The 54,516-nt window shown below is 56.6% G+C and carries 62 protein-coding genes and 1 pseudogene (2 of these 63 only partly in view); 32 read left to right on the top strand and 31 right to left on the bottom strand.

Annotated features, from left to right (window positions below; genetic code table 11):
* Positions 1–211 carry the start of a metalloprotease TldD gene (tldD, locus tag SHIM_RS07860; RefSeq protein ID WP_054002094.1) on the bottom strand. Its footprint begins 1,211 nt before the window's first position, so 211 of the gene's 1,422 nt are visible here — the first part of the coding sequence; the start codon lies at positions 209–211; its stop codon lies beyond the left edge, outside the window.
* Positions 212–394: 183 nt separating this feature from the next.
* Here tldD and coxB point away from each other — a divergent pair, with 183 nt between their 5' ends.
* The 11 genes from coxB (at position 395) to SHIM_RS07910 (ending at position 10,267) form a co-directional block, all read left to right on the top strand.
* Positions 395–1,243: a cytochrome c oxidase subunit II gene (gene coxB / locus SHIM_RS07865; RefSeq protein WP_054002095.1), complete on the top strand. Its 849-nt coding sequence runs from the start codon at positions 395–397 to the stop codon at positions 1,241–1,243.
* Positions 1,244–1,323: 80 nt separating this feature from the next.
* Positions 1,324–2,262, top strand: coding sequence for a heme o synthase (gene cyoE / locus SHIM_RS07870; protein WP_054002096.1), 939 nt, complete (start codon positions 1,324–1,326; stop codon positions 2,260–2,262).
* Position 2,263: 1 nt separating this feature from the next.
* Positions 2,264–2,425: a hypothetical protein gene (locus SHIM_RS20380; RefSeq protein WP_193749886.1), complete on the top strand. Its 162-nt coding sequence runs from the start codon at positions 2,264–2,266 to the stop codon at positions 2,423–2,425.
* Entirely contained in the window at positions 2,425–3,000 is a 576-nt protein-coding gene (locus SHIM_RS07875) for a cytochrome c oxidase assembly protein (protein ID WP_054002097.1), read from the top strand. The genes SHIM_RS20380 and SHIM_RS07875 overlap by 1 nt, the downstream gene beginning before the upstream one ends.
* Before the next feature lie 37 nt (positions 3,001–3,037).
* Positions 3,038–3,838: a cytochrome c oxidase subunit 3 gene (locus SHIM_RS07880; RefSeq protein WP_054002098.1), complete on the top strand. Its 801-nt coding sequence runs from the start codon at positions 3,038–3,040 to the stop codon at positions 3,836–3,838.
* Positions 3,839–3,948: 110 nt separating this feature from the next.
* Positions 3,949–4,638: an SURF1 family protein gene (locus tag SHIM_RS07885; protein ID WP_054002099.1), complete on the top strand. Its 690-nt coding sequence runs from the start codon at positions 3,949–3,951 to the stop codon at positions 4,636–4,638.
* A 5-nt stretch (positions 4,639–4,643) separates the two neighbouring features.
* Positions 4,644–6,032, top strand: coding sequence for a threonine synthase (gene thrC, locus SHIM_RS07890; protein ID WP_054002176.1), 1,389 nt, complete (start codon positions 4,644–4,646; stop codon positions 6,030–6,032).
* Complete coding sequence (locus SHIM_RS07895; protein ID WP_054002100.1) at positions 6,029–7,291, top strand: M16 family metallopeptidase; 1,263 nt, start codon at positions 6,029–6,031, stop codon at positions 7,289–7,291. Before thrC ends, SHIM_RS07895 begins: the two co-directional genes overlap by 4 nt.
* Positions 7,291–7,881 carry a GNAT family N-acetyltransferase gene (locus SHIM_RS07900; protein ID WP_054002101.1) on the top strand — a complete coding sequence of 197 codons (591 nt, stop codon included), beginning with the start codon at positions 7,291–7,293 and terminating at the stop codon, positions 7,879–7,881. Before SHIM_RS07895 ends, SHIM_RS07900 begins: the two co-directional genes overlap by 1 nt.
* Before the next feature lie 136 nt (positions 7,882–8,017).
* Positions 8,018–8,830, top strand: coding sequence for an MBL fold metallo-hydrolase (locus SHIM_RS07905; RefSeq protein WP_082358327.1), 813 nt, complete (start codon positions 8,018–8,020; stop codon positions 8,828–8,830).
* A gap of 33 nt (positions 8,831–8,863) precedes the next feature.
* Positions 8,864–10,267: an FAD-binding oxidoreductase gene (locus tag SHIM_RS07910; RefSeq protein WP_054002102.1), complete on the top strand. Its 1,404-nt coding sequence runs from the start codon at positions 8,864–8,866 to the stop codon at positions 10,265–10,267.
* 64 nt (positions 10,268–10,331) lie between these two features.
* Here the strand turns inward: SHIM_RS07910 and SHIM_RS07915 are convergent, their stop codons facing one another.
* Entirely contained in the window at positions 10,332–10,871 is a 540-nt protein-coding gene (locus SHIM_RS07915; protein ID WP_054002103.1) for an adenine phosphoribosyltransferase, read from the bottom strand.
* A 305-nt stretch (positions 10,872–11,176) separates the two neighbouring features.
* Here SHIM_RS07915 and SHIM_RS07920 point away from each other — a divergent pair, with 305 nt between their 5' ends.
* The gene (locus tag SHIM_RS07920) at positions 11,177–11,404 is read left to right on the top strand and encodes a hypothetical protein (RefSeq protein WP_241488817.1); all 228 of its coding nucleotides are present in this window, start codon (positions 11,177–11,179) and stop codon (positions 11,402–11,404) included.
* Positions 11,405–11,411: 7 nt separating this feature from the next.
* On the opposite strand, the gene SHIM_RS07925 is transcribed toward SHIM_RS07920, so the two are convergent.
* From SHIM_RS07925 to SHIM_RS07940, 4 genes are all read right to left on the bottom strand, one after another.
* Complete coding sequence (locus SHIM_RS07925) at positions 11,412–12,041, bottom strand: LysE family translocator (RefSeq protein ID WP_054002104.1); 630 nt, start codon at positions 12,039–12,041, stop codon at positions 11,412–11,414.
* 66 nt (positions 12,042–12,107) lie between these two features.
* Positions 12,108–12,983: an S-methyl-5'-thioadenosine phosphorylase gene (locus SHIM_RS07930; RefSeq protein ID WP_054002105.1), complete on the bottom strand. Its 876-nt coding sequence runs from the start codon at positions 12,981–12,983 to the stop codon at positions 12,108–12,110.
* A 117-nt stretch (positions 12,984–13,100) separates the two neighbouring features.
* Complete coding sequence (locus SHIM_RS07935) at positions 13,101–13,697, bottom strand: hypothetical protein (protein WP_241488818.1); 597 nt, start codon at positions 13,695–13,697, stop codon at positions 13,101–13,103.
* A 125-nt stretch (positions 13,698–13,822) separates the two neighbouring features.
* Positions 13,823–14,242 carry a hypothetical protein gene (locus SHIM_RS07940; protein ID WP_054002107.1) on the bottom strand — a complete coding sequence of 140 codons (420 nt, stop codon included), beginning with the start codon at positions 14,240–14,242 and terminating at the stop codon, positions 13,823–13,825.
* A gap of 113 nt (positions 14,243–14,355) precedes the next feature.
* On the opposite strand from SHIM_RS07940, the gene SHIM_RS07945 reads away from it, so the two are divergent.
* Positions 14,356–15,219 (top strand): M15 family metallopeptidase, encoded by an 864-nt coding sequence (locus SHIM_RS07945; RefSeq protein ID WP_054002108.1) that lies wholly within the window; start codon positions 14,356–14,358, stop codon positions 15,217–15,219.
* Positions 15,220–15,716: 497 nt separating this feature from the next.
* On the opposite strand, the gene SHIM_RS07950 is transcribed toward SHIM_RS07945, so the two are convergent.
* The 5 genes from SHIM_RS07950 to SHIM_RS07970 form a co-directional block, all read right to left on the bottom strand.
* Positions 15,717–16,370 (bottom strand): hypothetical protein, encoded by a 654-nt coding sequence (locus SHIM_RS07950; protein WP_054002109.1) that lies wholly within the window; start codon positions 16,368–16,370, stop codon positions 15,717–15,719.
* Entirely contained in the window at positions 16,367–18,322 is a 1,956-nt protein-coding gene (gene parE / locus SHIM_RS07955; protein WP_054002110.1) for a DNA topoisomerase IV subunit B, read from the bottom strand. Before parE ends, SHIM_RS07950 begins: the two co-directional genes overlap by 4 nt.
* A gap of 120 nt (positions 18,323–18,442) precedes the next feature.
* On the bottom strand, positions 18,443–18,730 hold the full coding sequence (locus SHIM_RS07960) for a DUF2218 domain-containing protein (protein WP_054002111.1): 288 nt from the start codon (positions 18,728–18,730) through the stop codon (positions 18,443–18,445).
* Between the two features lie 214 nt (positions 18,731–18,944).
* Positions 18,945–19,721, bottom strand: coding sequence for a substrate-binding periplasmic protein (locus SHIM_RS07965; protein ID WP_054002112.1), 777 nt, complete (start codon positions 19,719–19,721; stop codon positions 18,945–18,947).
* A gap of 196 nt (positions 19,722–19,917) precedes the next feature.
* Entirely contained in the window at positions 19,918–21,204 is a 1,287-nt protein-coding gene (locus tag SHIM_RS07970; protein WP_054002113.1) for an alpha/beta hydrolase family protein, read from the bottom strand.
* Between the two features lie 201 nt (positions 21,205–21,405).
* Between SHIM_RS07970 and ppk2 the strand changes: the two genes are divergently transcribed.
* Complete coding sequence (gene ppk2, locus SHIM_RS07975; RefSeq protein ID WP_054002114.1) at positions 21,406–22,350, top strand: polyphosphate kinase 2; 945 nt, start codon at positions 21,406–21,408, stop codon at positions 22,348–22,350.
* 97 nt (positions 22,351–22,447) lie between these two features.
* On the opposite strand, the gene SHIM_RS07980 is transcribed toward ppk2, so the two are convergent.
* A complete protein-coding gene (locus tag SHIM_RS07980) occupies positions 22,448–23,092 on the bottom strand; it encodes a DUF2461 domain-containing protein (RefSeq protein WP_054002115.1) in 645 nt (214 codons plus the stop codon).
* A 133-nt stretch (positions 23,093–23,225) separates the two neighbouring features.
* Between SHIM_RS07980 and SHIM_RS07985 the strand changes: the two genes are divergently transcribed.
* Positions 23,226–24,581 carry an MATE family efflux transporter gene (locus tag SHIM_RS07985; protein WP_241488819.1) on the top strand — a complete coding sequence of 452 codons (1,356 nt, stop codon included), beginning with the start codon at positions 23,226–23,228 and terminating at the stop codon, positions 24,579–24,581.
* A 290-nt stretch (positions 24,582–24,871) separates the two neighbouring features.
* Positions 24,872–25,417, top strand: a complete 546-nt coding sequence (locus SHIM_RS07990; RefSeq protein ID WP_206541358.1) for a hypothetical protein — start codon at positions 24,872–24,874, stop codon at positions 25,415–25,417.
* A gap of 114 nt (positions 25,418–25,531) precedes the next feature.
* Here the strand turns inward: SHIM_RS07990 and SHIM_RS07995 are convergent, their stop codons facing one another.
* Together SHIM_RS07995 and SHIM_RS08000 are read right to left on the bottom strand one after the other, a co-directional pair.
* Entirely contained in the window at positions 25,532–25,936 is a 405-nt protein-coding gene (locus SHIM_RS07995) for a hypothetical protein (RefSeq protein WP_054002118.1), read from the bottom strand.
* Positions 25,937–25,955: 19 nt separating this feature from the next.
* Positions 25,956–27,161 carry a pyridoxal phosphate-dependent aminotransferase gene (locus SHIM_RS08000; RefSeq protein ID WP_054002119.1) on the bottom strand — a complete coding sequence of 402 codons (1,206 nt, stop codon included), beginning with the start codon at positions 27,159–27,161 and terminating at the stop codon, positions 25,956–25,958.
* A gap of 84 nt (positions 27,162–27,245) precedes the next feature.
* On the opposite strand from SHIM_RS08000, the gene SHIM_RS08005 reads away from it, so the two are divergent.
* From SHIM_RS08005 to SHIM_RS08015, 3 genes are all read left to right on the top strand, one after another.
* Complete coding sequence (locus SHIM_RS08005; protein WP_152926493.1) at positions 27,246–27,653, top strand: helix-turn-helix domain-containing protein; 408 nt, start codon at positions 27,246–27,248, stop codon at positions 27,651–27,653.
* A 14-nt stretch (positions 27,654–27,667) separates the two neighbouring features.
* Positions 27,668–27,940 carry a succinate dehydrogenase assembly factor 2 gene (locus tag SHIM_RS08010; RefSeq protein WP_054002120.1) on the top strand — a complete coding sequence of 91 codons (273 nt, stop codon included), beginning with the start codon at positions 27,668–27,670 and terminating at the stop codon, positions 27,938–27,940.
* 88 nt (positions 27,941–28,028) lie between these two features.
* Positions 28,029–28,526 (top strand): MarR family winged helix-turn-helix transcriptional regulator, encoded by a 498-nt coding sequence (locus SHIM_RS08015; protein WP_054002121.1) that lies wholly within the window; start codon positions 28,029–28,031, stop codon positions 28,524–28,526.
* Between the two features lie 118 nt (positions 28,527–28,644).
* Here SHIM_RS08015 and SHIM_RS08020 read toward each other — a convergent pair whose 3' ends face one another.
* Positions 28,645–29,370, bottom strand: coding sequence for a DUF1194 domain-containing protein (locus SHIM_RS08020; RefSeq protein ID WP_054002122.1), 726 nt, complete (start codon positions 29,368–29,370; stop codon positions 28,645–28,647).
* The gene (locus SHIM_RS08025) at positions 29,367–29,795 is read right to left on the bottom strand and encodes a VOC family protein (protein WP_054002123.1); all 429 of its coding nucleotides are present in this window, start codon (positions 29,793–29,795) and stop codon (positions 29,367–29,369) included. The genes SHIM_RS08020 and SHIM_RS08025 overlap by 4 nt, the downstream gene beginning before the upstream one ends.
* Positions 29,796–30,040: 245 nt before the next feature.
* On the opposite strand from SHIM_RS08025, the gene SHIM_RS08030 reads away from it, so the two are divergent.
* The 3 genes from SHIM_RS08030 to SHIM_RS20150 all read left to right on the top strand — a co-directional run bounded on the left by SHIM_RS08030 (position 30,041) and on the right by SHIM_RS20150 (position 31,776).
* Positions 30,041–30,874, top strand: a complete 834-nt coding sequence (locus SHIM_RS08030) for a thymidylate synthase (RefSeq protein WP_054002124.1) — start codon at positions 30,041–30,043, stop codon at positions 30,872–30,874.
* A gap of 3 nt (positions 30,875–30,877) precedes the next feature.
* Positions 30,878–31,363 (top strand): dihydrofolate reductase, encoded by a 486-nt coding sequence (locus tag SHIM_RS08035; RefSeq protein ID WP_054002125.1) that lies wholly within the window; start codon positions 30,878–30,880, stop codon positions 31,361–31,363.
* Between the two features lie 110 nt (positions 31,364–31,473).
* A complete protein-coding gene (locus tag SHIM_RS20150; RefSeq protein WP_152926494.1) occupies positions 31,474–31,776 on the top strand; it encodes a hypothetical protein in 303 nt (100 codons plus the stop codon).
* Between the two features lie 42 nt (positions 31,777–31,818).
* Here the strand turns inward: SHIM_RS20150 and SHIM_RS08040 are convergent, their stop codons facing one another.
* Positions 31,819–32,025 carry a cold-shock protein gene (locus tag SHIM_RS08040; RefSeq protein WP_054002126.1) on the bottom strand — a complete coding sequence of 69 codons (207 nt, stop codon included), beginning with the start codon at positions 32,023–32,025 and terminating at the stop codon, positions 31,819–31,821.
* 215 nt (positions 32,026–32,240) lie between these two features.
* Here SHIM_RS08040 and SHIM_RS08045 point away from each other — a divergent pair, with 215 nt between their 5' ends.
* Positions 32,241–32,552, top strand: a complete 312-nt coding sequence (locus SHIM_RS08045) for an ArsC/Spx/MgsR family protein (RefSeq protein ID WP_054002127.1) — start codon at positions 32,241–32,243, stop codon at positions 32,550–32,552.
* A 45-nt stretch (positions 32,553–32,597) separates the two neighbouring features.
* A complete protein-coding gene (locus SHIM_RS08050; protein ID WP_054002128.1) occupies positions 32,598–32,966 on the top strand; it encodes a hypothetical protein in 369 nt (122 codons plus the stop codon).
* 2 nt (positions 32,967–32,968) lie between these two features.
* Here SHIM_RS08050 and SHIM_RS08055 read toward each other — a convergent pair whose 3' ends face one another.
* The 6 genes and pseudogenes from SHIM_RS08055 to thrS form a co-directional block, all read right to left on the bottom strand.
* Positions 32,969–33,481 carry a DoxX family membrane protein gene (locus tag SHIM_RS08055; protein WP_054002129.1) on the bottom strand — a complete coding sequence of 171 codons (513 nt, stop codon included), beginning with the start codon at positions 33,479–33,481 and terminating at the stop codon, positions 32,969–32,971.
* Between the two features lie 32 nt (positions 33,482–33,513).
* A complete protein-coding gene (locus SHIM_RS08060; protein WP_054002130.1) occupies positions 33,514–34,266 on the bottom strand; it encodes an HvfC/BufC N-terminal domain-containing protein in 753 nt (250 codons plus the stop codon).
* A complete protein-coding gene (gene bufB, locus SHIM_RS08065; RefSeq protein WP_054002131.1) occupies positions 34,263–35,120 on the bottom strand; it encodes an MNIO family bufferin maturase in 858 nt (285 codons plus the stop codon). The genes SHIM_RS08060 and bufB overlap by 4 nt, the downstream gene beginning before the upstream one ends.
* A gap of 100 nt (positions 35,121–35,220) precedes the next feature.
* Positions 35,221–35,523 (bottom strand): BufA1 family periplasmic bufferin-type metallophore, encoded by a 303-nt coding sequence (locus tag SHIM_RS08070; protein WP_054002180.1) that lies wholly within the window; start codon positions 35,521–35,523, stop codon positions 35,221–35,223.
* A gap of 220 nt (positions 35,524–35,743) precedes the next feature.
* A pseudogene (locus SHIM_RS20710) lies at positions 35,744–36,408 on the bottom strand (Hint domain-containing protein).
* A gap of 77 nt (positions 36,409–36,485) precedes the next feature.
* The gene (gene thrS / locus SHIM_RS08080; protein WP_054002133.1) at positions 36,486–38,435 is read right to left on the bottom strand and encodes a threonine--tRNA ligase; all 1,950 of its coding nucleotides are present in this window, start codon (positions 38,433–38,435) and stop codon (positions 36,486–36,488) included.
* Between the two features lie 157 nt (positions 38,436–38,592).
* Between thrS and SHIM_RS08085 the strand changes: the two genes are divergently transcribed.
* The 5 genes from SHIM_RS08085 (at position 38,593) to SHIM_RS08105 (ending at position 41,803) form a co-directional block, all read left to right on the top strand.
* Entirely contained in the window at positions 38,593–39,351 is a 759-nt protein-coding gene (locus SHIM_RS08085; protein ID WP_054002181.1) for an alpha/beta fold hydrolase, read from the top strand.
* Positions 39,351–40,331, top strand: a complete 981-nt coding sequence (locus SHIM_RS08090) for an alpha/beta hydrolase (RefSeq protein ID WP_054002134.1) — start codon at positions 39,351–39,353, stop codon at positions 40,329–40,331. Before SHIM_RS08085 ends, SHIM_RS08090 begins: the two co-directional genes overlap by 1 nt.
* A gap of 25 nt (positions 40,332–40,356) precedes the next feature.
* On the top strand, positions 40,357–40,785 hold the full coding sequence (locus SHIM_RS08095; protein ID WP_054002182.1) for a VOC family protein: 429 nt from the start codon (positions 40,357–40,359) through the stop codon (positions 40,783–40,785).
* A gap of 62 nt (positions 40,786–40,847) precedes the next feature.
* Entirely contained in the window at positions 40,848–41,558 is a 711-nt protein-coding gene (locus tag SHIM_RS08100; RefSeq protein ID WP_054002135.1) for an alpha/beta fold hydrolase, read from the top strand.
* Positions 41,555–41,803, top strand: a complete 249-nt coding sequence (locus tag SHIM_RS08105) for a hypothetical protein (RefSeq protein WP_054002136.1) — start codon at positions 41,555–41,557, stop codon at positions 41,801–41,803. The genes SHIM_RS08100 and SHIM_RS08105 overlap by 4 nt, the downstream gene beginning before the upstream one ends.
* 3 nt (positions 41,804–41,806) lie before the next feature.
* Here the strand turns inward: SHIM_RS08105 and SHIM_RS08110 are convergent, their stop codons facing one another.
* Entirely contained in the window at positions 41,807–42,796 is a 990-nt protein-coding gene (locus SHIM_RS08110; protein ID WP_054002137.1) for an LLM class flavin-dependent oxidoreductase, read from the bottom strand.
* Positions 42,797–42,926: 130 nt separating this feature from the next.
* Positions 42,927–44,207, bottom strand: a complete 1,281-nt coding sequence (phaZ, locus tag SHIM_RS08115) for a polyhydroxyalkanoate depolymerase (protein ID WP_054002138.1) — start codon at positions 44,205–44,207, stop codon at positions 42,927–42,929.
* 109 nt (positions 44,208–44,316) lie between these two features.
* Between phaZ and phaC the strand changes: the two genes are divergently transcribed.
* From phaC to phaR, 3 genes are all read left to right on the top strand, one after another.
* Positions 44,317–46,110 carry a class I poly(R)-hydroxyalkanoic acid synthase gene (gene phaC / locus SHIM_RS08120; RefSeq protein ID WP_054002139.1) on the top strand — a complete coding sequence of 598 codons (1,794 nt, stop codon included), beginning with the start codon at positions 44,317–44,319 and terminating at the stop codon, positions 46,108–46,110.
* 142 nt (positions 46,111–46,252) lie between these two features.
* Positions 46,253–46,696 carry a phasin, PhaP gene (locus tag SHIM_RS08125; RefSeq protein WP_054002140.1) on the top strand — a complete coding sequence of 148 codons (444 nt, stop codon included), beginning with the start codon at positions 46,253–46,255 and terminating at the stop codon, positions 46,694–46,696.
* A gap of 152 nt (positions 46,697–46,848) precedes the next feature.
* Positions 46,849–47,397, top strand: coding sequence for a polyhydroxyalkanoate synthesis repressor PhaR (gene phaR, locus SHIM_RS08130; RefSeq protein WP_054002141.1), 549 nt, complete (start codon positions 46,849–46,851; stop codon positions 47,395–47,397).
* Positions 47,398–47,450: 53 nt separating this feature from the next.
* Here the strand turns inward: phaR and SHIM_RS08135 are convergent, their stop codons facing one another.
* The 6 genes from SHIM_RS08135 to SHIM_RS08160 all read right to left on the bottom strand — a co-directional run.
* Entirely contained in the window at positions 47,451–48,659 is a 1,209-nt protein-coding gene (locus tag SHIM_RS08135; protein ID WP_054002142.1) for a DegT/DnrJ/EryC1/StrS family aminotransferase, read from the bottom strand.
* Positions 48,660–48,774: 115 nt separating this feature from the next.
* The gene (locus tag SHIM_RS08140) at positions 48,775–50,079 is read right to left on the bottom strand and encodes an NAD(P)/FAD-dependent oxidoreductase (protein WP_054002143.1); all 1,305 of its coding nucleotides are present in this window, start codon (positions 50,077–50,079) and stop codon (positions 48,775–48,777) included.
* 74 nt (positions 50,080–50,153) lie between these two features.
* On the bottom strand, positions 50,154–51,512 hold the full coding sequence (locus SHIM_RS08145; RefSeq protein ID WP_054002144.1) for a glutamine synthetase family protein: 1,359 nt from the start codon (positions 51,510–51,512) through the stop codon (positions 50,154–50,156).
* On the bottom strand, positions 51,509–52,192 hold the full coding sequence (locus SHIM_RS08150) for a type 1 glutamine amidotransferase (protein ID WP_054002145.1): 684 nt from the start codon (positions 52,190–52,192) through the stop codon (positions 51,509–51,511). The genes SHIM_RS08145 and SHIM_RS08150 overlap by 4 nt, the downstream gene beginning before the upstream one ends.
* 50 nt (positions 52,193–52,242) lie before the next feature.
* Complete coding sequence (locus SHIM_RS08155; RefSeq protein WP_054002146.1) at positions 52,243–53,559, bottom strand: glutamine synthetase family protein; 1,317 nt, start codon at positions 53,557–53,559, stop codon at positions 52,243–52,245.
* A 192-nt stretch (positions 53,560–53,751) separates the two neighbouring features.
* Positions 53,752–54,516: the 3' portion of an ABC transporter permease gene (locus SHIM_RS08160; RefSeq protein WP_054002147.1), read on the bottom strand. The gene runs 45 nt beyond the window's last position; only the last 765 of its 810 coding nucleotides appear in the window; its start codon lies beyond the right edge, outside the window; it ends in the stop codon at positions 53,752–53,754.

The raw sequence follows: 54,516 nt of genomic DNA on the forward strand, positions 1-54,516 counted from the left end.
CTTCGCCGTTGACTGCGCGCAAGCCAAACCCTTGTGCTGCATCAAAGCTGGACGTTTTGAGACGGCCGTCATCAAACACCAGCGCCTCGGAACTGCGGCGCTCAAGGAACAGATCGCCGTCCTCCGCGCCATCGGTGGCCTGACGCAGCAAGCGCAGGGCTGCGGCCTCTTCAATTGAGGTTTCAAACGGACGAAAAGGGGTGTGGGTCATTTGGGCTTTGCTCACTCAAGTTTTGATCTAAATCAAAAAAGCGACGGTTCGCCGCAAGCTTCGATCTTTATCTAGGCGCAAGAATATGGTTTCTAGGCGCGAAACAACAGCGGGATTCCGCCGAACATACGGCAGTCGCGCGAATCTGAACAAAAACAACACCGCAACCGATCAGGGTGACCCATGCGAATTCTATCGACATTTCTGGGCCTTATGGCAGCAGTAACCGCCGTACCAGCCATTGCTCAGGCAGCTGAACACCTCGGCAAACCTGAGCCCAAAGGCACGGGGTTCCAACCTGCGGCCACTGAACTGGCCACCCAAATCCACCGCCTCGACTGGCTGATTCTGGTAATCATCACTCTTATCGTGGTGTTTGTGACCGGTTTGATGATTTGGGTCATGATCCGCTACAACCGCCGGACCAACCCTAATCCATCCAAATTTACGCACCACACAACGCTGGAAATTGCCTGGACGGTCTTGCCGATTCTGATCCTGCTGTTCATCGGTGCCAACAGCCTGCCGGTCCTGTTCAATCAACAGGAAATTCCCGAAGGCGAAGTGCACATCAAGGTGACCGGATATCAGTGGTACTGGGGTTATGAATATACAGATCACGAGTTTGAATTCGAAAGTTTCCTGCTGCCGAAAGAGGATCTGGCTGCGAACGGCTACAACGCAGATGAGTACCTGCTCGCGACCGATACCCGCGTTGTTGTGCCTGTTGGCAAAACCATTGTGATGGACGTGACCGGTGCCGACGTGATCCACAGCTGGACCATCCCGTCCTTTGGCGTAAAACAAGATGCCGTACCGGGCCGCATCGCGCAGCTTTGGTTCAAAGCCGAGCGTGAAGGCGTGTACTTTGGTCAGTGCTCCGAGCTTTGCGGCAAGGACCACGCTTATATGCCGATCACGGTCGAAGTTGTCTCGGAAGAGAAATACAACGCTTGGCTGAAAGGCGCGATCGAAGAGTATGCGGGCGATATGTCCACGATTCCGGCCGTCAAAGTGGCTGCGGCTGACTAACAAATTGGCGGGGCCAAGGGCCTCGTTCATCAGTTTACGATAAGGGCGGGCTGGAGCCCGCCTTTGCGATAAGGAAGACCATGAGCGACGCAAGCATCAATACGCAAGCCAACACAGGTGAAGCTAGCTTTGGCGACTATTTCGCCTTGCTGAAGCCGCGCGTGATGTCATTGGTGGTGTTCACGGCTGCTGTTGGCCTGTTGGCTGCACCGGGCAGCCTGCATCCGTTTGAAGCCTTTTGTGCCATTCTGTTTATTGCGGTGGGCGGCGGTGCCTCCGGCGCGCTGAACATGTGGTTTGACAGCGACATCGATCAAGTGATGAAGCGCACACAGGGCCGGCCCATCCCGGCTGGCAAAGTGCAACGCGACGAAGCTCTGGCGATTGGCGTGGCACTGTCAGGCTTCTCTGTCGTGATGCTCGGGCTGGCCACCAATTGGGTTGCTGCCGGACTGCTGGCCTTTACGATCTTTTTCTACGCCGTGATCTATACGATGTGGCTCAAGCGCTGGACGCCGCAGAACATCGTGATTGGTGGCGCGGCGGGCGCTTTCCCTCCGATGATTGGTTGGGCGGCTGTCACGGGTGGCGTCGCAATTGAATCGGTTCTGATGTTCACGTTGACCTTCATGTGGACACCGCCGCACTTCTGGGCACTGTGCCTGTTCATGAAGTCCGACTACAAGGACGCGGGCGTGCCGATGTTGCACGTGACCCACGGTCGCCGTGTGACCCGCAATCACATTCTGGTTTACACACTTTTGCTGGCCGCCATTGCAATTGGCATGGCGTTCACCGGCGTGGGTGGCCCGATTTACCTAACGACGGCTCTGGTGCTAAACGGCTTGTTCGTTCTCGGCGCCGTGTCGATCTGGCGCCGCGATGAAACGGTCGCGGAAGCTGACGGATACAAACGTGAAAAAGCGTTCTTTGCGCTGTCGCTGGTGTATTTGTTCCTACATTTCGGCGCGATTCTGGCAGAAGCCCTGATGGCGCCATATGGCTTTGGAGGCTGGTAAGATGAGTTTTCGCGAACCTCATGAGCTTCACAAACGTCGCTTTGGTCGTAACCTTGGCGTGGCGCTTGTGCTGACGAGCTTTATCTTCATCGTGTTCGGATTGACCTATGTGAAGATCACGCGTGGCGACTATGAGCCGGAAAACGCGAGTGTCGAACGCTGATGGCGATGGATCCCAAACATAAAACTTTGGCACAGACCCTGAGCGTGGTTGTCTTGATGGGCGCGCTCGCATGGGCGTCGGTGCCGTTTTATGACTGGTTTTGTCGTGTGACTGGCTTTGGCGGGGTGACGAACTCTGCGGATGCTGGCAGCGACACCATTCTGGAAAAGACCATCAAAATCCGATTTGACGCCTCGATCGAGCGGGATATGCCGTGGGTTTTCAAACCCCTGCAGCGCGAGATGGAAGTGCGCATTGGAGAAACAGGCTTGGCCTTTTACGAGGCGTACAATCCGACCGACCGGCCAGTGGCGGGCAGCGCGAGCTATAACGTGGTGCCATATGATGCGGGTGGGTTTTTCACCAAGATCGACTGTTTCTGCTTTGAAGAGCAGCTGCTGCAACCGGGTGAGCGGGTGACTATGCCCGTAAGCTTTTACGTGGATCCCGAAATTGTCGAAGACCGTGACGCAAAATACGTCAAGGTGATCACGCTGGGTTACACATTCTATGAAATCGAGCTGCCCGAGGAGACCGCCTCCTTGACGCAAGCAACCAACAAAGACGTAAATTAAAAATACGCCTTCCAACGAGGGAAACGAGGGACCGAACATGGCGCATGCTAAAAATCACGACTATCACATTCTGAACCCCTCCGCATGGCCGCTGCTTGGCGCGCTCGGCGGTTTTGTCATGCTGTTTGGCGCTGTGCTGTGGATGCACGATAGCGGTCCTTGGATATTCCTGATGGGCCTTATTGGCGTCCTTTATGTTATGTTTGGCTGGTGGGCCGACGTCGTTGCCGAAAGCCAGATTGGCGATCACACTCCGGTGGTGCAGATCGGTCTGCGCTATGGCGTGATCCTGTTCATCATGTCCGAAGTTATGTTCTTTGCCGCGTGGTTCTGGACCTTCTTCAAACACGCCATGTATCCGATGGGTCCGGAAAGCCCAGCTGTGGATGGCGTTTGGCCACCGGTGGGCATTGAGACGTTTGATCCCTGGCACCTGCCGCTGATCAACACGCTTATCCTGCTGCTGTCGGGCTGTGCTGCAACTTGGGCGCACCACGCGCTGGCACATGAGAACAACCGCAAAGACATGAAGCACGGTCTGATCATTGCTGTTCTTCTGGGTCTGCTGTTCACATACTTCCAAGCCTACGAATACAGCCATGCGGCCTTTGGTTTTGCTGGCAACATCTATGGCGCCTCGTTCTTTATGGCGACGGGCTTCCACGGCTTCCACGTGGTGATCGGCACAATCTTCCTGCTGGTCTGCTTGATCCGCTTGATGAAGGGCCACTTTACCCAAGAAAAGCACATCGGTTTCGAAGCCGCGGCTTGGTACTGGCACTTTGTGGATGTGGTTTGGCTGTTCCTCTTTGCAGCGATCTATATCTGGGGTCAGTAAAGCCCGCAGATTGGGTCTGATGAACGGTTGATCCCGCAGGACCAATGAGATTTAAAGCAGATCGCGGCGGGGGCCTCCTCGCCGCGATTTCGTTATGAAAGGGCCTGTCTTTGCGCCGTCTGATCCTGCCTTTGTTCTTTGGCATCCTCGGCACCGTGGTACTGGTGTGGCTTGGCACGTGGCAGTTGCAGCGGTTGGCGTGGAAAGAGGGCGTGTTGGCCGATATCAACGCGCGCATCGCTGCGGAGCCAGTGGCATTGCCGGAGCGGCCAAATCCTGAATTGGATACCTATCTGCCAGTTGTGGTGTCCGGCCATGTGACAGATCAGGAAATACACGTGCTCGCCAGCACCCGCGATGTGGGCGCGATCTATCGGGTGGTCACTGCGTTTGAAACCGAGGGCGGGCGCCGTATATTGGCCGATCGTGGGTGGATCAAAACCGAGAACAAAGACATCACGCGCGCGCCGCACTCCGCGACTCTGGTGGGCAATTTGCAATGGCCTCAGGAACGCGACGGGTTTACGCCGGAAAATGATGTCTCGGAGAACATCTGGTTTGCCCGTGATGTGGGTGACATGGCGGCTGTTCTGAAGACTGAGCCGGTGTTGATCGTGGTCCGCGAGGCGACATACAAAGTGTCGGAAAACGGCCCAAGCGTGACGCCGTTGCCGGTCGACACGTCAGGCATTCCCAATGATCACTTGGGTTATGTGGTCACCTGGTACGGACTAGCGATTGTCTGGGTGGCCATGACCCTGTATTACCTGCGCCGGATGCGCAAAACCAAGAAGGCTTGAGCGACGTGAAATATATCTCGACCCGCGGAAATGCACCGGAACTGAGCTTTGAAGAAGCGATGCTGACAGGCTTGGCCCGTGACGGCGGACTTTATGTGCCTGAAACCATTCCGACGCTAAGCGCGGATGACATCGCGGCCTTATCGGGTGCGAGCTATGAAGAGGCGGCGTTCATCGTGATGCGGCCGTTCGTTGGGGACGCCTTCACCGACGAGGAGTTCAAAGGTATCATCTCGCGGGCTTATGCCAATTTCCGTCACGAGGCGCGCGCGCCTTTGGTACAGCTGGCGCCGAACCACTATTTGCTTGAACTGTTTCACGGCCCGACGCTGGCGTTCAAAGATTTCGCGATGCAGCTGATCGGTCAGCTGTTCCAGTTCTCGCTGGCGCGGCGCAATGAGCGTGTGACCATCGTCGGTGCGACATCGGGCGATACAGGATCAGCTGCGATTGAGGCGTTCCGCGGCTTGGACAATGTGGATGTGTTCATCCTGTTCCCGCATGGCCGCGTGAGTGACATTCAACGCAAGCAGATGACCACGCCAGAAGATGCCAATGTGCACGCACTGTCGCTGGACGGTGATTTTGACGATTGTCAGGCGCGTCTGAAAGATATGTTCAACGACTTTGATTTTCGCGATGGCGTCAAACTGGCGGGCGTGAATTCGATCAACTGGGCGCGGGTGCTGGCGCAGGTTGTATATTTCTTTACCTCGGCCGTGAGCCTTGGCGCGCCACATCGAAAGGTCAGCTTTACCGTGCCGACGGGCAACTTTGGCGACATTTTTGCAGGTTTCATTGCCAAGAAGATGGGGCTGCCGATTGAACGCTTGGTGATCGCGACAAACCAGAACGACATCCTGCACCGGACGATGGAAAGCGGCGCCTACACCAAAGAAGGTGTGACGCCTTCGATCAGCCCGTCGATGGACATTCAGGTAAGCTCTAACTTCGAGCGCGCGTTGTTTTATGCCTATGGGTGTGACGGCGGAGCCGTGGCGCAGTTGATGGACGAGTTGAACGGCGGCACATTTGCGATCAGTCAGGGCGCGATGGAAACCCTGCGTGACCAATTTGATAGCGGACGGGCTTCGGAAGAGGAAACCAGCGCCACAATTGCTGACGAATATCAGGCATGCGGAGAAGTGCTTTGCCCGCATTCCGCGGTTGGGGTAAAGGTGGGCAATGACCACTTGTCGGCCACGCCCATGATCACGCTAGCGACCGCCCATCCGGCGAAGTTCCCGGATGCCGTGGAGGCTGCGATGGGGGAACGTCCGGGGTTGCCGCCGCATATGGCGGATATGATGGACAAAGACGAAAGCGTGACCCGCGTACCCAATGATCTGGGCGCGTTGGAGACACTTATTAAAGAACGGATCGCACAGCGTTGACTGTTAAACTGCACACACTTTCAAACGGATTTCGCATCGTGACCGAGCATATGCCCGGTCTGGAATCTGCTGCCATCGGGATTTGGGTCAATGCAGGCGGGCGCCACGAGCGTCCCGAGCAAAACGGCATTGCCCATTTTCTGGAACACATGGCCTTTAAGGGCACGCGAAAGCGCAACGCGCTTGAGATTGCCGAGGCGATCGAGGATGTGGGCGGCTATATCAACGCCTATACCAGCCGCGAAGTGACCGCGTACTACGCGCGTGTCCTCAAGGATGATGTGGCGCTGGCGATGGATGTGGTGGGTGATATTGTCCTCAATCCGGTGTTTGATCCCGACGAGATCGAGGTTGAGCGCGGCGTGATCCTGCAAGAGATCGGTCAGGCGTTGGATACGCCGGACGATGTGATCTTTGATTGGTTGCAAGAGCGTGCCTATCCGGATCAGCCTTTGGGTCGGACGATCTTGGGCGAGGGCGATCATGTGCGTGGTTTCGGCAAAGGTGATTTGGCGGGATTTGTGAGGGAGCACTATGCGCCGGACCGGATGGTCCTTTCGGCGGCTGGCGGCATTGACCATGATGAGATCATCAAGCTGGCAGAAGCGCAGTTTGGCCATTTGAAACGCGGCCCAGCAATCACTTTGGCGCCCGCGCGATTTGCGGGTGGTGAGTACCGGACAGAAAAAACACTGGAGCAGGCGCATTTTGCGCTTGGTCTGGAGAGCCCGGATTATTGCAGCCCTGACATCTATACGGCGCAAATTTATTCGACCGCGTTGGGCGGCGGCATGTCCAGTCGCCTGTTTCAGGAAGTGCGCGAAAAGCGTGGGCTGTGTTATTCAATCTATGCCCAGACCGGCGCATATTCGGACACCGGCATGACCACGATTTATGCTGGCACCAGCGGCGATCAAATCGAAGAGCTGGCGCAGATCACCATTGATGAGTTGAAACGCGCCGCGGAAGACATGAACGAAGCTGAAATCGCACGCGCTCGTATCCAGATGAAAGCTGGCCTGTTGATGGGGTTGGAAAGTCCTTCCAGCCGCGCAGAGCGTCAGGCGCGGATGATCGCAATTTGGGACCGTGTGCCGACACTGGCGGAAACGGTTGAGCGTATTGATGCGGTCACAGATGCAGATGTACGTCGGTTTGCCGAACATATGGCCGTCGCGGCGCGACCGGCGCTGGCGCTTTATGGCCCCGTGGCGGATGCTCCGGCGTTGGAGGCGCTGCAGCAAAGGCGAGCAGCCTGATGTTGATCAACCGACGCAAGGTGAAGCTGGACACCGAGCGCATGATCTTGCGCCCACCGGTGCATTCGGATTTTCGCGAGTGGGCTGAACTGCGCTCAGTCAGTGCGGATTTTTTGATCCCTTGGGAGCCTATTTGGGCGGCGAGCCACTTGAGCCGGAAGAGTTTCACCAACCGAGTCTACTGGGCGCAACGCTCGATCTCAAATGATACAGCGGTGCCGCTGTTTCTGGTGCGGCGAGAAGACAACCGGCTTTTAGGGGCCATAACGCTGGACAATATCCGGCGTGGACCAGCCCAAGCCGGAACGCTGGGCTATTGGATTGGCGAGTCTTTTGCACGGTCAGGATACATGAGCGAAGCAATTGAAGCGGTGGTGCATCACGCCTTTCAGCGTATGGAGCTGAGCCGGATCGAAGCCGCCTGTTTGCCGGAGAACGTGGCGAGCCGAGGTGTTTTAGAGAAATCCGGTTTCAAATATGAAGGCGTCGCGCAAAGCTATCTGCAAATCAACGGGCGTTGGCGCACGCATGTGCTTTATGCTGCGCTGCGCAATGACCGTCGCGGCCGCACGACGGCAGGGCAAGTCTAGAGGCGTTTTCGCGCTTACTTCCAGACCTTTAGACGTCAAAGTTCTTTCAAACCACCGAAGTTGACACAGCTTTTGAAAACGGTGAGCGCGGTTTGGCGTTCTTTCTGCTATCCTGACAAAAAGGAAGGAGCGCCGGATGCGGTTTGTCTTGATACTTCTTTGTTTGTCGATGACCACGGCAGTGGCCGCGCAGGAGCGACGGCCGAGCCATTGTATCGCGCTGGCCCAAACGCCGGGTGTGACGTTTGTTCACAAAGCGTCTTATCGTGACCCGGTTGAGAAACACTCTGTTAGGATTAGCTATCTGAGCCACGCTTCTTTTCTGATCCAGAGTGATGACGGGATAGATGTGGTCACTGATTATACCGGATTTATCGGCGTGACAGATTTGGTGCCTGACGTCGTCACCATGAACCACGCTCATGACACGCATTGGACAACCAACCCTGATCCGGCGATCCCGCACGTGTTGCGCGGTTGGGGTCCCTACAGGCAAGGGATAGACCACCATTTGGATCTTGGCAGTATGTTGGTGCGTAACGTGTCCACAGATATTCGCAGCTTTGGCGGCGTAGAGGAAAAGGGCAATTCGATCTTTGTGTTTGAAGTTGCCGGGCTTTGTATCGGGCACCTTGGGCATCTGCATCACGAACCAAACGATGCGCAATATGCGGCGCTAGGGCGGCTTGATGTGGTGATGGCGGCGGTGGACGGCGGCATGAGCCTTGATACGGCGACTATGATGCGGGTTCTGAAACGCCTTCGGGCGCAAGTGGTGATCCCGATGCATTGGTTTGAGGATTGGACGTTGACCAGTTTTCTGACCGGGATGTCTGAGGATTATGTGATTGATCGCACTGAGGGCAACAGCCTCGAGGTGTCGCTCAGGTCTCTGCCTTCGCAGCCGACAATCAAGCTTTTGTACCCACGCTTTTTGCAAGACCCCTAGACGTTGCATGGCAGGACAATTACCCCTGTTGCCATGACATTGAATGCAGCCACTCCCGAGTTTGCCGAGCGCCTTGCTGCGCAGTTGCCCAAGGCGACCCTGAGCGCGCCAAGCGACGGATACCTGCAAGAACCGCGTGGGCGATATTTTGGCCAAGGGGGCCTTCTGGCGCGGCCAAGATCGACAAAAGACGTGGCAACGATTATTGCGGCCTGCAACGCCTCGCGCGTGGCCGTGGTGCCCTATGGCGGCGGTACGGGCCTTGTCGGGGCGCAGGTGATGCCAGACGGCCCGACACCGGTGGTCCTGTCGCTTGAGCGTATGAAGAATGTGCGCGCGGTCCATCCACTGGAGAATGTGATCGTAGCCGACGCAGGATGTGTGCTCGCGGACGTGCAAGCGGCGGCGGAGGCAGCGGAGCGGTTGTTTCCGTTGTCTTTGGGAGCAGAAGGGTCCGCGCGGATCGGTGGCAATCTGTCGACCAACGCAGGCGGCGTAAATGTGCTGCGCTATGGCAATGCGCGTGACCTGTGTCTGGGGCTGGAGGCAGTCCTGCCCAATGGCGAGATTTGGAATGGCCTGACGCGCCTGCGCAAGGACAATACGGGCTATGATTTGCGTAATCTGATGATCGGGGCCGAAGGCACGCTTGGGGTGCTCACCGGCGCCGCGTTGAAGCTGTTCCCGCGACCACGGTCTGTGGCGACGGCGGTGATGGTGGTTGGAACGCCGCAAGCGGCGTTGGAATTGCTGGCACTGGCGCGGGAGGTGGCGGGCGAGAGCGTCAGCGCGTTTGAACTGCTACACGGGCAGGGTATGAAGTTTGTGCGCGACACGCTGCCGGATGTGCGACTGCCCTTTGAGGCGAACCCAGAGTGGTCAGTGTTGATCGAAGTGGGCATGAGCCGGGAGGCCGATGCAACGCTTGAGGCGCTGTTTGGTGCGGCCATGGAAGCCGACCTGGTCAGCGACGGTGTGATCGCTCAGAGCGAGGCACAGCGAAGCGCGCTGTGGAGCCTGCGAGAGCACATTCCAATAGCCAACAAGGCGATTGGGTCAGTGGCGAGCCACGACATATCTCTGCCATTGAGTGAGCTGCCTGAGTTCATCGCCAAAGCGGGGGAGCAGGTGGCGGCGATGGGGCCCTATCGTGTCAACTGTTTTGGGCATCTGGGAGATGGCAATCTGCACTACAACGTGTTTCCCCCAGAGGGCGAAAGCCGCGAGACTTATGATGACCGCCGTCACGCGGTGAGTGGCGCCATCTACGATCTGGTGCACCAATTGGGTGGGTCTTTCAGCGCGGAACACGGCGTGGGTCGTATGAAAGTTGCGGCGCTTCAGACTTATGGCGATCCAACCCGCTTGGCCGCCATGCGCGCGATTAAAGACGCGCTGGACCCGAATGGGATTATGAATCCGGGTGTCATCCTGTGATTGGTTCTGTTTGAGGCCCCTCGTAGGCGCGTTGACGAGTGGATAAAGAGGGTGGGCACCGTCTTTACAGGCCGTCGAACTCACACAGAACGTGCACATCCATGCCCATGTCTTCGAGTTTCTTGCGGCCGCCCAACTCAGGCAGGTCGATGATGAAAGAACATGAGATGATCTCGCCGCCAAGACGTTCGATCAGCTTGATCCCTGCCTCAGCTGTGCCGCCTGTCGCCAAAAGGTCATCCACAACAAGCACTTGTTCACCAGGTTGAATTGCGTCGTCGTGCAACTCAACGATGGCTTCGCCATATTCGAGTTTGTACTCTTGACTGATCGTCGTGCCAGGCAGTTTGCCTTTCTTGCGGATCGGAACAAAGCCAACCGAAAGCTGGTGCGCAATCGCGCCACCTAGGATGAAACCGCGCGCCTCAAGGCCGACAACTTTGTCGATCCGCGTGCCCGCATAGGGATGCAGCATTTGGTCGATCGCCATTCGGAACCCGCGCGGGTCCGCGAACAAGGTGGTCACGTCGCGAAACATGATGCCCTCGTGAGGGAAGTCCACGATGGTGCGGATGTAGTCTTTGACGTTTGCGCTTTTGGGCATGCCGTTCCCCGAAGATTAGTTACGGAGGCAGCTTTGACAAATGCGAGGCGCAGGCGCAAGGGGCCTGTCGCGTAACGGCCTTATTGGCTGCGGAAGCGGCGCAAGCGGTACATGGTTTGTGCCAACCAGTTTGCGTGCGGTTTGTGCCAGTCCATGCGATCGCGGACGAGAAGATGTTTGGCTGTGTTCAAATTCATAAAGATGCCCTCAAAAAAAACTGCTACGATGTATTATTGCTTTGCTTTGTATAACTAATGTATATACGCGGCGAAGGAAAATCAACCTTTTGTGACGGGACCATCGATTTGGGAAAACACGACGATACCTCGGATGAAACGATGAATGCCAAATCCAAACAAAAGGTTAAGGATAAGGCCAGACGTAAATCAAAGAAGGACAGCCAGCTGGTTTTGCGACTGGACAAAGAGGAGCGGGATGCATTTGTCGATCTGTGCAAAGATCTCGACACCAGCGCTGCCCGTGAGATCCGCCGCTTTATTCGCGAGTTCATGAAAGAACACGCTGAGGACTAAGTGGTCTTTAAGCCGCCCGCCTCAGGGTGGCTGTCAGAACCCCCATTCCAATCAAAGTGATGCCGCCCGCCCGGGTGAGCCCGCGCATAACAGCGGGGCGCGAGATGCGGGCCCGCAACCGATCCGCGAGCAGAGCGTAAGCCAGAGCGTTTACGGCGGCAAGGATCACGAACGTGCTGATAAGAATGATAAATTGCATTAAAAGCGGCTGCGCGGGTTGGATGAACTGCGGTACGAAGGCGATGAAGAAGCCGATGCTTTTGGGGTTTAGCGCAGTCACTGCGGCAGCATGGGTGAAAACGCCTTTGGCAGGCATTGACCCCGCAGTTGCAAGGTCGCCGAGCGTGGCTTGATTGGCACTGCGCAGCATCTTGACCCCGAGCCAAACCAGATAAAGTGCACCGACCCATTTCAGCATCATGAAGGCGGTGGCGGAAGCCATGACGATGGCGCCAAGTCCCAGCAGGGATGCTGTCATCGCGACGAGATCCCCAAGAGCAACACCTGCTGCGGTGGCAACGGCCACGGAGCGCCCTTGGGTCAAAGCATAGCTTAGCACCAACAGAATGGTGGGGCCGGGGATCAATAGAAGCGCGGTGGAGGCGGCGACGAAGGTCAGCCAGAGGTCTAGGGGCATGTCACGAGGGCCTGCGGTTTATGTGCAGGCCCCATCAAGCATTGGTTTTTTTGTGCTGTCCAGCGCCTAGGCCAGAACACGACCTGCCACAGCATCGAGCTTGGCCACCATATCGGGGTCGCGTTTGTCGGGCGCGGTCAGGATGGCGAATTCAAGCGCGCGGTCGCAACCGTGCTCGCAAGGTGCGCGGTCTACACCCAGAAGGTCGGGCAAACGACGTACCATGTCACGGGCTTTGTCGGCATTTCCCATCAAAATCGCAATGATTTCAGACACATCGACCTCGCCGTGGTCGGGGTGCCAGCTGTCATAATCCGTGACCATCGCCACGGAGGCGTAGCAAAGCTCGGCTTCGCGGGCGAGTTTGGCTTCGGGCATGTTGGTCATGCCGATCACATCCGCGCCCCAGCTTTCGCGGTACATTTTGGATTCCGCCAAAGTGGAGAATTGGGGACCTTCCATCGCAATATATGTCCCGCCTTTATGCACAGTGATTCCGGCGTCTTTGGCTGCCGAAAAGCAAGCCTGAGAAAGGCGCGGGCAGGTGGGATGTGCGACGCTGACATGGGCGACAAGCCCGGGTCCAAAGAATGATTTTTCACGTGCGAAGGTACGGTCAATGAATTGATCTACAACGACAAAATCACCGGGCGCCATGTCGTCTCGGAAGGAACCTGTGGCCGACACAGAGATCACATCTGTCACGCCAAGACGTTTCAGCGCGTCGATGTTTGCGCGATAGGGAACGGACGAAGGCGTGTGCACATGACCACGGCCATGGCGCGGCAAAAAGGCCATTTTCACGCCGTTCAGGCGGCCTGTGAGGATCTCGTCTGAGGGGGTGCCAAAAGGGCTATGGACGGCCTGCCATGTGGCGTCTTCAAGCCCATCGATGTCGTAGATGCCGGAGCCGCCGATTACGGCGATCATTGTTTCTGTCACGGGGTGACTCCCTGTCTTTTTTGTTGGCAGAAGTCTTGGCCGCGGGGGCGCGGAAATGCAACAAAAAGGCTGGCTGTATCGCGTCGGTATGACGTCGGTATCGCGACAGTGTCATTTTCAGCGGCAGATGCCGCGAGTTTGGGCCTTGTCCCAAGGCAAAATCACCTGATCCGGTTTGGGAAGACTTTGGGCCGGAAAGACTTCTTCGACCAGTTCGGTGAGGCGTCTGGTGCGCGGGGCGTCGGGATCGAGCAACACGCAACAGAGGTATTCTTCGACAACGCTGGCCTGTTGTTCATAGGCGTAGGTCAGGAAATTGGCGTCCTCGGTGACCTCAAACAGATAGGGATCGTCGGTGATCTGGTGTTCCTCGGCGGCTTTCCACGGAGAGTATCCGGTCAGGTCGCGGTTCTGCCATTGCCAGACGTGCACCATTTCATGGGCGAAATACATCGCGGCATTGAGGTTAATCTTGTCCGGATAGGCGGGCATGTAGTTCGGCACGGACCAGTTCTCGGATGTATAGAGATGGTTCCAAAGCACGACGCCTGCCGGCGATGTGGTGACCGGGCCGGGTGTGGGCGGCGGAAAGATACGTTCGCGGCAGGCCAGACGCGGGCGGGTCTGTCGGGTGAAAGTGGCCACGCCAAGCGGGGCGTTTTTGGTGATGCGCACGGGGTCGGCATCAAAGGAGCCACCGGCAAGATCGGCCATGAACGCGCGTTCTGACTCCGTTAGCGGGCGGCCACAGGAAATCAGCAAAAGGCAAAGAAGAAGCAAGGTCGCGCGCATGGGGTGAGCCTAGCATTGCAGCGGCGTGGAGCAAGGCGGGAAATGCGCTATTTCGGGGTGGTGATCAGGCGGCCGCCGTTGAGGCATTCGCGAAGGTGAAAATTGTAAAAATTGCGGTCAACCTGCGCACCTGCGGCAGAGCCGATGGTGCCGCCGATCATGCCAAGTGCCTCGGCCTGTTTGCGGTCGCGGGTGGCGACGTAGCCGGTTTGTTCACCAAAGGTCACACCGGTTTGTGCGCCTTGGATGCGGCCACCGTCGGAGGCGGCGGCGCGGGCGTATTGGTCACAGAACAGCTGTGTGCGGGGTTGGTTTTGCGGCCATTGGCGCGGGGTGGGGGCTTGGCGCGGTTTGTTGAGCGGCACGGAGAGGTGGTTGTTTTGATGGCGCACAGAGTCCTTGCGGGCCTGCGCGAAGGCGTCTGTCGCGGGGAGAAGGAGGGCGAGGATGAGGGCGAGGAGGCGCATGGGGGAAAGGTAGGGGGGTTTTGGAAAGGGGGCAATGCGCAGCGGGCAAGTTTGAATTCTACTTTGAGGGTAAATATGCTACAATTACTCCCTTTTAGAGAGGTGGATTTGAGATGTTTAAATTATCGCGCGCGGGCAACAACATGCCCGCAGAGGTTCAACGTTGGCAATATTTCCTTTTGAAACGCGGCATTGTGCAGGTTGGCGTGGTGGATTCTTCCTTTGGGGGGAACACCGAACTGGGCACCAAAATCTTTCAGATGGAACAAGGGTTGAGCGCGCATGGTCGAGTCGATGAGGAGACTTTGGCAGCCGCTGAGGGGGCGGGATATAGTATCCTGAACGGCGACTATTATGCCCAGCGATCTTCGTCGACCTGGCCGCCGAAACCGTCGGGGCTTGCCTCGCCGTCCAGCGCGTGGCGCAACCAGTTGTTCAAATGCTTTGAGTTCCTGCAGAAGCCTTTGCATCAACGCAGCAGCAAAGAGTCGATTGTCATCAAGGGCAGCTGCGACGGGGCGTTTAACGATTGGGAAGAGGAATTCATCACCAACGTGCCGGATGACCGCATGCAGTTTGCGGCGAGCTACAACGGGTATTTCCGCTGTCACAAATACGCCAAGCCCGCGATTCTGGGCCTGATGGACGCCTGGGAAGAGGCGGACCTGATGCATTTGGTGATCAGCTATGCCGGGTGTTACGTGTCGCGCTACATTCGTGGCGGTGCGCCCGACGGATCGGGGGGGCATTCAACTCGCCAGAGCAGTGCAACCACGAAGTTGAGCAACCATTCGTTTGGCTCGGCTTTTGACATCTGTACCACGTGGAACTGGCTGGGCGACCGACCCGCGATTTGCGGACAGACCGGATCGGTGCGCGAGTTGGTGGAGATCGCCAACGCGCACGGGTTTTACTGGGGCGGGCATTATACCAACCGCAAGGACGGGATGCATTTTGAGCTTACGGAGGTGAGTTAGGGAGGCGGCGAAGGAAGGCGCGCGGCGGGGGCATGTGGACGAGGATGGCGAGGAGTTTGGCAGGGTGGGCGTGATGCTCAATGTTGAATACGTATTTTACGCTTGCAGTAGGTGAGTTGTTCATCTTTAGATTGTTAATCATTCGTTAAGGAAGATTAACATGAAGGCTTTAATTATCGCAGTTGCTGCGATTTGTTCGACAACTGCCCCAAGCTTTGCCTTGGCGCAAAACGCACTACCTTCGATCACAATCGATGGCACGGTGCATCATGGCGGGGGATGTCGAAAAAGTTCGCCTCCGGGCCAGTGCTGCCACGCAGGATCCAAGCCACTGCATTGTCATTGATAAGGGTGACTTCCGGTTGAGAGCCTATGCGGAATGCAAAGCATTCCGCCGCGCCCGACCCTCCCCCATGGGAGGGCGCGTTCCGCACCCACCCTCGGGTCAGGCGCTACTAGCTGATTTGCTGGCAGGCCCAACGTTACCGTCCTAGACTTTAACTTGTGGGGGCGGTCAGGGTGATTTCGGCTACAGCGCCTTTCTCATGAGGAAACTTTCTTGGTTCAGCCTCCTCAAAGTCTATTTTTGCAGAAAACAGAGCCTTGATTAGAGCATTGTAGGCCGCTTCGTTTGGCAATTCGGAGTTCCTGGACACCAATACCCCGCAAGCCGGTAATTGTCTGGGGCCAAATAACATTGGGTGAGACGTACTCCATCCCGCTTCTTTAAAGGATGCGGAAAGGTCACTAGAAAGTGTCGCGCCATTTGCATAAGTTCCGTCTCGGCTTATAGACACGCCGCACCCTGCAAACGGCTTTAATGCAACGGTAAGTCGTTTCTTTCGATCTTCTGAGAGAGTTCGTGGCGAAAGCTCTAAGAGATTTTGCTTCAGATCCTCGACCGTAGTTACAAGTTCGTCAAAACGGCGTTTGGCATCGTCAGGCGAACTTACGTCAAGTTTACTTTTAAAGTCGTTCAGTTTGTTTTCTGCAAGTTCAAGTTGAGCGTCTTTGGTAGCTAAGCGCTCACTGGCTAAGTAGCGCGCAACAACAAATCCGCCGAAAAATGAAAGAACGGACAAACCCAAGAAAGAGAACGGTGCGTTCGAGAGAACCGACCATTCAACCTGCAGAAACTCAACAAATTTCAAACATCCAATTCCTCCACAAACCGCGCGTTTTCCTGGATGTATTGATACCGCTTCTCGGGCTTTTTGCCCATCAGGTCGCTGACCAATTCATCGGTTTCGCCGGGCTCGTCTTCGTCAATTGTGATGCGGATCAGCTTGCGGCTTTCGGGGTTCATTGTGGTGTCTTTCAAATCCTTGGCGTCCATTTCCCCAAGACCCTTGAAGCGGGACACGTCGATGCGACCTTTGCCGCCGATGCCTTTTTCCAGCCACGCGTCTTTTTCGGCCTCATCCACGCAATAGACCCGCTTGGCACCCTGCGTCAGACGAAACAGCGGGGGGCAGGCCATGTAGAGGTGGCCGGCGTCGATCATCGGGCGCATCTGGGTGTAGAAAAAGGTCATCAACAGGGCTGCGATGTGGGCGCCGTCGACGTCCGCATCGGTCATGATGATAATCTTGTCATAGCGCAGATCGTCGACATTGAACCGTGAACCAAGGCCGACGCCAAGTGCTTGGGTCAGGTCGTTGATTTCCTGATTGGTGGTGATCTTGGAGCCTGCGGCGCCCAGCACATTGAGGATTTTGCCGCGCAGGGGCAGCAGCGCCTGGGTTTTGCGGTTGCGGGCCATTTTGGCGGAGCCGCCCGCGGAGTCGCCCTCGACGATAAAGAGTTCCGTGCCGTCGCGGTTGGTGGCGGAACAATCCACCAGCTTGCCCGGTAGGCGGAGTTTCTTGGTGGCGGTTTTACGTGCGGTCTCTTTTTCCTGACGGCGTTTGAGGCGTTCCTCGGCGCGCAGCACAAGGAAATCAAGAATGGCGCCAGCGGATTTGTTGTCAGCCGCAAGCCAGTTGTCAAAGTGATCGCGCACGGAGTTTTCCACCATGCGTTGCGCATCAACCGTGGCGAGGCGGTCTTTGGTCTGGCCGACAAATTCCGGCTCCCGGATGAAGCAGCTGACCAGCGCGCCGGCGCCTGTGGTCAGGTCTTCGCGGGTGATGGTCGCGGCCTTTTTGTTGTTCACCAACTCGCCGTAGGCCTTGATGCCTTTGAGGATCGCGGCCCAGAAGCCGGCCTCGTGGGTGCCGCCTTCGGGGGTGGGGACGGTGTTACAATAAGATTGGATGAAGCCGTCGCGTGAGGGCGTCCAGTTGATGGCCCATTCAACTTTGCCCGGCGCTTTGAATTTCTCGAAAGACACGGTGCCACAGAACGGGGTGTCGGCATAGGTGGTCGCGCCGGACAGGGTTTCGTTGAGGTAATCCGCAAGACCGCCGGGGAAGTGGAACTTGGCCTCCATCGGGGTGTCGCCATCGACAATCGCAGTTTTCCAGCGGATTTCGACGCCGGAGAAGAGATAGGCTTTGGAGCGTGCCATCTTGAAAAGGCGGGCGGGCTTGAGTTTGAGAGACCCAAAAATCTCGGGGTCGGGATGAAAGGTCACGGCTGTGCCGCGTCGGTTGGGGGCGGAGCCGATTTTTTCGAGCTTGCCCTGTGGCACACCTCGGGAAAATTCCATCGCGAAGAGTTCTTTGTTGCGGGCCACTTCGACGCGCAGGTGATCTGAGAGCGCATTCACAACCGAAGAGCCAACACCGTGCAGACCGCCTGAGGTTTCATAGCTGTCGCCGGAAAACTTGCCGCCCGCATTCAATGTGCAAAAGATGATTTCAAGCGCGGATTTCTTGGGATCCTTTGGGTGTGGATCGGTGGGGATGCCGCGCCCGTTGTCGCGCACGGACACATGGCCGTTCTCGTGCAGCTCGATTTCGATCCACGTGGCATGACCTGCCACAGCCTCGTCCATCGAGTTGTCGACGATTTCGGCCACCATGTGATGCAGCGCGCGATCGTCCTTGCCGCCGATATACATGCCCGGGCGCAGGCGCACGTGCTCCATGTCTTCGAGAACTTGAATGGAGGAGGCGTCGTATTCTTTGGTTTTGGTGTCGGCCAAAAGGTCGTTGGACATGCTGTGGCTGCTCTTATTGGTGTTGTTTGACGCACATTATGGCAGGGGACGGCGAGGGGGGGAAGTGCGAAGCGCCGCCAATGCGCGGGAAAGAGCAGCCACAGCGATTGCGGGCAGGGCTTAGGCCCAGTTGATCGCCAGATCTTCGCGGAACGCGAAGCGGAGAAGGTGTTTGTCGACCACGTCTTGCATTTTGGCAAGGTTGGTTGGGTCGGGCACAGAAATCGTCATGGTGAGACTGCTTTCGCTGGCTTGCATTGACAGCGTTCCACGGTTTTCGGGGAAGACGACGGTGCCGGCCTCTGGAGAAAACTCGGTTTCGCATTTGTGCGACCAGTGTTTGCAGAGTTGCTGCAAATAGCGGCTGGCGTTTTCAGTGGCGGCTGTTGCGGTGTTTTGAGTTGTCATGCGGGCTCCTTGAAAGTGTGAACAAAGCGCGCGTGGCTGAAATCGTGGCTGGCGTCGCACACATTATATGAGTGTCTGCGAGGCATTTGCCAGAGGCAGGGCTGCGCGCCCAAGCTGCACAGGGTGTGCAGGGGCGCGCAAAGGGTGGACGCGAACCGATGCGCGAGGCCAGACCCGTTGGGAGGCCGGATCGTGGCCGGTGCATCGTTTCACACTACATGGAGAGGTAGTCGTCCGCCAAAGTGTCGCGATATTTGTCGACCCACTTTGTGTTAATTTTGGCAATCGTGCCGTCTGCTTCGAGTTCGGAGAAGCATCGGTCAAACTTGGCGGCAATCTCCGGGTCGCGGAAGTTCATCGCATAGGTGGACGGTTCAAATATTGCACGGAACTGGACCGGTTGGTTGGCGTCCACACCGCTCGCTGCTCCGGCGATGCGCAGGTTGGTCATGTAAGCGGCGAAGAGCATACCGTCCCCAAGGATACCGTCGACACGCTTGCCCAAAAGCAACTTACTTTGGGTCTCTTGATCGGCCATTTCGCGGTAGGAGGCGAAGGAGTCTACGGTGTCGGACAGACCCGGTAGGATGCCGGATGCGCCTTCGAAGGCAGCAATTTTCATGCCACTCAGGTCAGAAAGCGAGCCGATGTCATGCCCCGAGTCCGCCAGAAAGGACACGCCGTTTTGGTACGACACATATGTTTTGCTTTGTGTGCCGGCCATGGGCATCCCGGTAGGTACCGTCATCACTGCGTCGCCCTCGCCGTTGTCAAATGAAGCCCAGTGACGTGTGAATGGCTGCAACTCAAAACTGACGTCGTAGCCGCAGTGTTGCATGACGCTGGAAACAACTTCTGCCTCGCGGCCCGTGCCGTCGGAATTGACCATTGGTGGCAGGTCGGCCGCCATGATTTTCAGGGTCTCAGCGTGTGCTGTGCCGATGGGAAGTGCCAAGGCCGCGGCGGTCAAAGTGACAGTAAAAAACTTCATATTTGGGTCCTCTTTTGAATTATGGAGAACCTTAGGGCGCAACTTGTTAATAGATGTTTAGCTGCGGAAATCAGGTGAAGGAATTTGATCGCACAGATGCGTTTTGCGTTTGAGTGGCTGTGCCCAAACAAAAAAACACCCCGACTGGCGGGGTGTTTTGGCGTGCAGTATTGGTCAACCAAAGTTTTTGGTTGGCTTATTCGCCTTTTTTCAGAGTCTCAAATTTCAGACCCACGGCTGTGCGCGCGGGAAAGCCCGCCCAATAGGTGTGGTCGTCTTTGAGGGTGCCGTCTTCTTCTGCCGAGAAGACGCCGTCGTTGGAGGACGGGACAAGCTCAAGATAGCTGGCTTTGTCTGCGTCAGCCTTGAGGTGCAAATCCAAGAAGGCGGTAGAGAAGTGTTGCGTGATGTTGTTCATCCGCGTGTTGTCCCAAACCGCATCCGCATAGTGTTCAAACGCCGGGAAACCGAGGGCCTCAGAAATTGCCCAGCCTTCCTCAGGGGAGGCCATGGGGGCGGCAGCATTGTGGTTGGCGTTTTCAAACGTCAGCAGGTGACGGTCGGTGCCTTTGGTGTTGGTGAATATCTGACGGATGGCATCATATACGGACACATCATCCACGGAACCCGCCATCAACATCGTCGGCTTGCGCAAGCCGGCAAGGCCCGCGTCGTCCCAGAGGCCATAGTTGCGGCCCCAAGGACCGATGGCGATCATCGCTTTAACACGCTCGTCAACCAGCGCTTCGTGGGTGTCGGTACCCGCGACATTGTGGATCAAGGCGCCTTTTGGTGGCGCGAAAGGTGAGCCTTCGACGCCGGCCACAAGACCTGCTCCGCCGAAGATCAGTGCGCCGTAGCCACCCATAGAGTAGCCAATAACGCCAGTGGTGTTGGCGTCTGTGATGGACCCGATGGGGCCATCAAGCGCCGCCATGCTGTCGATCACGAACTTCTGGTCGATTGGACGGTTCAGAAGCGTGGAGCCAAAAGCCGCCTGATCGGAATAGGTGCTGTCGGTGTGATCAATTGAGGCCACAACGTAGCCTTTGGAGGCAAGGTTTTCACCCAGATGGCTCAGCAGGAAGCGGTTGCCGGGATAACCGTGGGAGATCACCACCAGCGGGAAGGTCTCGCCGGATGCGGGATCGGCGTCGCGCGCCGCCTGACCGTGCAGAGTGACTTGAACGGAGGGGTCGCGCAGTGGCGCCGTATACGTGCCGCCCGGCGTGGTGCCCTCAGCTGCCGGATACCAGATTTCGACTGTCAGATCGCGCGAGTAGGTCGCCAATGCGTCCGCGGTCGAGTTCAGCACGTCGATCTGGTCGGGGTTGGAAAAGGTGCGGGTGGTTACCCCCACAACGTGGTCGCCATGCGCTGCCAGTTCTGGCGCGTCGGGGCGAATTTGGTCGATCCGGTTTTCAGCCAGAACGGGTGTTGCCATTGTCAGAGACACAAGCGCAGCTCTCATCATTCTTGTCATCAGAAGTCCTCCTGTTGCATGGCGGAAGTTTAAAGCGAAAAAAACCGAAAATGCACCTGCGGCAGACGAAAGTGACGTTGGGTTCAAAAACTGGCAGATTGGTGCAGGTAACAAATAGGTAACGAGGTTTGCGCTGTGTCAAAGCAGACAAGCGCGAAATCGGTTAGTCCAAGTGTAAATTTGGGACAAGAGGAGACATGAATGGTCAAGCCAGAGGATACGCAGAAGGAAAACGGTGCGTTGCAATCGGGACCACACGCGCCGCCGCTTACCCCGCCTGCGCGCGCCAAGAAGCCGTCTGAGGAAGCCATTCGCGCGGCTTTTGAACGGGGCGAATATCCGTATCACGTGAAGTTGTCGCGTCGGGTTTACGAGCGGCAGAAAGCGCAGATTCAGGCTGAGCTGTTGAAAGTGCAGCTGTGGGCGCAGGACACCGGCCAAAAGTTTGTGATGCTGTTTGAGGGCCGCGACGCAGCGGGCAAGGGTGGCACGATCAAGCGGTTTACCGAACACCTGAACCCGCGTGCGGCGCGTGTGGTGGCATTGAACAAACCTTCTGAGTCAGAGCGTGGTCAGTGGTATTTCCAACGCTACGTGCAGCATCTGCCCACCGAGGGCGAAATGGTGCTGTATGACCGCAGCTGGTATAACCGCGCCGGAGTGGAGCGGGTCATGGGGTTCTGCGAACCCGCCGAATATCTGGAATTCATGCGCCAGACCCCGGATTTTGAACGCATGTTGGTGCGCTCTGGTGTGCGGCTGTACAAATACTGGTTCTCGGTCACCCAAGAAGAACAGAAACGCCGTTTTGAGAGCCGGGCCAATGATCCGCTGAAACAGTGGAAGCTGAGCCCGATCGACAAGGCGTCGCTGAGCAAGTGGGACGACTATACCGAGGCCAAAGAGGCGATGTTCTTTTATACGGACACTGCAGATGCACCTTGGACGGTGATCAAATCCGACGACAAAAAGCGTGCGCGTCTGAACTGTATGCTGCACTTTCTGGATTCGCTCGATTATCCGGGCAAGGATGTGAAAACCATCAAAGCACCGGATCCACTGATCGTGAATGAGGCGAGCCATGTGATCCACAAGTCAGAGCACATTTTGGGCACCGCGCTGCATCCGGACGCCCGCAAAGGCTGATTATGCCAATTGGACAGTGAAATGACCCGTCGCCCCGTTTTGGGGCGGCGGGTTTTTTGTTTGAAACCTGCGCGAACGCTGGCAGGGGCACAAAGGGTCACAGAATTTTTTGCAAAATACGTTGCAGCGGAGTGAGCGTGTCAAACACCGACATTGTTGCCGAATGCAGCCCGTGTTTGGTCACATCCGCGTCGGACAGGTCAAACCACACTGTCATGGACTTGCGGCGCAGCAGGTCGCCTTGTGGGTGGTCCTTGTCATAAGGTGCGGGCACACGTTTGAGGTCCGGCTCATCCAGACGAGCCCCTTTGCTTTGGAGGTCCGAGATGATCGCGGCGAGGGTTTCGCCTTTGGGACCATCAACGGCCTCGCGCCAGTCTATCAGGCCGTCTTTGTCAAATCCCATGACGCCACCGCCGACCGAAAGGTAATCGCGGCCAATGCCAAGAAACCAACCCACCGGAGGGGTGGACCAGAGCATGTGCAGATGCAGGTGATAGGGGGTTTTGTCTTTAGAAAACCGCACGTCGCGGTGGGGGCGAAAGAGTTTTTGCGTGGGCGTCGCGCCGTGGGCGCGCTGCAAATCGGCGCTGATGGTGTCGAGCATGGCCAGTGCAGGCGCGCGCAGGTCAGCCTCGTAACGTGGTTTGTTGGCAAGGAAGAAGTCGCGGGAGTTGTCTTGGGCCAGCTCATTAAAAAATGCACGGGCGTCGGGCAGCAGGCGGGAAAATTCTGATGGCATGGAAATACCTCGATTGAGGGTGTGAAAAAGACGTGCTTTGGATATGGTGGCAAAACCAAGAAGATCATTCAACTTTGATGGGCCTATTGTGGCCCTCCCTCAACAGACATAAGGCTGGTTTATGGAAACAGTCATGAGCACATCGGGACACGCGCGTGCGTTGCTGCGCATTGGCCTGCCGTTGATCGGCGGGCATATCGCGCAATTTGGCATCGGGTTGACCGACACCATCATGCTGGGCTGGTATTCCGTCGAGGCGCTGGCCTCGGTGGTGATTGGCAGCACGTTTTTCTTTGTGATCTTTATTCTCGGCTCGGGCTTTGCCATCGCGGTGATGCCGCTGGTGGCGCAAGCAGATGCAGAGGGTGATCAAGTCCTTTTGCGGCGGGTGACGCGCATGGGGTTGTGGCTGTCGGTGATCTTTGGGGTTGTGGCGCTGCCGCTGTTTTTGATGTCGGGGCCGATTTTGTTGGCGCTTCAGCAAGAAGTCGAAGTGGCCGAACTTGCGCAGGCGTATTTGCGCATTGCGGGGCTCGGATTACTTCCCGCCTTGCTGGTGATGGTGTTGAAATCCTATCTGGCGGCGCTGGAGCACACACGCGTGGTGTTTTGGGTCACCGCCGCCGCTGTGCCGGTGAATGCGCTGGTGAATTATGCGCTGATCTTTGGCAATTGGGGCGCACCTGAGTTGGGCGTTAAAGGGGCGGCTATTGCGTCGATCATTGTGCAGTTTGTGTCGCTGATTGGTGTTGTCACCTATGCTGTACGGGCCTTGCCGGAACACGCGTTGTTTCAGCGCATTTGGCGGCCTGACTGGGAAGTTTTCATGCGTGTCTTTCGCCTCGGGGTGCCGATTGGGCTGACCAATCTTGCCGAGGTTGGTCTGTTTGCGGCGTCATCTGTGATGATGGGGTGGCTGGGCACGGTCCAACTGGCGGCGCATGGCATTGCGCTGCAACTCGCAAGTCTGGCGTTCATGTTGCATCTGGGGCTGTCCAATGCGGCAACAGTACGGGCGGGCAATGCCATGGGACGCAAGGATGCGGACCACATGGCGCGTGGTGCCAAGGTTGCGATTGCAATGTCCTTTGGGTTTGCCTGCGCGGCTGTGTTGGCGTTTGTGCTGTTTCCCGAGCAATTGCTGGGCGGGTTTATCGACCCGCAAGAGCCGCAGCGGGAGGTCATTCTGGCAGCCGGCGTGAGCCTTTTGTATGTCGCGGCTTTGTTTCAGTTCGTGGACGGGGCGCAAATCATGGCGCTGGGCCTGTTGCGCGGCGTTCAGGACACGCGTGGGCCAATGGTGATCGCAGCAATCAGTTATTGGGTGATCGGCGTGCCGTCGGGCTACGTTTTGGGGTTTGTCCTCGGGTTTGGCGGCGAAGGCGTTTGGTTAGGTCTGGTATTGGGCCTGACTGCGGCGGCGGTGATGTTGATGTATCGCTTTTGGGTGACCAATTTGGGTCGGCTGCGCAAAAAGTTCGCGTCCTAAAGTAAATGGGCGGCACAGGATCTGGCCTGTGACCATATCAGAACATGCCCTGTGTTTTCAGCAAAACCGGATTGATTGACCTTCGCCAGTCACGCCCTTTGCGTAGCATGGGCAAGGAATATGTGCCAAAGTCATTTGAGAGCTGAAAATTGCCGCGAACTGAAACAACGCTCCACGGTTAAGCTAACGATCTCGTTCTGGTTTTTGAACGTCAAAGCCTTTTGACAGAAGTTGATTATCTTTGGAAATTTCATATGGGGCAAATGCTCCTTCTTTGGCGGAGGAAAAATGTGAAACTGAAAATTCGTGCAAGCATCGTTGGGCTTGCTTCGCTGGGCCTCGTGTTTTTCTGCGGCCCGACTTATGCCTCTGGAACAACGGAAATTAATTACAGATCGGATGGTAAGGCCGTGGCCAAAGCCTGCCTTGGATTTTTGGCAAGCGGACAAGCGACCACTGCGCTTACTAATTCGGGTTTTGAAATCAATCGTAGCACCAAAAAGAGGACCCTTTTTAAGAAGGTGGAGCAGAGCGGGCTTTTACCCACGGCTTTCCTTTTTACAGTTGCCAAAAAATCCGGTGATCAGGATTATCGGAGGTGCGGCTTCCATCTGACCCTTCCAAATCGATTGGCGGTTGAGAGATCATCGCCTGAGTTTAATGAGGTTCTGAACGCGCTGCGCACTGAGTTGAAAACAAACGGCTACAAAAAGAGTATTCGGAAAAATGCTGTTGGGAGGGAAACAGAAATCTGGACCGGCCCACACGGATCTTACAAGTTCCAGATTGTTTCCAGTCTTGGAGCCGTCGGCATGGATGTTGTGCCAGCCAAGTGAGATAGCGCAGATTTGAGTCGATCGGACTGCTATGCGTTGGTTAACCGAAGGCCGTCAGACATCAGCTGAGAGGCGGACCCAAAGTGCATTGAGCGCTTTGAGCAGGCCCTGATTTTATTTGCCCTTCAGCAGGCGGTCGGCCTTTTTGCGCACCAGAACCGAGCGCAGATCGTGCATGGCCAGCAGCAACGTGTCGGTGATTTCTTCGAGCTGTTCCGGTTCGGCCTTGGACTGCGCCCATTGTGCCGTCAGGTTCAGGTGATCCACCGTGCGCAGGATGTCGTCGATATCACGGTCCGCCAGCACAGCGCGGCGTTCTTCCATCCAGGCGCTGATTTCTTCGATGTCGGTATCGGTGAGCTTGCGATCGCCGTTGGCTTTGATTTCGCCGTTTTTAACATTCGCAACTGCGATCTGATCCATCTCGATACGACGCTGTTGGTTTTGGGTGTCCACGCGAAACACCATCGCGCCGTTCTCACGTACACGGAAGAAATACTCTGGAAGATCGCCGCCCATAGCCTGTTGCCCTTTGTTTTTATGCGCTCAGTGATTCACAAAAAGCACGGATGCGGTCGCATGCTTCGGCCAGAGCGTCGTCAGAGGTAGCGTAGCTGACGCGGAAGTTGGGCGAAAGGCCGAAGGCGGCCCCAAACACCACCGCGACGCCGTGGCTCTGCAAAAGCTGGGTACAGAAGGTTTCGTCGCTGTCGATCACCACGCCGTCGGGTGTTGTTTTGCCAATCAGACCGGCAATCGAGGGATAGACATAAAAAGCGCCTTCGGGTGTCGGGCAACTGATGCCGTCAATTGCGTTGAGTTTCTCCACCACCAGATTGCGACGACGCACAAACATTTCGTTGTGCGGTGCGAGGAAATCCTGCGTGCCGTTGAGGGCTTCAAGGGCTGCGTATTGGCTGACGGAGCAGGGGTTGGATGTGGATTGCGACTGGATCTTGCGCATTGCCGCAATCAAGTCCTTCGGACCGCCGGCATAGCCGATACGCCAGCCAGTCATTGCATAGGCTTTGGACACGCCGTTGCAGGTCAGGGTGCGGTCATAAAGCTGTGGTTCGACTTCTGCGGGGGTGCAGAATTCAAAGTCGTCATAGGCGAGGTGTTCGTACATGTCGTCGGTCATCACCCAGACCTGCGGGTGGCGCAGCAGGACGTCCGTGATTTCTTTGAGCTCGGCGCGGGAATAGCCTGCGCCGGTGGGGTTAGACGGCGAGTTAAAGATCAGCCATTTGGTTTTGGGCGTGATTACGGCCTCAAGTTGGTCTGCGGTCAGTTTGAAACCGGTCTGGATTGAGGTTTTCACAACCACAGGCTCGCCGCCCGCCAAAAGCACCATGTCAGGGTAGGACACCCAATAGGGGGCAGGGATGACGACTTCATCGCCCGGGTTCATGGTGGCCATGAGGGCGTTATAGAGCGTCTGTTTGCCGCCGGAATTCACGGTGATCTGAGCAGGCGTGTAATCCAGCCCGTTGTCGCGTTTGAATTTGGCGCAGATCGCCTGTTTCAATTCTGGGATGCCATCGGGCGCCGTGTAGCGGGTTTTGCCAGCGTCAATCGCGGCCTTGCCAGCGTCGCGGATGTTGAGCGGCGTGTCGAAATCAGGTTCGCCCGCGCCAAGGGCAATTACGTCTTTGCCAGCGGCGCGCAATTCGGCGGCCAATGTCGTGACTGCAATTGTAGGAGACGGTTTTACGCGCGACAGGGTCTTGGACAAAAATGACATTGGGGCCTCGTTTGTAATCACTAGGACCATGTCTTAGGGTGCGCGCAATGACCGATCAAGACCGTTTGCCGGGAGAGCAGAAAAATGACACATGGTGATACCAATCTGACAGAGCAGGAAGGCGATTGGTTCGCTGAAGAGGTGGCGACCTTTGGCGACCGGCTTGCGGCGGCGCGCGAGTCTGCTGGGTTAAAGCAGGCGGAGTTTTCCAAACGGCTGGGCGTGAAAAAATCCACCATTGCCGCTTGGGAAGAAGACCTGAGTGAGCCGCGGGCCAACCGGTTGTCGATGATGGCAGGCGTGTTGAATGTTTCGGTCGGCTGGCTTTTGACAGGTGAAGGCGACGGGGTCGAGTTTCTGGCGGACGGCGAAGAGTATGCGGATGCGGATCTGGTTGCCATTGTGCAGCAATTGCGCGATGTCCGTGTGCGCATCAAAAACGATCTTGACCGGCTGGCAAAGCTGGAAAAGGCCTTGCGCAAGAAAATCTGAAACGGGGTCTCAGCATGAGCGATACTACGGAAACCCGCGAACATCGGTTGAAGCGCATGAAAATGCGGTCGATGCGGCGCGGCATCAAGGAGATGGACATCATCCTTGAACGCTATGCCGGCGAGACGTTAGAATCGATGACAGAAACTGAGCTAAATCTTTACGACGCGCTGTTGGAGGAGAACGATCAGGATCTGTATCAGTGGGTGACTGGGCAAAAAGCCGCTCCAGATCGGTTCAACCGGCTGATTTCCGCCATTTCTGTTGTGATTAGCGGTGAGAATTGACCTGTATTTGATCTGACTTCGCGCGACTTAACGACTTGTTCGCGAATTTCCCTCAAATTGCTTCCAAAGCTAGTTGACGGAGACAATAATGAGCTTTCATTCAAACATGGAGAGCGGCTCTAACGAGGCGTTCATGACGGAATACCTGGACTCATTGGCGTTGGTGGAGCGACTTCACCGCCTGCTGCTGGATGTGATCAAGGATGAATTCGAGCGCGTCGGCGTCTTGGAAATCAACCCGGTGCAGGCATTGCTGCTGTTTAACATCGGCGACAATGAAGTGACCGCAGGCGAGTTGAAATCGCGCGGCTACTATCAGGGTTCCAATGTCAGCTACAATCTCAAGAAGCTGGTGGAAACCGGATATATGCACCACCAGCGCTGCGAAATTGACCGCCGTTCCGTGCGTGTGCGGCTGACGGAAAAGGGTCGCAATATTCGGGACACTGTTACCGGGCTGTTCCTGCGTCACGCCGAAGGGCTGCGGTCCAAGGGCGTTTTGGGCGAGGAAGGGTTCACCGAGATCACCCATTCGCTGCGACGGGTGGAACGCTATTGGACGGACCAGATCCGCTACATCTACTAAGCGTGTCGAGATGCTGTGCGCGGTGCAGACTCACCCGCAGAGCCAGTTTGTCAATTTGTAGCCGGCCAATTCAGGGTTCGTCGCGTTGCGGCGGGCCCGGCGCTGTTTTGCAGGCCGATCAATTGCCGCCGAAAGACAATTGTCCAAGAATATCCGGGCTGAGTTCCCGGATCAGTTTGCGCTCCATGGCGCGTTCAAAATCGCCAAAGCCTTTGGCCGTTTCTACAAAAGCGCTTGTGCCCTTGATCAGTTCAGCACGGTAATAGGCGGACATCTCGCCGGGACGCGCGCTGAGATCGGCGGCTTTTGAGCCAAAGGTTTCAATGGCAAGTCCGTTGACGATCACCCCATCGAGCGGAAAATTGGCATAGGCCTGTTTGGGCGTGAAGCCTTCGTTGTTCACGCCATCGCCGCTGACATCGAGAATGTAGACGTCACAGTCAGGTGCCTGTGCAAAAAGCGTGGCGGCATGGCCAACGGCGTGGCCGAGCGCGGTGGGAAATTCGGTGGTTTGACGTTGTGACAGCCCCAGGCGTGCCGCGCTTTGAAAGAGGGTGCGCGAGGTGTCGATTATCGTCCAGTCCAGCAATGTCTGCTGCTTCTCGCGCCCGCTCCATTCATAGACCGCGAGCGCGACTGGTTTGGGGGTGCTCATGAATGCGGCCCGCACACCGGGTGCGCTTAACGCGGCGGCGAGTCCCTGGCGTTGGAGGATGTCCTCTTCTGCATCCACGGAGGAGCTGACATCCAGCGCCAAAAGCAGCGCGAGCCGGCAGTTTGGGGCGCCCGCCGCAGGTGCGGCAAGCGCCAGTGTCAAAGCGGCGATGGTCGCCGGGCGGATCACCAGTGACCGGTGCTCTCCATGCTGGCCCAAGGCTCAGCCGGAGGCAGGGCGTCGCCCTGCTGCAGCAGCTCAATTGAAATGTTGTCAGGTGAACGCACAAAGGCCATGCGCCCGTCGCGCGGCGGGCGGTTGATGGTCACGCCGTTGTCCTTAAGGTGCTGGCACATCTCATAGATGTCGCCGACTTCATAAGCGAGGTGGCCGAAGTGGCGGCTGTCAGACGGCAGGCCGTCGTCGCCGTCCCAGTTGTACGTCAGTTCCAGCGGTGCATCATGATCGCCGTCGGCGGCCAGATAGACCAGCGTAAAGCGGGCCTCCTCGACGGTGTAACGCTTGATTTCCTTGAGGCCGAACAGCGCGTAAAATGCCATCGACGCCTCAAGATCAGTCACACGCACCATCGTGTGCAGATATTTGACATGCATTCGTATTGTATCCTTCGTTGCCTTGGACACAGGAAACACCAGCCGCGCGGGCAAAGCTAGGGGCAAGACGGGTGGTGTGTTCAAAATTTGGGGATGTGAATTGGCAGAATTCTGTGGGTGCGGCACAATCCTGTGGTTTTCAGGGTGAGGGCCACAATATATAGATAGAGCATTCACAGGCACAGACCGCGCAAGAATCGCCGGTTGCAGGCCGTTCGCAGCGCAAAACACAGGCAGGACAAACCGTGCAGCAGTATCACGACGCGTTGAAAACCATTCTTGAGCACGGCGAAATGTCGGATGATCGTACCGGCACCGGCACGCGATCATATTTCGGGATGCAAGTGCGTTACCCTTTGGCGGACGGGTTTCCCTTGGTGACCACCAAAAAACTGCATCTCAAGTCGATCATCCACGAACTGTTGTGGTTTCTGGCCGGTGACACGAACATCCAATACCTGAAAGACAATGGCGTGCGGATCTGGGACGAATGGGCCGACGAAAACGGTGATCTGGGTCCGGTGTACGGCCGACAGTGGCGCGCATTTCCGGCGTTGGTCCCGACCGGCGAAGATGCTGAGGGAACACCGGTTTTCACAAAACGCGAAGTGGATCAGGTGGCGGATTTGGTTGAAATGATCAAAACCACGCCTGACAGCCGCCGCTTGATTGTGAGCGCCTGGAATCCGGGGGATGTGCCGGACATGGCGCTGCCGCCGTGTCACACGATGTGGCAGGTTCGGGTGTTGAACGGCAAGCTGCATCTGCAGCTCTATCAACGTTCGGCTGATATGTTCCTCGGGGTGCCGTTTAACATCGCATCTTATGCGTTGTTGCAAGTGATGTTGGCGCATGTGACCGGGTATGAACCGGGTGATTTTGTGCATTCAATTGGCGACGCGCACATCTATTCCAATCATATGGATCAGGTGCAGTTGCAATTGTCGCGTAGCCCGAAGCCGCTGCCGACTGTGCGGATCAAACGCGATGTCACATCGATTTTTGACTTCAAATTCGAGGATTTTGAAATCGAGGGCTACGATCCCGATCCGATCATCAAAGCGCAAGTGGCGGTGTAAGCGATGATTTCTCTGGTTGTTGGACGGGCCAAAAACGGGGCGATCGGACGGGACGGGGACATTCCCTGGCATATTCCCGAAGACTTGCGCACGTTTCAGCGCGAAACGTTGGGTGGCGCCATCATCATGGGCCGTCACACGTGGGACAGCCTGCCGAAAAAGCCGCTGCCGCGACGGTTTAATATTGTTGTCAGCCGACAGGCGGACGCGGCAGATGTTGTTGTCGGATCCGTTGTGGAAGCCGTCGCGTTGGCGCGTTCAGAAGGCTACGACCGGATCTATGGCATTGGCGGCGCTGGGATCTATGCCGAGATGATGGGCGTTGCGGATCGTTTGTTGATCACAGACGTGGACACAGTGATTGAAGACGCAGACACGTTCTTTCCTGACTTTGACGCAGCCGAGTGGCGCTTGCATCATGAGCGCCCGCTGAAGGGGGCTGTGCCGGCCTCTATCGTACGGGAATATTTGAGAAAATCGAATGGCTGACCCATCGGTCGAAACATATTGTTTCCAAATGGGAATTTGACAGTTTCCAGCTCGACGCCTTAGTCTAATTTTTGACAAATTGTTTGTGCAGCAGCCGGAGTGAGTTACCGATGAAACGTATTACCTTTTTGGCCTTGGCAGCCGTTTTGGCTGGCGGAGCGCCTGCAATGGCGCAAACATGGAGTAGCAATGCGCCTCAGCTGGAGCCAGTGAACCAGCCTGAAGGTATGCTGGTGCACCCGTTTCCGTCAGGTGCAAACCATTGCCCGACCGGATTGCAGCCAATCACCATGGGAGGTGTCATTTGCTGTGGCACGCCAACCACGTCCGAGACTTACATCAATCGCTCAGGTGGAAGCCGTCGCGGTCATGCACCGATGAGCTGCCCTGCGGGCAATAAAGGCTGTAGCTAAGACAGCAAGGTGGGGCGCGTTTTGCGCCCCAATCCTTTGATTTTACAATAATTTAAGATCGCCAACCATGTCGCGACCATCCCGGCCTTGCGACATTTCAAACTCGACTTTCTGATTGTCAGTGAGCCCCTGAAGGCCCGATTGTTCGACGACAGAAATATGGACAAAAACGTCTTTGCCGCCGTCTTCGGGTTCGATAAATCCAAAACCCTTGGTGGTGTTAAACCATTTTACGGTACCGCGTGGCATACCGTTCTCCTCTATTTACCAGTACATCTCGGGCTTTTGTTCCCGAGGGCGCACCTCTTCCAATCACCGTAAACAATGTCGTGCGGATGCTGAAAATGAGTTGCACCAGTCACAAGAATTGCACGGGCAATGTAAAAAGCAAGCAAAACCACCTTAAATCTACGCTTAGGCTGGGGTATGGAGTGCCGGAATTTATGCAAACGGGGGGCGCATTCATGCGGCTATATGGACTGAAGAACTGCGACACGTGTCGCAAGGCTTTGAAAGCATTGAACAACGCGGAAAGTGTTGATGTGCGCGCGGATGGTGTTTCCGATGAGGTGCTTGCGCGGGCATTTGATCAATTTGGCGACGCTTTGCTGAACACACGGTCAACCACGTGGCGTGGGCTTGACGCCGAGGAGCGTGAAAAACCGGCGCTGGAATTGTTGGCGGCACATCCGACGCTGATGAAACGGCCGCTTATCGAGGTGGATGGCACCTTGTATCTGGGTTGGGGCAAAGATGTGCAGGCGGCGCTTGGATAAGTGTGGGATCACACTTATCTGAGGGGCAGGTAACAGGAGACACACATGCGCAATGCGGCACTGACGCTGGGAATAATCGCCGGCGTGATCGGGATGATCGTTGGTTTTTTCGGCTGGGGCTATACCGAAGCGATCAATCGGTTTGGCGAAATTCCTGATATTGCGGAGCAGGTCAATAACGTCGAGTTGGTGCGGGCAGGGGCCTTGTTGGCGCCTTTGCTGGCAATCGCCGGTGGCGCGATGGCAAAAGCACGCGCGCTTTGGGGCGGCGTGCTTTTGATATTGTCGGCGGGGGGCATGTATGCGGCCTTTGGGTTCAACGTCTTTACGATGTTCCCGATCAGTTTTGCCGGATTGGGCGGTATTCTGGCGCTGGCGGCGGGTAAGCCGGACGAGCCAAAATCACACTTCTGAGATCACTTGAGGCGCAGCAATTTGTCCAAAGAGATCGGACCTGCGCCTTTGGCCACCGAGACGAGCAGCAAGAATATCCACATTGCCCGTTCATCGATCAGGGTTTGGGAGTGATCAAACAACGCCCCGAGTTTGACGTTGTGGCCCAAAACGTCAGCGGCCGTTTGCACCACAACGAAACCAATCATGCCCAATGCCGCGAGGCGGGTGAGCAAGCCCGCGAGCAGCAAAACAGGCAGCACGAATTCGGCCACGGTGCCAAAAAAGATCACCATTCGTTGAAAAAAGCTCATTTGGCTGACGTCCCACAGCACGGCTTCGGCGGCTTTCGGGAAAATCTGACCAAAGGCGCCTGCGGACGCGGAAAAAATCGAACCGTCGATCTTGAGTGTGGCTGAATTCCAGTAATAGACAAACAGAACAGCAACAAATGTGACGCGGGCAAGGGTTGGAACGATCCACGCCTGGCCGTCAAGGCGTTCTGCCAGATCATTGTGAAGTGTTATCGGGTTCATCGTGAAACCTCCCATGCGGTCCGTTTGGTTTGTTATTCCGTGAGTGTGAGGGATGTGACGGCGTTGCCAGCGAGCAGAAGGGCCAGCAAGGCGCCAAAGTCAAAGTCTTGTGCCGCCTCTGCGCCTTTGGCGGCGGCATCGCCCAGCGGGGCACCGGCCATGAGTGCAGTTAGGCAAGCAAAGCTGCCTGCGGATAGAGCGTGCGGTTTGGGGTCAAATTCGGTGCGGGTTATCAGGACATCTTGGGCGATGGCGTCGGGTTTGGGGCCGTCCGCCATGTTAAACGCCCAAATTGCGTGAATGGGCCATGGAGATTGTAAGGTCTCAACGGCTGGCGCAAAGGTCATGATGACGCTGCCAAGCTGTTCCGGGGCAAAGGCTGCGAGCGCGTCGGGCGCAATGGGCGGGACGTCGGCGGCGTGATAGCTGCGGCGGAGGGCAAGTTCCAGTCGGGCGACGTCGGCCAAATAGCCGAGGTGTTGCAATGGCGCGAAATCTGCGAGGAATTCCGGAAACCCCGCGCCGTAGTGCATCATCAAAGGCGACGCTGGCGGGGATTGGCGCAGAAAAACGCCGGCGATGGCCTTGAAATTTTCCTCACCCAACAGCTTGGCGATTGTTGGAAACCCGGTTGCCAGCGCGTCGGTCAGCGAAACCGCCACGTTGTTGCGATAGACGTCAAAGCGGCGTCCTGCAGCGCGCCCTTTGTCATCGACAAGACCCAGCGGGCGATCCCGTGCGCCATCCAGCAAGGCACCGCGAAATTCGGTTTGTGAGACGATCATGCCGGAACCTCGGCGAGCGCTTGCGAGGCACGGGCGGCTTCAGCGTGCAGAACAGGCCAGTCGGGAACATCGTTGTCCCACTCAATCAGGATCGGGCGTGGGCCAGACAGGGCGAGCGTGTGATCCAGAAGGGCCCAGACCGGATCCACAACGGCCTTGCCGTGACTGTCGATCAACAGGGGTCTGCCGTGATCATCTTGGTCTTCGTCGTGGCCGCCGAGGTGGATTTCCCCCACTTTATCAAGTGGGTAGGCGTCAATGTAGTCCTTGGGATCGGTATGCAGATTGGTGGCAGACACAAAGACGTTGTTCACGTCGAGCAGCAGGCCACAGCCAGTGCGGTTGGCCAGTTCGCGCAGAAAATCGGGTTCCGACCACGTGGATTCGGAAAAGGCGAGGTAGCTGGACGGATTTTCCAGCATCATTTGACGGCCGATGGTGTTTTGCAGCTGATCGATGTGATCAGACACGCGGGTCAGGGTCGCTTGGGTGTAGGGCAGAGGCAGCAGGTCGTTGAGAAATGCGCCATCATGCGTGGACCATGCGAGGTGTTCGGAAAAAACTGTAGGATTGAGCCAACCAACGAGGTGTTTTAGCCGCGAAAGATGTTCGGGATCAAGCGGACCTTCGCCGCCGATAGACAGGCCAACGCCATGTACCGAGATCGGAAAGCGTTCGCACAGATGGCGCAGTTGGGCCAACGGTCGACCCCCGGAGCTCATGTAGTTTTCAGCGTGTATTTCAAGCCAGCCAACGTCACCGGGATCGGTGGTGAGAGCCGAATAATGCTGTGGTTTGTAGCCGACGCCGGGACGGTTGGGCAGGTTTGCAAAGTGCGGGGTTTCATCCAGCATGGCAGATCTCCGGTATTGGCGTCGTTGAGGAGAAGGGTTCATCCCTTAGAGAAGAGGACGCTCCGGGGGGATGAACCCGGAGCCTCCCATTTTGGTTGGATCAACCCGGGATATCACGCTCCAGCGCTTCCAGGGCCCCCATGCGAGCACCGCCATCGGCCATCGCAGGAATTTCCATGTCAGCGCAGGTACCAGCGTCAACCAGTTTCCAGGCGTTGCCCTGGTAATCTACGGTCGAGGTGCCAGCGCATGTGGTGCCGGGGCCTGCGGCGCAGTCATTCTGGCCAGCAAGAGAGACGCCATAGCATTTCTCTTTTTCAGCGGCGACGGCGGTCGTTGCGTGAGCTGCCAGTGCGGTTGCGACGGCGCCAGCAACGGCGAGAGTTTTTACGGTATTGGACATCTTCATTTCCCTTTCGGTGTTGAACTCGGCCAGGCGTTTCTGCCTCGGCATGTCTCAACACTAAGGTTCCCGCGCTGTAACGCGCCAATCACACGCGTGTGTGCCACAGGTATGTTATCGGCTGTAACAATGAGCGGTTGGCACAAATTTTCAGCGCGCAATGGCGGCTTCGCGTGGGCGCAGCATCACGCGATCGGATCTGTAGCGGGGCGAGATATACTCAAAAACCTGGGACGCACTGCGTTGATCTCCGCCTTCTGCTCGGTCGTCGGGATGGCGGTGCCCCTTTGCCCCGGATCAGGCTTTCAGCCCATGTTCCTTGGGCTTTTGGCGGGCCGCAGGGGTGGAATAGAATGTGAAAGTGGAAACGGTTTGCGCGGCGCGACAAACTTTTTGTGGCCCAGTCATCGATCGGAAATTTGGTCGGCACCAACACTTCTTCTTCGCGGAACAGCAGTTCCTCGCGCCAGTCCGAAAAAAGCACGCGGTGTTGAGGTGATAGCCGTAAATCGGCACTCGCAAGGCCCGCGCCAAATGCGTTTTGGTTACAAGAACGGGGCGCAATTGGCGATTGTTACAAAGATCAAAGGCAGAGACATGGCGCAAGTCGATCCACAAAATGCGGTCTGTGCGCCCTTCTGTAACAATTTCATTGCCTACGAGCGGCGACTCGATGGTGAGATCACCAGACCAAGTCGCGATTTTGGTGTCTTGAGCACAGCAATTGGCGTCATTGGGGGCGATAGGGCCTCGCCGGTGGTCCCGTCCCTGCTGAATCAGATGCCCTTGCGCCGGAGATGTCTTCCAGCACCCGCCCTGAAACCAAATAGTCGGGCATGCCTGCGCCGTTTGTTTACGTCGCTTAACCAGCTTGAAGGGCGGCACAAAAATGCAAATGGGGCGCGAATTCGCGCCCCAGATGGGTGTTCAGGTTAGTATGTAGCCGGATTTTGCCGCCGGTTTCAGACCAGGTCAGGCGGGGTTGCCTCTGACGCAAGCTGAGCCACAATGTCATCCAAAGTCTGAACGCGGGTCTGTTTTTCACCCAGACGACGGGTGGATACGGTGCGTTCTTCGATTTCCTTTTTGCCGATCGCGAGGATCACCGGCACTTTGCCGACTGAGTGTTCGCGGACCTTATAGTTGATCTTTTCGTTGCGCAGGTCGGCTTCGGCACGCACGCCAACCGCTTTGAGCGCCTCGACGACCTCAAGACAGTAGTCATTGGCGTCCGACACAATTGCGGCCACAACAACCTGACGCGGAGCGAGCCAGAAAGGCAGCTTGCCGGCGTGTTCTTCGATCAAGATGCCGATAAAGCGTTCAAAGCTGCCCAATGTCGCGCGGTGCAACATGATCGGGCGGTGTCGGTCGCCATCGGCGCCGATATAGCTGGCGTCCAGACGCTCGGGCAGGTTGGGATCCACCTGAAGGGTGCCGCACTGCCAGTTCCGACCGATTGCGTCGGTCAGAGTGAATTCCAGCTTGGGGCCATAAAAGGCGCCTTCGCCTTCTAGGATTTCAAACTGGTGACCGGCGGCGTTACAGGCGTCACCAAGCGCTTTCTCGGCGTAGTCCCAGCTTTCATCAGAGCCGATGCGCTTTTCAGGGCGAGTCGACAATTTGATGGTCCAGTCGTTAAAGCCCAGATCGGAATAGACCGCGGACAGGAAGTCGATGAACTTCTTGGTTTCTGCGGTGATCTGATCCTCGGCACAGAAGATGTGACCGTCATCTTGGGTAAAGCCGCGCACGCGCATGATGCCGTGCAGCGCGCCCGAGGGTTCATAACGGGCACAAGAGCCGAACTCGGCCATGCGCAGGGGCAGGTCGCGGTAGGATTTCAGACCTTGGTTGAACACCTGAACGTGGCAGGGGCAGTTCATTGGCTTGAGCGCGTTCACGGCCTTTTCGCGGGCGTGGTCTTCGTCCACTTCCACGATGAACATGTTTTCCTGGTACTTGTCCCAGTGACCCGATGCTTCCCACAGTTTGCGATCAACCACCTGAGGTGTGTTGACCTCTACATAGCCGCCGACCTCTTGTTTGCGACGTATGTAGTCCTGCAGGGTGGTGTAGATGCGCCAGCCGTTGGGGTGCCAGAAGATCTGACCGGGGGCTTCTTCCTGCATGTGGAACAGGTTCATTTCGCGGCCCAGCTTGCGGTGGTCGCGCTTTTCAGCTTCTTCCAGCATGTGCAGGTGGGCTTTGAGGTCTTCTTTGTTCTTGAACGCCAAACCATAGATACGTTGCAGCATTGCGCGGTCGCTGTCGCCGCGCCAATAGGCACCAGCCACCGACATCAGCTTAAAGCCGTCCGCAGGTACTTGGCCGGTGTGGGCGAGGTGGGGACCACGGCAGAGATCCTGCCAATGGCCGTGCCAATACATGCGAAGCGGCTCGTCACCAGGAATGGAGTCGATCAATTCGACTTTGTAAGGCTCGTTGTTGGCCTCGTAGAATTTGATCGCGCGGTCGCGGTCCCAGACCTCGGTGGTCACGGGTTCGCGCTTGTTGATGATCTCTTTCATCTTCTTTTCGATGAGAGCGAGATCTTCGGGGGTGAATGGATCTTGGCGATCAAAGTCGTAGTACCAGCCGTTTTCGATCACCGGGCCGATGGTGACTTTGACGTCGGGCCAGATTTCCTGCACGGCGCGCGCCATGATGTGTGCACAGTCGTGACGGATCAGTTCGAGCGCCTCGGCGTCGCTGTCTTTGATGGTGTTGATCGCGATGGCGGCATCCGCATCAATGGGCCACTGAAGGTCCCAGTGTTTGCCATCAACGGTTGCGGAAATCGCTTTCTTTCCAAGCGATGTAGAGATCGACGATGCGACCTCGGCGGGGGTTACGCCGACACTATAAGAACGTGCGTTACCATCAGGAAAAGTAAGAGAAATATCGGCCATTAGCCTCAAGCTCCTCGTCAGTTTGGCGCCCACGGAACGCCCGGTTGCGGGTATATGGTTCGGGCCCGTTTTTAACGTCGAGGCGGCGCAAGTCAAGCAGGGTTTCCCGATTGCCCCGACAGGGGTAAGGTTTGCCGAACGCATGCAGGGGCACAAGATGAGCATCACTCAGTTTCTGGACACACCGCAGGGCCGGCGGATAGCCTATCACAAGAGCGGTCAGAGCGGACCGATCATTGTTTTTCTGGGCGGTTTGAAATCGGATATGGAAGGCACCAAAGCGGTGCATCTGGAGGACTGGGCGAAGGCACGCGGGCAGTCATTCTTGCGGTTTGATTATTCCGGACATGGCGAAAGCAGCGGCAGTTTTGAAGACGGCTGTATCGGGGATTGGCACGAGGACACGGTGGCGGCGGTCACGGCCTTGACTCAAGGACCGTTGGTTGTGGTCGGATCGTCTATGGGCGGTTGGCAAGCGTTGTTGTTGGCCAAGGCCATGCCGGAGCGGATCGCGGGTATGGTAACCATCGCTGCGGCGCCGGATTTTACCGAGGACAGTTATTGGTCTGGATTTAGTGACGCTGAGAAGGTCGCGTTGGAGACGGATGGGTATGTCGAGCTGCCGTCGGACTATATGGAGCCCTACCGCATCACGAAACGCATGATTGAAGACGGGCGCAAACGCTTGGTATTACGTGATGAATTGCTGCTCGAATTTCCGGTTTGGTTTTTGCAGGGCACAGAGGATACAGCGGTCACCAGCAAAACCGCGATTGAGTTGATAGAGCACGCTCAGGGAGGCGACATGCAGTTGCTTATGGTTAAGGGGAAGGACCATAGGTTCTCGGATCCAATTTGTCTAAAATTGATTACATCCAAGGTGGAGGCGGTGCTTCTAGCGTCAAAAATTACATAATGCGAACATTTGGTCGATTTCTAGGTCGGGCCGTTGGTGGTATGGTTTTGATTGCTGCCGCGCTGTGGATTTTTGGACCATATGAAGAGATTTCGGTCTCTCCGACTATTTTCGAGGTCGACGTAGGCGCGGATGTGGACGCGTATTTTGAAGCGCAAGAATCCCGATTTGATGACATCACTGAAGGCGTTGAGAAACGCGTGATTTGGGCGGGTGAGCCGGGAGCAAAAACCAAGCAAGCAATTGTCTATATGCACGGATTTTCTGCCACGAGTGAAGAAATTCGCCCTGTACCGGACCTTGTTGCAGAAGCGCTTGGCGCCAACTTGATATACACACGTCTGCAAGGACACGGCAGGTCAGGTGCCGCCATGGCCGACGCAACGGTGCAGGGGTGGGCAGATGATTTTGCCGAAGCGATGATTGTTGCACGCCGGGTGGCAGAGGAGGTCTTCGTCATCGGCACGTCAACTGGCGGTACCGTTGTCGCGGCGATGCTTGATCAGCCAGAAGTCATGGAGGCAATAAATGGCGTCATATTCGTCTCTCCCAACTTCGAAATTTCCGCATCAACTGCGACGCTTCTAAGCCTGCCGGCGGCCCGCTTTTGGGTGCCTTTGGTGGCAGGTGAAAACCGCAGCTTTGAGACGCGCAGTGAAGGACATGAAAAATACTGGACGTCGCAGTACCCAACTGTGGCTTTGATGCAGATGGCTGCGCTTGTTTCCGCCGTGAAAGATCAGGATTTCTCAACCGCAACAACGCCTGCGCTGTTCATGTTTTCGGATGAAGACGTCGTGGTAAAGGCCACGGCGACACGTGCGGTTGCCGCTCAATGGGGAGGGCCGGTAACACTGGCGCCGCAGGTGTTACAGGCGGGGTCAGATCCCTATTCCCATGTCATCTCCGGAGCCATAATGTCGCCTGCTGAGACAGAAAGTGACGTTGAAGAAATATTGTTATTTATCAATAAAATATAAGGTGTAGTTTATGTCAGAAATTGGGATGGCGCAGCGGGTTAGCTTAATCACTTTGGCGGTGGGAGACCTTGAACGGTCCGCTGCATTTTACGAGGCCATGGGATGGCACCGTGTTCCGAGCCCCGACGGTGTGATTGCGTTTGACCTTATCGGGCAAACACTTGGCCTATACAGCCGTGCGTCTCTGGCCGAGGATCTTGGCATTCCGGCTGACAGCATTGGCGGATTTTCGGGAATTACGCTTGCCCATAATGTGCACGCCGCCGAAGATGTTGCGCCAATATTGGCGCGCGCGGAGGAGGCCGGAGGCAGAATTTTGCGGCCAGCGGGGGATGTGTTTTGGGGAGGCTTCATTGGCTACTTTGCCGATCTGGACGGGCATGTCTGGGAGGTCGCGCATAATCCTTTTTCACCGCTGTCTGCGGATGGTGAATTCCGCTGGGAAGGGTACTGATCTGGTTGACCTCCGGTCGTTTTCCGGCAGATTGGCAAGAAAGTTAGGATTGGGGAACAGGCATGAGCGAACCATTGGTGTTGCTGCCGGGTATGATGTGTGACGCGCGGTTGTTTTCATATCAACTTGCGGTGCTGTCGCGGGATCGGGCTGTGACAATCGCGCCAGTCACTCAAGGCGACCGAATTGGGGACATGGCGGCTTTTTTGCTGTCTCAGCTGCCTGACAAGTTCGCCCTCGCAGGATTGAGTATGGGCGGGATCGTCGCGATGGAAATCTTGCGTCGCGCGCCGGACCGGGTGACGCGCATCGCATTGATGAACACCAACCCTCTGGCAGAATCGCCTGCGTCCGCGGCGGCCTATGAACCGTGGATCGTGGGCGCGATGGCGGGGCGGCTGGATGAAGTTATGACGGATTTCATGCGACCGGAGTACCTTGCACCAGGTCCAGGTCGGGCGCAGATCATGGCAGAAGTTCAAGCAATGGCGCGATCCATGGGGCCAGAAATTTTTGTTCGTCAGGCACGCGCACTGCAACGTCGGCTGGACCAGCAAAAGACTCTGCGTCGGTTGAAATGCCCGGCACTGGTTTTATGTGGTGAGCATGATGGGTTGACGCCCGTCAAACGGCATCAGTTCATGGCAGAGCTGATCCCCTATGCCGAGCTTAAAGTTGTTGAAAACGCAGGTCATTTGCCCGTTTTGGAGCAGCCTGAAGCCACCACAGAAGCGCTGCGGACGTGGATGGCCCAACCGTTTGTGTTGCAATGACTGAGGGTGAGACACGCACCCTTAAGCAGCGGATTCACCGGTTTAAGGCGTGGGTGCGCCTTAAGGTGCCAAACGGGTTTCGTTTCGGACTTGGCGTTGTGTTGATGCTGTGCGGACTTGTCGGTTTCCTACCTGTGCTCGGGTTTTGGATGCTGCCATTGGGGGCGGCCATCGCGGCGATGGACATAAAGTGGCTGAAGCGGAAGTTCAAAGCCGCACCCAAAAACAATCACAAGAAAGACTAGCGGTCAGGCCGCCATGTCGCGCAAGATTTCGGCTGCGATTTCAAAGGATTTCAGCCTCGCATTGTGGTCGTGGATCATGCCGGTGAGGATCAGCTCGTCTGGCTGATAAGTGTCGATCAATTGACGCAGGTCGCGGCGCACGCTGTCGCGGCTGCCGTGGGCAGTTACGCGCAAGGCGTGGTTGACCGCCGCTGTTTCGGCGTCGGTGGCGACGTCTAGGAGATCGTCGACCGGTTTTGGAAGCGGGCCGGGAGTGCCTTTGCGCAGATTCAGGAACCCTTGTTGCATCGAGGTCCGAAGGCGGGCGCCCTCGGCGTCGGTGTCGGCAGCAAAGACATTGGCGGCCAGCATAAAGTGGGGTTTCTGTGTGACGCCCGGCTGGAACCGGTGCCGGTACAGCGCCGCAGCTTCTTCGAGCGCGTCCGGCGCAAAATGCGAGGCAAACGCATAAGGCAAACCAAGTTGCGCGGCAAGCTGCGCGCCAAACAGGCTTGAGCCGAGAATCCAAATCGGAACGTTGGTGCCTTCGCCCGGCACGGCACGGACCTGTTGATCAGGCGACGGGTCTTGCAAAAACCCCATGAGTTCAATGACTTCTTCGGGAAACCTGTCGGCGCCGGACATGCCGCGACGCAACGCACGCATGGTGTTCATGTCGGTGCCCGGAGCGCGGCCAAGGCCGAGATCAATGCGGTCGGGATACATGGAGGCCAGGGTGCCAAATTGCTCGGCCACAACCAGTGGCGCGTGATTGGGTAGCATGATCCCACCGGAGCCAACACGGATGGAGCGCGTGCCGGCAAGCACCTGTCCGATGAGCACGGCCGTAGCAGAAGAGGCAATTCCGCGGGAATTGTGGTGTTCTGCCAGCCAATAGCGGTTGTAGCCCCAACGTTCGGCATGTTGTGAAAGGTCGACCATTTGCTGCAACGCGTCGGTTGCAGTTTGGCCACTGGGAATTGGAACGAGATCGAGCAAAGAGAAGGGGATCATTGGGGGTATCCTGAGTTGTTGTGCTCAAGATAGTCAGCGTTCTGCGCGCGCCAAGGGGGCAGGCGGCTGCGGCACGTAAAAACGGGGCCCGAAGGCCCCGCTGCAACAGTCACAAATTGAATACCAAGGATCAGGCGGCGTTTTTGTTGGCCGGTTTGCGCTTGGTTTTGGCGGCTGGTTTGGCGCTGTTGGCGTCGATGAAGTCAAGCACCAGTGGGCGGATGTTGTTGCGCCAGCTCTTGCCGGCAAAAATGCCGTAGTGACCGGCGCCGGGCTCAACATGGCTGGCTTTCTTGGCGTCTGGCAGGCCGGTACACAGATCCAGCGCCGCGATACATTGGCCGGGTGCTGTGATGTCATCCTTAGCGCCTTCGACGGTTTTGACCGCAACCGTGGTGATTTTGCCGATGTCGACCTTGCGACCCGCAACGACAAATTCATTGGCGGCAATTTCGCCCTTTTTGAAGATGCGATCCACAGTGGAAAGGTAGAATTCCGCCGTCATGTCCATAACGGCAAGATATTCATCATAAAACCGGTTGTGGGCGTCGTGGTCGGACGCTTCGCCCTGCGTGACGCGCATGATTTGATCTGTGAAGGCTTTGGAGTGGCGCTCTGCGTTCATCGACATAAATGACGAAAGCTGAAGCAAGCCGGGATAAACCATGCGGCCGACGCCGGGATATTTGAAACCGACGCGTTGGATCATGGTTTCTTCGAGTTGGCCCATGGTGACGCTGTGGCCGAAATCGGTCACCTCGGTGGCGGCGGCGGCAGGATCGATTGGCCCGCCAATGAGCGTCAAAGAACGCGGCTGGGCGGATGGGTCTTCTTCGGCGAGGTATGCGGTGGCGGCCAAAGTCAGCGGCGCCGGTTGGCACACGGCAATGACATGGGTGTCTGGTCCAAGCTCTTTCATGAAATCAACAAGATAGAGCGTGTAGTCTTCGATATCGAACTTGCCTTCGCTCACCGGAATGTCGCGGGCATTGTGCCAGTCGGTGATATACACTTCGCAATCAGCAATCAGGCTTTTGACGGTAGAGCGCAGAAGCGTGGCGTAGTGGCCTGACATTGGCGCAACCAACATGACCTTGCGGTCCATGGGTTTGCGACCGGAGACCTCAAAGTGGATCAGATCACCGAAAGGGCGTTCCACGATGGTGTTGACGTTCACGAGGTGGTCTTTGCCGTCTTCGCAGGTGAAGCTGTCGATATGCCAGTCAGGCTTGACGATCATACGCTGGAAGCTGCGCTCTGTGACTTCGCCCCAAGCGGCCATCCACTGAAACGCGGGGTTCGGGAACAACGCCATCGCCGGTGAAGAGGCCATTGCCGTTGCTGTGGCGCCCAGCCATTGGTTGGTGTTGCGCATGGTTTCCATGAAGTCATACGTGGCCATGTACCGCATGTGCGTCTCCTTTACGTCGGGGTATCCCCGATCTCGAAAGCTCCGTATGATATTTTAAGGAGCAATATTGAATGCTGCGTAGCAGCGAGACTAGGGCGATTGAGTTAATATGACAACAAAAGAGACCGCGCCGGATCAGAATTTGGACCTTTTGAACGCGAATTTGGCCAAAGTTGAAGAACTTTCCCGCCGCCTCGTCGACGTCATGGGGCACCATAAGCCATTGAGAACAGAGCTAAATGCGCCGGAAACGGGAATGTTCGTGAATGCAGCTGCGGCGTATTGGCAGGCCATGACTGACAACCCCGGAAAAGTCATGGAAAGCCAGATGGAGCTCTGGTCCAAGTCGGTCAAACACTATGTTGAGGCGCAGCATATGTTGATGCAGGGCAAGTTCGCTGCACCGCAGGATGACACGCCCAGCGACCGGCGATTCTCTCATCCGATGTGGCAGACGAACCCTTATTTCAACTTCATCAAACAGCAGTACATGCTGAATAAGGAAGCGGTTGAAGGCGCGGTGTCGGACCTTGAAGGGCTATCGGTCAAGGAACGTCAGAGGGTTGAATATTTTAGCCAGCAAATTCTCGACATGATGGCGCCGACCAATTTTCTGGGCACCAATCCGGAGGCGCTGGAGAAGGCGATAGAGACAGATGGTCAGTCGCTGGTTGACGGGCTTGAGAACCTGATTGCGGATTTGGAAGACAACAATGGTGAGTTGTTGGTGAAGCTGGCCGATGAAAATGCTTTTGAAATCGGGCGCAATATCGCGACGGCGCCGGGCAAAGTGGTGTTCCGCAATCGGATGTATGAGCTTTTGCAGTTCACGCCGACTACGGAAACGGTGCACGAGATCCCGCTGCTGATTTTCCCGCCGTGGATCAACAAATACTATATTCTGGATCTGAAGGAACAGAACAGCATGATCCGCTGGCTGACCGATCAGGGCTATACCGTGTTTGTCGTGAGCTGGATAAACCCCGATCAAAGCTATGCCGACGTTGGCATGAGCGACTATATCGAAGACGGTTTTTTGTCTGCAATTGCCGAGACCAAAGAAATCACTGGCCAGAAACAAGTCAACGCAGTGGGCTACTGTATCGCGGGTACCACGCTGCATTTGACACTGGCATTGATGAAATTGCGGGGCGACAAGTCCGTGAAATCGGCGACGTTCTTTACCACGCTGACAGATTTCAATGATCAGGGTGAATTCACACCTTTCCTGCAGAATGATTTTATCGACGGCATCGACCGTGAGATCGATGAGGCGGGAATCCTGCGCTCGTTCATTATGCAACGTACGTTCAGCTTCCTGCGCTCCAACGACCTTGTCTACACGCCAGCCATCAAATCCTACATGATGGGCGAGGCGCCGCCCGCGTTTGACCTTTTGTATTGGAACGGTGACGGTTCGGGTTTGCCGGGCAAGATGGCGCATGAATATTTGCGCAATCTGTGTCAGGGCAATCAGTTCGTGAACGATGGCATCGAGCTGTGCGGGGAACGGCTGCATATTTCCGACGTGGATGTACCGATCTGCTCTGTGACCTGCGAGACGGATCATATCGCGCGCTGGAAAGACTGTTACGTGGGTTTCCAAATGACCAAGAGCCGATCCAAAACATTTATCGTCTCACAGTCAGGCCATATCGCGGGCATAGTGAACCCGCCCAGCAAAAAGAAATACGGGCATTACGTGAACAAGGACCTCACGGGCACGGCTGAGGAGTTTATGGAAGGCGCAACGTTTCAGGAGGGATCATGGTGGCCAAGGTGGGACACATGGCTGTCATCCAAGTCTGGCAAACAGGTTTCTGCGCGCCAGCCCGGTGATTCGACGCACAACGCCTTGGAAGACGCCCCAGGCAGTTACGTTCAGGCGCGCGCAACAATCTGAATTAGAACGGTTTTCAAAAAAAATGCTGCGGTGCGGCGAGAAAAAACTTGAAATGCTGCGCTGCAGAATAGATATTGGTCTCGAGAATAGAAACGCGGGCCCTCCCTGATTATCGCCCGCAAATGATTTGAGGACTTTGACTATGGCTAAAGCAGCAACCGACGCCACCGCATTCCTGAAAGACATGATGGGCGCATTCCCCGTTGACACATCCGCTTTTGAAGGCGCTTTCCAGAACACGGCGTCGCTGAACGAAAAGCTGACCGGTGTTGCCCTGACCGCTGCCGAGAAATCTTCGGAAATCTCCTCCAAGTGGACCAAAGACACCATCGCCAAGCTGACCGACATGACCAAAGCCAAGGCAGAGCCAGCTGACTACGCCAAAGCGATGACCGACTTTGCATCTGCTCAGGCAGAAGTGGCGGCGGAAAACATGGCGGCTTTCGCTGAAGTTGCGAAAAAAGTTCAGATGGAAACTGTTGAGCTGCTGATGGCGGCTGGCAAAGACGTGACCGAAGAAGCGACTGCCGCTGTGAAAAAGGCCACTGACGAAGTGACCACCGCAGCTAAAAAAAGCGACCGCTAAGTAATTTGGCGCTGATCTAGCACACAATCCTCCCCAGTTGTGCGGATCGCGCGGGCAGGCCATTGGCCTGCCCTTTCTGCTTTCAGAGCTATCTTTTTTTTCTGCACTCGCATAAGCTTTTTCGGCAGTGCAAAATTTCTGGGGAGAGTGCAGTGGCGGAAGACAGCAAACCACTTTTGATCAAACGCTACGCCAGCCGGCGCCTTTATAACACCGAGACAAGCGATTACGTGACGCTCGATGACATCGCCGGGTTCATCCGGACAGGGCGTGAAGTTCAGATCATTGACCTCAAGAGCGGCGATGACCTGACCCGCCAATATCTGTTGCAAATCATTGCTGAACACGAGAGCCGGGGCGAAAATGTCCTGCCGGTGAATGTGCTGAATGATTTGGTGCGAGCCTACACAACACAGGCGACCTCGATGGTGCCGCAGTTTCTGCAAACCTCGTTTGAGATGCTGCGCGAAAGTCAGGAAAAGGTCATGGAAACTATGGGCAGCGGCAGCATGAAGGTGCCCGGCCTTGATGTAATGCAAGCGCAGCAAGAAGCCTTTATGAAAGCCATGACTGGCGGCATGAACTGGAATACAACCCAGCCAAGTGAGCCTGCCGCAGAAAAAGCAGATGACGGCGAAGATCTTGATGACATCAAGAAACAGCTCGCTGAACTGCAAGACAAACTGTCCAAGCTGAAATAACTAAGGCAGGGCGATTGCCCTGCCTTTTCGATTTAGCGGGGTGATCAGGCGACTTAAGCGGCCTGACGTCCCATGACATCGTCGGCCGCACCGGTCAGAGCACCTGCGATGTAGTCGAGATCGTCTTTCTTCAGTCGCGCGGGCAGGCGGACGTCACACGCCTTCATCAGCATGGCACGGGTCTGCGGAAGCTCGGGCAGGTTAGGAACAAATTGCCAGTTCCAGAAGGCACGGGCGTTGTTGGTCGATTGACCAAATACCTGAACCTTGATCCCGCGGGCGTTGGCGGCTTCCTGAAATGCGAGGATCTGGTCGTTGTCCAGACCTACGAGATTGAACTGAATTGAATCCGGAGCACGCTCTTCGGGGGGCAATTTTTCCGGAACCTGCAGCCAATTGGAGCCGTTCAGGATTGCCGCGACATAGTCGTGGTTGGCGCGGCCATCGCGCACGCGGCGTGGTACTTCGGCGAGTTGCGGGCGGATGATCGCGGCCGCCATGTTGGACAGGCGCAAGTTGTAAAGTGGCAACTGGTTCTGCCAGCGGCCAAAAGCCTCCTGTAGCGCACCGGTGTTGTCACCTTCGGGGGATTTGTGTTTCTGCCAGTTGTGCTCATAGGCGCCGGACATGATCACGGCGCGGGCCACCAGATCGGCGTCATCGGTCACCAGAATGCCGCCTTCACCAGAGTTCACCAACTTGTAAGATTGGAAGGAAAAGCAGCCAACATTGCCAATCGTACCGATGTTGCGGCCGTTCCATGTGGTGCCAAGGCTATGGGCTGCGTCTTCGATCACCGGGATATTGCGTGCCGTGCACAATTTCATGATCGCATCCATGTCGGATGTATGGCCTCGCATGTGGCTGATGATCACGGCGTCGATGTTGTCATCCAGCCGCCTGGTGAAGTCGGCGATGTCGATGCGGTAGTTTTCGCCAACCTCACAGAGAACCGGCACACAGTCAGCGTGCACCACAGACGATGGCACGGCAGCAAAGGTAAAACCCGGCAGCAAAACGCGGGCGTCGCGAGGCAGATCTAACGCTTTGAGAGTCAGGAAAAGTGCGGCGGAGCAGGACGATACGGCCAAAGCATATTTGGTTCCAAGCATCGCGGCGAATTCGGATTCCAAGAGCGATACAGGCGCATTTTCAGGCGCGGTATAGCGAAACAAGTCACCTGTTTGCAGCAATCGCTCGACTTCGGCGCGGGCGGATTCCGGGATCGGTTCAGCGTCATACACATTCGGCGGAAGAGTCATAGATTTCAACTTTCTTAAGCTCGACTTTCAAAAATGTAAATCAAATCGCAGCCGAGCGCTAGAGCTCAGCCGCCGTTCGGGATGAAGATTCTATGAAATTATCTCTGGCGTTGCGTTAAACACCCAACCTGTCGCGCAGGCTGTACCATGTCATCGCGAGGGCCAGCAGAGGGCTGCGCAACGCCGTTCCGCCGGGAAAAGGCTGGGCGGGGACCCGCGCCATGGTGTCAAACCCCTCGTTTTGCCCTGCGATGGCCGTAGCAATAAGTTGTCCGGCATGCGTGGCTGTGCCTACGCCGTGACCGCTGTACCCCGACGCCGTAAGAATGTTTGGCGCCAATCGGCGAAGATAGGGCATGCGTTTCATTGTGATGGCCAAAGTGCCGCCCCAAGCGTAGTCGATTTTTACATCGCAAAGATGCGGGAAGACCTCGACCATCGGTTTGCGCACGGTGGCAGAAATGTCTTTAGGGAAGCGATAGCCATAGCTCTCGCCGCCACCAAACAGCAGCCGCTTGTCGTGACTGAGGCGGAAATAGTTCACCACAAATTTTGTGTCGGCCACCGCAACATCTTGGGTCAGCACCTTGGCGGCATCGTCGCCTAAAGGTTCTGTCGCGGCGATGAAGTTGTTGATCGGCATGACGCGGGTCGCGACTTTGGGTTCGAGATCCCCAAGATAGCCATTGCAGGCCAGAACCAGATGATCCGCGGTGACTTTCCCCGCCCGCGTGCTCACTGTGACCTTGCTGCCTTGGTTGATTTGAGTGACTTCACTGCTCTCAAAGATTTTCACGCCGGCCGCGCTTGCGGCGACCGCCAGCCCAAGAGCATAGCTGAGAGGGTGCAAATGGCCGGCGCCCATATCGAGGCTGCCGCCAACGTATTTCGGGGATGGGCACAGCGCTTGCAGGGCGTCTCGGTCCAGAGGTTCGATTTGGTCATAGCCGTAGCGTTGCTGCAGATGCGCCGTGTAGGCGTGTTCCTCGTTGCTTTCGCGCTTGGAAAAACAGGCATGCGCAATACCGGGCTTGAAGTGACACGAAATTTTGTGCTCACTGATCAAGTTGCGCACCAGGCTTTTTGCGTCCTCGGCCAAATGCCAGAGTTTTGCGGCGTCCTCCGGGCCGACGAGATTTTCCAGTGCGTCCTGCTCCATACGCTGGCCGGACCCCAATTGGCCGCCGTTGCGCCCCGACGCGCCAAAGCCCACGCGTTGTGCCTCAAGCAGCACCACATCGTAACCCTTTTGCGCCAGATGGAGCGCTGTGGACAGACCGGTAAACCCGCCGCCAATGACGCAGACGTCTGCCTGCCGGTTGCCTTGAAACGACGGGAACGGCGCCAGAGGTTCTGCGGTTGCCGCATACCAGCTTTCGGGATATTCGCCTTTGCGATCATTGCTGTAGAGCAGGTTCATGCAGGCCTCTTAGGCTTTTTGTTCCGCAAAATACCTCCGCCGGAGGCTTCGGGTCGGGGATCCCGACCCGAACATTACACGTTGAGCAACAAGTGCTCTCGCTCCCAGGGGGAGATCACCCCGAGAAACTCTTCGTACTCCGCACGTTTCACGATCGAATAAACCCGCGCGAATTCCGGCCCCAGCACATCATGTAATGCTGTGGCCTCGTCAAAGAGGTCCAGCGCCCCCCCTAGAATGCGCGGGATCGCCTCGTCGCCGTCATACGCGTCGCCCTTGTATTGTTTGTCGGGGCGGTCCTGTTCGATCAGTCCGAGATAGCCACAAGCCAGTGATGCGGCGATGCCAAGGTAGGGGTTACAGTCCATGCCGGCGATACGGTTTTCAACACGACGCGCGGCGGGTGAGGACAGCGGAATGCGAATGCCGGTGGTGCGGTTGTCGCGTGCCCATTCCAGATTGATCGGAGCCGCGTGGTCCCGAACGTAACGGCGATAGCTGTTCACGTAGGGCGCCAGCACTGCGATGGCCGAGGGCAGGTGGGATTGTAAGCCGGCAATGAAGTGAAAAAACGCATCGGTGTCGCCACCCTGCGGACCGGAGAAGATGTTTTGACCGGTTTCGATGTCGATCACCGAATGGTGGATATGCATGGCGGAACCGGGTTCATTTGCGATCGGTTTTGCCATGAATGTCGCATAACAATTGTGGCGCAGCGCGGCCTCACGGATCAGCCGTTTGAAGTAAAAGACCTGATCGGCCAATTCCACCGGATCGCCGTGGACCAGATTGATTTCCAACTGTCCGGCGCCACCTTCTTGGGTTATGCCATCGATTTCAAAGCCTTGGGCCTCGGCAAAATCATAGATGTCGTCGATCACCGGGCCAAATTCATCAACGGCCGTCATCGAATAGGCCTGCCGCGCCGCGGCAGGACGACCAGAGCGGCCCATCATCGGTTTGATTTCTTGTGCCGGGTCGGTGTTGCGGGCAACCAGAAAGAATTCCATTTCCGGGGCGACGACGGGTTCCCAGCCTTTTTTGCGGTAAAGCTCGACCACGCGTTTGAGCACGTTGCGCGGGCTGAAAGGCACCGGATTATCTTCGGTGTCATAGGCGTCATGGATCACTTGGAGCGTCCAATCTCCGGTCCAAGGCGCGGCTGTAGTCGTGGACCAATCCGGGCGTAGGACCATATCCTTTTCGATAAAGCCACCTTCGCCAGCGGCCTCTCCCCAACCACCGGTAAGTGTCTGGTAAAAGATGGAATCCGGCAGGTGGAAGTAACTTTGGCGCGCGAATTTGCTCGCAGGAACGGCCTTGCCGCGGGCGATGCCGGGCAAGTCCGAGATGATGCATTCGACCTCATCCAGTCGGCGGTCTTTGAGGTATTCGCGGGCGGCCTCGGGGGCTTTGGAAGTCCAGTCGCTCATTGGTGGCGCTCCTGTCGGAAAAAGTCGGCAAATTGATCGGCGATTGTTTGATTGGCGATTGGTTCGGCAAGGGTGTCTTCGGCGGCGTCCAGCAGAGTGTCGGGCACCAAGCCGCGACCGCGGGTGTTGATCAGCCCGTCCAGAAACAACCCGTCAAACTCGGGGTGGGCCTGCACCGTCAAGGCGCGGTCGCCGTAGAGGACCGCGGCATGGGCGCAAAAATCGTTGCTGGCAAGCGTTACAGCGCCTGGCGGCAGTTCGGTCACCTGATCCTGATGCCAGGCGTTGAGCGCAATTTCGGTGCCAGCGAAATCGTAAGTCTGGCGTCCGACTGCCCAGCCGCCTTCGTATTTTTCCACTTTGCCACCAAGGGCTTGTGCAATGATTTGATGGCCAAAGCAAACCCCAACTAGAGGCACATTTTCGCTGACACAAGCGCGGATGAAGTCCTCAAGAAGCGGTATCCATGCGTGGTCCTCGTAGGCGCCGTGTTTGGACCCCGTGATCAGCCACCCTTGTGCATCTTGGATGCCTTCAGGAAAGACCCCGTCCACCACATTGAAGGTCACAAACTCGAAATCATGGCCAGCAAAAAGCGCCTGAAAGAGATTGGAGTATTCACCGAATTCCTCCACTAACTCCTCTGGAGTATGGCCAGTTTGCAGGATTCCGATTTTCATGGTGCACCGTTTTTTTGATCAAATTTTTCGCGTTTGGCAGAGTGCCCGATTCAGACCCGTTGCAAGTAGGTTTTCCAGTGGTCAGCCTTTGGGATCGACGCCAGTTCGCGCAGCTCCTGCCGCTTGGTCATGACCATATTGTCTATCAGCTGTTTGGGCAAACAGCGTGTGATGAACGGATCACTGGCAAAGAGGTCGATCGCGGCTTCCCAGCCTTCCGCAAGATGCGGCAGATCGAGGTCATAAGCGTTGCCTGTGATCGGGTCTGGCGGGGTCAGCTCTTCGTCGATGCCTTCGATTGCGGCGCCCAAGACGGCGGCCAGCATCAGATAAGGGTTGATGTCGCCACCCGCGAGGCGGTGCTCGATACGACGCGCGCCATACGCGCCGCCGGGAATACGCAGCGCGGACGTGCGGTTTTCGTAGGCCCAGCAGACAGAGGTGGGTGCGTGGTTGCCAGATTCCAGCCGGTCATAGCTTGGGCCATGGGGGGCAAAAATCAGGGTGGAGGCGCGCATGGCCTGCAGACATCCCGCCACAGCTTGGCGCAAAATTTCGGTGCCATCAGAGCCACCATTGTCAAAAACATTACGCCCGTCAGCGTCCACTACCGAGAAATGAACGTGCATGCCATTGCCCGCGTCACCGGCGTAAGGTTTGGCCATGAACGTCGCGGCAACCCCGTGTTTGCGGGCGATTCCGCGCAGAAGCTGCTTGAAGAACAAAGCGTCGTCAGCGGCTTTCATGGCCAATTGGTGGTTCAACGTCACCTCAAATTGACCAATGCCGCATTCTGAGATCATCGATTGGATTGGGATGCCCATGGCTTCGGCGCCCTCATAGACGTCGGTGAAAAACGCGTCAAATGCATCGATTTCATCGAGACCCATGATCTCGCCTGACATCAGCCGTCGACCGCTGCGAGGATCAGTCGGCGGCAACAAGGTTTCGCCGCTTTCGTCCACCAAGGTGAACTCCATTTCGGTTGCGGCCATGACAGTCCATCCGCGCGCAGAAAAGCGGTCTAGCACTGCGCCAAGCGCCTGACGTGGATCGCCCAGAAATGGCGTGCCGTCCTCGTTGAACATGGTCATCGGCACGGTTTCAGAGGGTGTCATCAACCACGGCAATGGCATCGGGCCGCGCTCTGTCGGACGCAGGATGCCGTCTGGATCGCCGGTCTCAAACACCAGGGGGCTGCCTTTGATGTCATGCCCCCAAATGTCCACGTTCAGCACAGACAAAGGCATGCGTACCCCGTCGGAACCGAGCTTGCTCGCTTGTGCTGCCGGAAGGCGTTTTCCACGGATCTGCCCGTTCAAGTCAGCGATGCCAATTCGGAAGGTTTGATAGTGAAGCGGATCCATAGGGCACCTGTGGTCAATAATTTGATCAAAATATCTCCGGACCCGATCCACTTGTCCAGAGGTTTCTGCAAAGTGTCGGTATTGCGTCTGTATCGCGGAGGTGTGAATTCGCCCCCGACAGGCGCTCCAAAACAGCGCGCGCGCCCTGATAGGGCGCGTGCGGCGTGTTCGTTACACGGATGTGTGGAGCGATCAGCGGATCAGGTTTGGACGCACGCGCAGTTTCGGTCGTGCGGCCTGCGGCAAGTGCCGGTTCAGGCGACGGTTCACCACCCCGAAGATGCCAATGACCACCAGCGTCAGCAGGATGAAGTAGAAGGCCAGAATTGGATAGGGGACAAACGGGTTGAACGTTTTGTCGGCAAAATAGCTGGCGTAGTAGAGCGCGTCACCTTTTTGTCCACGTGCGGGGAAGGCGGAGAAGAACACCAGTGCCGTGGCATGAAACAAGAAGATCGCCTCGTTGGTGTAGGCGGGCCATGCCAGCCGCATCATGGTCGGAAAAATGATACGGCGAAAACGGGACCAACCTGTAAGGCCGTAGGCGTCCGCTGCCTCGGTGTCGCCTTTAGGGATCGAGCGCAGAGCGCCGTAGAAGATCTCGGCGGAATAAGCGGCGGTGTTGAGAAACAACACGATGACCGCGCCAAGCCATGCGGCAGTCAACGGGTCGAAGAAGGCGTAGTTTTTCTTGAGCGACAGGAAGAAAAAATAGGCAAAGAAGAACTGAATGAACAGCGGGCTTCCCCGGAACAGAAAGATGAACAACTCGCTGGGACGGCGATAGATCCAACGGTCCGAGCTTTTGCCCACAGCCAGCGCCACAGCAAAGAAAAAGCCTGTGCAGAGCGCGATCACGCCAAAGTAGATGTTCCAGATCATGCCGGAGCCGATCAGGGTGAATTGCTCGCAAACGGTGAAGTCCGAGCGCGGCAGCAGGCGTTCGCCGTAGCCGAT

This window comes from Shimia sp. SK013 (genome assembly GCF_001292625.1).
Classification (GTDB): Bacteria; Pseudomonadota; Alphaproteobacteria; order Rhodobacterales; family Rhodobacteraceae; genus Shimia.

What these genes read in the sequence shown, in the direction of transcription:
- SHIM_RS07915 (WP_054002103.1), bottom strand. Translation starts at nt 10,871, where the DNA reads ATGCCCAAAAGCGCAAACGTCAAAGACTACATCCGCACCATCGTGGAC.
- SHIM_RS07925 (WP_054002104.1), bottom strand. Translation starts at nt 12,041, where the DNA reads ATGCCCCTAGACCTCTGGCTGACCTTCGTCGCCGCCTCCACCGCGCTT.
- SHIM_RS08055 (WP_054002129.1), bottom strand. Translation starts at nt 33,481, where the DNA reads ATGAACCCGATAACACTTCACAATGATCTGGCAGAACGCCTTGACGGC.
- SHIM_RS08140 (WP_054002143.1), bottom strand. Translation starts at nt 50,079, where the DNA reads ATGAACCTGCTCTACAGCAATGATCGCAAAGGCGAATATCCCGAAAGC.
- SHIM_RS07980 (WP_054002115.1), bottom strand. Translation starts at nt 23,092, where the DNA reads ATGCCATCAGAATTTTCCCGCCTGCTGCCCGACGCCCGTGCATTTTTT.
- SHIM_RS08145 (WP_054002144.1), bottom strand. Translation starts at nt 51,512, where the DNA reads ATGAGCGACTGGACTTCCAAAGCCCCCGAGGCCGCCCGCGAATACCTC.
- ppk2 (WP_054002114.1), top strand. Translation starts at nt 21,406, where the DNA reads ATGGTCAAGCCAGAGGATACGCAGAAGGAAAACGGTGCGTTGCAATCG.
- SHIM_RS07900 (WP_054002101.1), top strand. Translation starts at nt 7,291, where the DNA reads ATGTTGATCAACCGACGCAAGGTGAAGCTGGACACCGAGCGCATGATC.
- SHIM_RS07935 (WP_241488818.1), bottom strand. Translation starts at nt 13,697, where the DNA reads ATGGCCGATCTTGCCGGTGGCTCCTTTGATGCCGACCCCGTGCGCATC.
- thrS (WP_054002133.1), bottom strand. Translation starts at nt 38,435, where the DNA reads ATGGCCGATATTTCTCTTACTTTTCCTGATGGTAACGCACGTTCTTAT.
- SHIM_RS08040 (WP_054002126.1), bottom strand. Translation starts at nt 32,025, where the DNA reads ATGCCACGCGGTACCGTAAAATGGTTTAACACCACCAAGGGTTTTGGA.
- SHIM_RS07960 (WP_054002111.1), bottom strand. Translation starts at nt 18,730, where the DNA reads ATGACAACTCAAAACACCGCAACAGCCGCCACTGAAAACGCCAGCCGC.
- SHIM_RS08100 (WP_054002135.1), top strand. Translation starts at nt 40,848, where the DNA reads ATGAGCGAACCATTGGTGTTGCTGCCGGGTATGATGTGTGACGCGCGG.
- SHIM_RS08035 (WP_054002125.1), top strand. Translation starts at nt 30,878, where the DNA reads ATGATTTCTCTGGTTGTTGGACGGGCCAAAAACGGGGCGATCGGACGG.
- SHIM_RS08125 (WP_054002140.1), top strand. Translation starts at nt 46,253, where the DNA reads ATGGCTAAAGCAGCAACCGACGCCACCGCATTCCTGAAAGACATGATG.
- SHIM_RS08085 (WP_054002181.1), top strand. Translation starts at nt 38,593, where the DNA reads ATGAGCATCACTCAGTTTCTGGACACACCGCAGGGCCGGCGGATAGCC.
- SHIM_RS08070 (WP_054002180.1), bottom strand. Translation starts at nt 35,523, where the DNA reads ATGTCCAATACCGTAAAAACTCTCGCCGTTGCTGGCGCCGTCGCAACC.
- SHIM_RS08060 (WP_054002130.1), bottom strand. Translation starts at nt 34,266, where the DNA reads ATGATCGTCTCACAAACCGAATTTCGCGGTGCCTTGCTGGATGGCGCA.
- SHIM_RS07965 (WP_054002112.1), bottom strand. Translation starts at nt 19,721, where the DNA reads ATGAAGTTTTTTACTGTCACTTTGACCGCCGCGGCCTTGGCACTTCCC.
- SHIM_RS07910 (WP_054002102.1), top strand. Translation starts at nt 8,864, where the DNA reads ATGACATTGAATGCAGCCACTCCCGAGTTTGCCGAGCGCCTTGCTGCG.
- SHIM_RS07905 (WP_082358327.1), top strand. Translation starts at nt 8,018, where the DNA reads ATGCGGTTTGTCTTGATACTTCTTTGTTTGTCGATGACCACGGCAGTG.
- coxB (WP_054002095.1), top strand. Translation starts at nt 395, where the DNA reads ATGCGAATTCTATCGACATTTCTGGGCCTTATGGCAGCAGTAACCGCC.
- SHIM_RS20150 (WP_152926494.1), top strand. Translation starts at nt 31,474, where the DNA reads ATGAAACGTATTACCTTTTTGGCCTTGGCAGCCGTTTTGGCTGGCGGA.
- bufB (WP_054002131.1), bottom strand. Translation starts at nt 35,120, where the DNA reads ATGCTGGATGAAACCCCGCACTTTGCAAACCTGCCCAACCGTCCCGGC.
- SHIM_RS08105 (WP_054002136.1), top strand. Translation starts at nt 41,555, where the DNA reads ATGACTGAGGGTGAGACACGCACCCTTAAGCAGCGGATTCACCGGTTT.
- SHIM_RS20380 (WP_193749886.1), top strand. Translation starts at nt 2,264, where the DNA reads ATGAGTTTTCGCGAACCTCATGAGCTTCACAAACGTCGCTTTGGTCGT.
- phaC (WP_054002139.1), top strand. Translation starts at nt 44,317, where the DNA reads ATGACAACAAAAGAGACCGCGCCGGATCAGAATTTGGACCTTTTGAAC.
- SHIM_RS08005 (WP_152926493.1), top strand. Translation starts at nt 27,246, where the DNA reads ATGACACATGGTGATACCAATCTGACAGAGCAGGAAGGCGATTGGTTC.
- SHIM_RS07945 (WP_054002108.1), top strand. Translation starts at nt 14,356, where the DNA reads ATGTTTAAATTATCGCGCGCGGGCAACAACATGCCCGCAGAGGTTCAA.
- SHIM_RS08015 (WP_054002121.1), top strand. Translation starts at nt 28,029, where the DNA reads ATGAGCTTTCATTCAAACATGGAGAGCGGCTCTAACGAGGCGTTCATG.
- SHIM_RS08010 (WP_054002120.1), top strand. Translation starts at nt 27,668, where the DNA reads ATGAGCGATACTACGGAAACCCGCGAACATCGGTTGAAGCGCATGAAA.
- SHIM_RS08050 (WP_054002128.1), top strand. Translation starts at nt 32,598, where the DNA reads ATGCGCAATGCGGCACTGACGCTGGGAATAATCGCCGGCGTGATCGGG.
- cyoE (WP_054002096.1), top strand. Translation starts at nt 1,324, where the DNA reads ATGAGCGACGCAAGCATCAATACGCAAGCCAACACAGGTGAAGCTAGC.
- phaZ (WP_054002138.1), bottom strand. Translation starts at nt 44,207, where the DNA reads ATGCGGTACATGGCCACGTATGACTTCATGGAAACCATGCGCAACACC.
- SHIM_RS07940 (WP_054002107.1), bottom strand. Translation starts at nt 14,242, where the DNA reads ATGCGCCTCCTCGCCCTCATCCTCGCCCTCCTTCTCCCCGCGACAGAC.
- SHIM_RS08045 (WP_054002127.1), top strand. Translation starts at nt 32,241, where the DNA reads ATGCGGCTATATGGACTGAAGAACTGCGACACGTGTCGCAAGGCTTTG.
- SHIM_RS08095 (WP_054002182.1), top strand. Translation starts at nt 40,357, where the DNA reads ATGGCGCAGCGGGTTAGCTTAATCACTTTGGCGGTGGGAGACCTTGAA.
- SHIM_RS08135 (WP_054002142.1), bottom strand. Translation starts at nt 48,659, where the DNA reads ATGACTCTTCCGCCGAATGTGTATGACGCTGAACCGATCCCGGAATCC.
- SHIM_RS08090 (WP_054002134.1), top strand. Translation starts at nt 39,351, where the DNA reads ATGCGAACATTTGGTCGATTTCTAGGTCGGGCCGTTGGTGGTATGGTT.
- SHIM_RS08000 (WP_054002119.1), bottom strand. Translation starts at nt 27,161, where the DNA reads ATGTCATTTTTGTCCAAGACCCTGTCGCGCGTAAAACCGTCTCCTACA.
- SHIM_RS07970 (WP_054002113.1), bottom strand. Translation starts at nt 21,204, where the DNA reads ATGACAAGAATGATGAGAGCTGCGCTTGTGTCTCTGACAATGGCAACA.
- SHIM_RS07985 (WP_241488819.1), top strand. Translation starts at nt 23,226, where the DNA reads ATGAGCACATCGGGACACGCGCGTGCGTTGCTGCGCATTGGCCTGCCG.
- SHIM_RS08025 (WP_054002123.1), bottom strand. Translation starts at nt 29,795, where the DNA reads ATGCATGTCAAATATCTGCACACGATGGTGCGTGTGACTGATCTTGAG.
- SHIM_RS08150 (WP_054002145.1), bottom strand. Translation starts at nt 52,192, where the DNA reads ATGAAAATCGGAATCCTGCAAACTGGCCATACTCCAGAGGAGTTAGTG.
- SHIM_RS08155 (WP_054002146.1), bottom strand. Translation starts at nt 53,559, where the DNA reads ATGGATCCGCTTCACTATCAAACCTTCCGAATTGGCATCGCTGACTTG.
- parE (WP_054002110.1), bottom strand. Translation starts at nt 18,322, where the DNA reads ATGTCCAACGACCTTTTGGCCGACACCAAAACCAAAGAATACGACGCC.
- SHIM_RS07880 (WP_054002098.1), top strand. Translation starts at nt 3,038, where the DNA reads ATGGCGCATGCTAAAAATCACGACTATCACATTCTGAACCCCTCCGCA.
- SHIM_RS07875 (WP_054002097.1), top strand. Translation starts at nt 2,425, where the DNA reads ATGGCGATGGATCCCAAACATAAAACTTTGGCACAGACCCTGAGCGTG.
- SHIM_RS08110 (WP_054002137.1), bottom strand. Translation starts at nt 42,796, where the DNA reads ATGATCCCCTTCTCTTTGCTCGATCTCGTTCCAATTCCCAGTGGCCAA.
- SHIM_RS07995 (WP_054002118.1), bottom strand. Translation starts at nt 25,936, where the DNA reads ATGGGCGGCGATCTTCCAGAGTATTTCTTCCGTGTACGTGAGAACGGC.